We start from the raw sequence: 57,671 nt of genomic DNA, 5'->3' as shown, positions 1-57,671 counted from the left end.
GGCCGGGCACGAGGAGCCGCTGTACGCGCAGACGGCGCTGTTCGCGGTGGAGTATGGGTTGTGGGCGCTGTGGCGCTCGTGGGGCGTCACCCCGTACGCGGTGATGGGCCACGGCGTGGGCGTGCTGGCTTCCGCGTGCGCCGCAGGTGCGCTCAGCCTCGAGTCCGCGCTCGGGTTGGTGCTTGCGCGGGCGCGGTGGTCTTCCGCCGCGCCCGGGACGCCCGAGTGGACGCGGTATGAGGAGGCCGCTCGTGCCGCTTCAAGCTCACCCGGCTCGCTCAGGGTGGTGTCGCACGTCACCGGCCACCCTGTGGACACGCAGGGCAGGACGGACGCGCACGCTTGGTGTTCCGAGGCCCGGGATCCGGCTCGGCCCGAGTCGGGGCGCAAGGCGCTTGAGGCGCTTGGGGCAGGCCTGGTGCTCGAACTGGGGGCGGCGACATCTCCCGGGTGGCTCGGCTCTCTGACACGGGAGGGACGTGACGAGGAGCAGTTGCTCTCGACGCTCGCCGAGCTGTACGCGCGCGGCGTCGCCATCGACTGGACGGCGGTTCACCTGGGCCGCGGACACCGGCTCACCACGATTCCCACCTACCCCTTTCAGCGGCAGCGCTACTGGGTTACCTCCGCCCGGCCCGAGCGGAGCGGCAGTGAAGCGGACGTGCCCTCGGACGGCCGTGGTCCGTACGATGCGGACCTCTCCGCGCCTCACGTCCAAGCCCTTCGGGCCGCCTCGCCCAAGAAGCGCCGCGAGCTGCTCACCGCGCACGTCGAGGCTGCACTCCGTGCGGTGTTGGCGCTAAGCCCGGCAGAGCACATCGAGCCGGGCAGGGGCTTCGTCACGCTGGGCGTCGATTCGCTCATGTCCGCCGAGTTGCGCAGGCGCCTGGTGGTGGCGCTCGCGCACCCGCTCTCCGCCACGGTGGCCTTCGATCATCCGACGGTCGATGCCATGGTGGCGTTCCTGCTGCGGGAACTGCCGTACCTGAAGGACACGCACGAAGGGACACGCCCCAGCGCCGCTGTCCCATCTGCATCCGGGCACCCTGCACGCGAGCCCGTTGCCATCGTCGGCATGGCCTGCCGCTTTCCGGGCGGGGCCAACGACATCGAGGGCTATTGGTCCCTGCTCCGTGACGGCGTGGACGGCACGAGCGATATGCCGACGGAGCGCTGGGATACGGATGCGCTCTACAGCCCGGAACGCGGCACTCCGGGAAAGATGTCCACGCGCCGTGGCGGCTTCCTGAGTGGCATCCCGTTCGATGGTTTCGACGCGGAGTTCTTCGGCACGGCGCCTCGCGAGGCCGCTGCGATGGACCCCCAGCAGCGGCTGCTGCTCGAGGTCGCGTGGGAAGCGCTGGAGGACGCCGGCTGCGTCCCCGAGCAGCTCGCCGCGACGCCCACGGCGGTGATGGTCGGCATCGCCAGCTCCGACTACCTCAGCCTCCAGAACCAGGGCCCCCTGACACGGCTCGAGCCGTACATGGTGACCGGGAACGCGCACAGCTGCGCGGCGGGACGGCTCTCGTACACGCTTGGTTTGCAGGGCCCGAGTCTCTCCATCGACACCGCGTGCTCTTCGTCGCTCGTCGCGGCGCACCTGGGCTGCCAGGCGCTGCGCAACGGGGAGGCGGACGTCGCACTCGTGGGTGGCGTCAACATGATGCTCGCCCCCGAGCCGTTCATCTACTTCTCCCAGGCGGGGGCACTCGCCTCGGACGGACGCTGCAAGACGTTCGACGCCGCCGGGGACGGGTACGCGCGCGGCGAGGGCTGTGGCGTCGTGGTCCTCAAGCGCCTCTCGGACGCACTCCGGGACGGGGACCGCATCCGCGGCGTCATCCGCGGATCTGCGGTCAACCATGACGGCCGCACGAGCGCGCTGTCCGTCCCCAACGGGCCTGCACAGGAGGCCGTCATCCGTCAGGCGTACGCGAACGCCGGGGTGGAGCCCGCGCGGGTGGCCTACGTGGAGGCGCACGCCGCCGGCACACCGCTGGGCGACCCCATCGAGATGCAGGCACTCGCGGCGGCGCTGGGGGATGGCCGCAGCGCGGAGCGCCCCCTGCTCGTCGGCTCTGTGAAGACCAACATCGGCCACCTCGAAGCGAGCGCTGGCATCGCGGGCCTCATCAAGGGCGTGCTGATCCTGGAGCGCGGCGAGGTCCCGCCACACCTCCACTTCCGGACGCCAAGCCCGCTCATTCCCTGGGAACGCCTGCCCGTCCGGGTGCCCACGCAGAGACTTCCGTGCGAGGGGAGCGAGAGCGTAGTGGGGGTGAGTTCCTTCGGCATGAGTGGCACCAACGCGCACGTCGTGTTGGATCGGGCCCCAAGCCAGGACACCTTGAAGGAGCCGGTCTCCGCGCCCCCGCCGCGCGTGCATTGCCTGCCGCTTTCCGCGCGGAGCCCGGAGGCGCTGCGCGCACTGGCGGAGCGCTACGTGTCGGCGCTGTCGCAAGGCCCGCTCTCCGAGGGGCGTGCGCGTGTCGAGGACGTGTGCTTCACCGCGGCGCTTCGCCGCAGCCACCACACCTTCCGGGCCGCGGTGGTGGGGCGCACCCAGGAGGAGCTCATCGCGGCGCTGCGGGGCGTCCTCTCACAGCCGGGCGCACCTCAGTCGCCCACGGTGAAGAGGCGATGGACCTTCGTCTTCTCCGGCCTGACGACGCCCTGGCCGGGGATGGCGGCCGCGCTGCTGCGTGACGAGCCCGTCTTCCGCGAGACGTTCACGGCCTGCTCGGCGGCCATCGCACGCTTCGCTCCGTTCTCGGTGCTTGAGCTCGTCACCCAGGGCCAGGTTCGCCCGGACTCGTTCGACGTGGTGCAGCCCGCGCTGTTCGCCATCCAGGTGTCGCTCGCGGCGCTGTGGCGCTCGTGGGGCCTGGAGCCCGACGCGGTTGTCGGCCACAGCATGGGGGAAGTGGCGGCCGCGCACGTCGCGGGCGCTCTGTCGCTTGAGGATGCGGCGGCCGTCATCACGACGCGCAGCCAGCTCATCCGGCGTGTGCAAACCTCCGGAACCCGCGGCGGCGCGATGGTGGTGGAGCTGCCCTTCCAGGAGGTGCCGCAGGTCCTCGAAGAGCTCGGCGTGTCCGCCACCGTGTCCGTGGCAGGGGCCAACGCGCCGCGGTTGACAGTGCTCGCGGGGGCTCCGGTGGAACTTGAGAAGGTCCTGCAAGCGCTCAAGTCCCGCAACGTGTTCTGCCAGCGCCTGGCCACCAATGTCGCAGGCCACAGCCCGGCACTGAACGCCGTGCGAGGCGACATGCTCCGCCAGCTCGAAGCGCTGAAGCCGCAGCGTCCGAAGGTGGCGTTCTTCTCGTCGGTCGAGGGACAGGGCGCCGAGCCGGTCTTCGACGCGGCGTACTGGGCGAGCAATCTCATCCAGCCTGTCCACTTCTGGCCGGCGGTGGAGCGCTTGCTGAAGGAGGGAGTGGACGGGTTCCTTGAGCTCAGCGCTCATCCCTCGCTGCTGAGCCCCATTGAACAGGGACTGCACCAGGTGGGCGTCAAGGGCGTGGTGCTCCCGTCGCTGCGCCGGCCTGACGATGACCGGACCGTCCTGCTGCAGAGTTTTGCCCAGCTGTTCGCGGCAGGTGCGCCGGTAGACTTCCGGGCTCTCGGCGGCACCGGAGCGCGGGTGGTTGATGCGCCGCAGTACCCATGGCAGCGCAAGCGCTTCTGGGCCGTACCCCCAAGGGCGGGAGGCGCAGTGGCAGTCCGCGAGGAACCAGCGCGCGCCCACCTGCTGCTCGGAGCACACGTGAAGTCCTCGCGCGCCTCCGGCGAGCATTTCTTCGAGCTGTCGCCGCGAGCCCAGGAGCTGGGTCTGTGGCGCGAGCACCGGGTGTCTGGCGTTGGGCTCCTCCCCGCGACCGCGCTCCTCGAAGCCGTCCTCTCGGCCGCGGCCGAGGCACTCAAGACGAGCGCGCTGGTGCTCGAGTCGCTGACGGTGCACGAGCCGGTGCTGCTGGGGGATGACGCGACGCTGTCCGGGCAGCTGGTGCTGATTCCGCCTGGGCCCGGCAAGGACCAGACGGGTCCGGTCCTGTTCGAGCTCTACTCCGGCGAGGGCGGCTCGCGGCTCCGGGCCTCCGGCTCGCTCCGGCGCGAGCCCGGGGACGCCGTCGCGCCGCCCTCCGTTGACGTCTCGCAGATCCGCGCGCGCTGCGCGAGCGAGACCGAGGGCGCAGAGCACCTCGCCCGGTGGAGAGAGTGCAGCCTCGAATACGGCGACAGCTCCTCCGGGCTTGAGCGCGTCTGGCAGGGCGAGGGCGAGTGGCTGGCGCTGTTCCGCCCCACGGAGGCTGCCGCCACCCGCGCCTTTCGAGTCCACCCCTCCCTGGTGGAGGCGGCCCTGCGGCTCGGCGCGAGCGACGTTCCGGGCGAGGACGCGCGGATGCCCGTGCGGTTCGACGGCGTGCGGCTGCACCGGCGCCTCACGGGTGGTCACTGCTGGCTGCACGCGCGCTCGCTCGGGGAGGGCCGTGTGGCCTTCGGCGTCTTCGATGAGGGCGGCCGGCCTGTCATCGAAGTTCACTCCGTCCAGCTGGCGGACGGGTCCGAGCCGCTGGTGAACGCCGCCGCCAGCCGTGCCTCGCACGAGTGGCTGTACGAGGTTTCCTGGCGTGCCGCGCTGCCGTTGAAACCGGGCGCGGTGCAGCCGGGAGGAAGCTACCTGTTGCTCGTGGACCGCTCTGGACTCGGGGAGCGGCTCGCTGCCCGGCTCGTTGCGGCTGGCCAGCACGTCATCACCGCTACTCCCGGCTCACGCGGGGAACTCACCGCAGGCTCCTTCCGCGTGGATCCTTCGAGTGATGAGGACTGGAAGTGGCTCCTCGAGCGGGCGGGAGGTGTCCGTGCGGTGGTCCACCTCTGGGGCCTCGATGCGCCGGGGGGAGCGGATTCCCTCAGCGTCTCTGCGCTCGAGGAGGCACAGGGCGTCGGTGTGGGCACCATCCCTCCGCTCCTACGCGCGCTCACGGCCATGCGGGCGAAGGAGCCTTCGCTGTGGTTCGTCACCCGCGGCGCGCAGGCTGCGTCCTCACGCCCGGAGCCTGTCGGGGTGGCGCACGCGACGCTGTGGGGCATGGCGCGCGTGGTGGCGCTTGAGCATCCGGAGCTGTGGGGCGGCATCCTGGACCTCGACCCGCGGCGCGCGCCGCAGGAAGAGGAGCACGTCGCGGCGGAGCTGCTGCACGCAGACGGCGAGGACCAGGTGGCCTACCGTGATGGGGAGCGGAAGGTGGCGAGGCTCGTCCCTACCAGCGGCGAGGAACTCCCGGACGCTGTCTCCTTCCATGCAGACGCGACGTACCTCGTCGTTGGAGGACTGCGCGGACTCGGGTTCGACTTGGCGCGGTGGATGGTGGCGAGGGGAGCGCGCCATCTGGTGCTCACGGGAAGGACGCGGCTGCCGGTGCGCGCCGAGTGGGCGTCGCTCGCTCCGGGATCGGAGCCGCACCAGGCCGTGCAGGCAGTTCGTACGCTTGAGGCTGCGGGTGCGGAGGTGAGGGTGCACGCCGCAGACGTGGCGGACGCCACGCAGATGCAGGCGTTGTTCGACGCGCTCAGGCGCGAGGGCCCGCCCGTACGAGGCGTCATCCACGCGGCGGGAGTCAACCGTGCTGCTCCGCTGACCCGGGTGGATGCGGCCACGCTGCAGTCCGTGCTCGCGTCCAAGGTGCGCGGAGGCTGGATTCTCCACCAGCTCACCGCGGACCTGCCGCTGGACTTCATGCTGTTGCTGTCCTCGGTTGCGGGCACGTGGGGCGCCGCCTCGCTCGGCCCATACTCCGCGGCGAACCACTTCCTCGATGCGCTCGCAAGCCACCGCCGCGCGAAAGGGCAGACGGCGGCGAGTGTCGGGCTCGGCACGTGGGCCGGCGGCGGAATGGGGGCTGCGCTCGCCCAGGATCCGAAGCTCAAGAAGCTCTTCGCGCAGATGGGCTACGCGGTGATGTCGCCTGCGCCGACGCTCGAGCTCGTCGGGCGCTTCATGGGCTCGAAAGCCACGCAGCGCGTGCTCACGAACGTGGACTGGTCGCGCTTCAAGCCCATCTTCGAGGCCAAGCGCAGAAGGCCGCTGCTGGACCTCATCGTGACTGAAGGAACCGCAACGCAGGAGAGGGGTGGAAGTTCCGAGATGCTCGCGCGGGTGGCGGCCGCCATCGATCCAGGCGAGCGCACCGCCCTGTTGGAGGCACACGTGCGGCGGCGCGTCGCCGAGGTGATGGGATACGAGGACGAGAGCGCGCTGCAGTCCGGGCAGGGCTTCTTCCAGCTGGGCATGGACTCCATCATGAGCGTGCAGCTGCGCTCGCGGCTGGAGGCGGACCTGGCCCAGCCGCTGCCGCCGACGATGGTGTTCGAACATTCGACGGTCAAGGCGCTCGCCGCGTATTTGCAGAGCGCCGTCGCGGCGGCGCAGCCCTCCCCGCAGGCCCCCGCGCCTGCTCGTGCAGCGGCGAGTGCCGGGGGGATGCAGGCGCAAGAGCCACAGGTCATCGAGAGCGGTCCGTCCGAGGACGAGCTGGTGCGCCAGCTCGCCGACGAGCTCGCCGCATTGGGAGTGCAGGTCGATGAGCGAAACCAAGCCTGAGCTGAACCGTCAAGAGGTGCTGGCGAAGGCGCTCGCGGAGATCAAGCAGCTCCGGGTGAAGGCGCAGGCGGCCGAGCGCGAGAAGCGTGAGCCGATTGCCATCGTCGGGATGGCCTGCCGCTTCCCTGGCGGCGCTGACTCGCCGGAAGCGTTCTGGCGCCTCCTGCGTGACGGCGTCGATGCCACGTCGCCGGTGCCGAAGGAGCGCTGGGACGCGGAGCAGCTCTACGACGAGGACCCCGAGGCGCCTGGCAAGCTCTACGTGCGCCGCGGAGGCTTTCTTGAGGGCGTGGACCGCTTCGACGCTGGGCTGTTTGGCATCTCGGCGCGAGAGGCAGCCGCCGTGGACCCGCAGCACCGGATGTTCTGGGAGCTGTGCTGGGAGGCGCTCGAGCGAGCGGGCCGTGCACCGCTTGGGCTCGCAGGCAGCGCGGCGGGCGTCTACGTCGGCATCAGCAACCACGAGTACCCGCCAGGCGGTGTGGAGCCCACCGAGGCGGACCCGCTGATGATTGGCGGCAACGCCACGAGCTTCATCGCGGGCCGGCTCTCTTACATGCTGGGGCTGCGTGGGCCGAGCGTGGCCCTGGATACCGCGTGCTCGTCGTCGCTCGTCGCAGTCCACCTGGCCTGTCAGAGCCTGCGCTCGCGAGAGACGGACCTCGCGCTCGCGGGTGGGGTGAACCTCATCCTGTCACCCAACGGGACGCTGCTCTTGTGCAAGGCGCGGGCGCTCGCTCCAGACGGGCGGTGCAAGGCGTTCGACGCGTCCGCGGATGGGTATGGGCGCGGGGAGGGCGGTGGCGTCGTCGTGCTCGAGCGGCTGTCGGACGCGCTCGCGCGGCGTGCCCCCATCCTCGCCGTCATCCGTGGCTCGGCCGTCAACCAGGACGGCCACCGCAGCGGGCTCACGGTCCCCAACCCAAAGGCCCAGACGGAGCTCATCCGCGCCGCGCTCGCCAACGCGGGTGTGCGCCCTTCGGAAGTCCAGTGCGTCGAGGCGCACGGAACTGGCACCGCACTCGGAGACCCCATTGAGATGCGCGCGCTCGGGGAGGTCTACGCCGAAGGGCGTGCCCTGGAGCGCCCGCTGTGGGTCGGCTCCGTCAAGACGAACCTTGGACACCTCGAGTCCGCGGCGGGCATCGCGGGGCTGCTCAAGACAGTGCTCGCGCTGCGCCACAGGCAATTGCCGCCGCACCTCCACTTCGCGCGGCCGAACCCGGACATTCCCTGGCACGCGCTCCCCGTGCAGGTGAACGACGCCCTGAGGCCCTGGGAGCGCGATGGCGGACGGCGCGTTGCCGGCGTGAGTTCCTTCGGCGGCAGCGGGACCAATGCGCACGTAGTGCTCGAGGAGGCACCGGACGCACCGGCCAGCCCTGCCGTGTCTGGTGAGGAGCGCGCGCAGGTGCTCACGCTCTCGGCGAAGCAGGAGGAGGCGCTCCGTGCGCTCGCTGCCAGGTACGAGGCGCATCTGGCGGAGAACCCCACACTTTCCCTGACGGAACTTTGCTTCACCGCGAACACCGGACGCGCGCACTTGCCGCACCGGCTCGCGGTGGTGGGGCGGAATGTGTCCGAGCTGCGTGCGCTGCTCCAGGGCGCCGTGCAGGGCCCGGAGGGGGCGGGCGTCGTCTCGGGCGTGGTGCGCGGCGAGGCGCGGCCCAAGGTGGCATTCCTCTTCACCGGCCAGGGCTCGCAGTACGCGGGGATGGGGCGGGGCCTGTACCAAACCCAGCCGGTCTTCCGCCGCGCCCTTGATCGCTGCGCGGAGCTGTTCGGACCGTGGCTGAGCCAGCCGCTCCTTTCTGTCATGCACGCCGAGGAGGCCAGTGCGGAAAGCCTCCTGAACGAGACCGCATTCACGCAGCCCGCGCTCTTCTCCCTCGGGTACGCGCTCGCGGAACTCTGGCGCTCGCTCGGCGTCGAGCCGGTCGCGGTGCTGGGGCACAGCGTCGGCGAGCTGGCGGCGGCGTGCGTCGCGGGAGTGCTGTCCCTCGAGGACGCGGTGACGCTCGTGGCCGAGCGCGCGAAGCGGATGCAGGCGCTGCCTCCGGGCGGCGCGATGTTCGCCGTGGCGTGCGGTGAAGAAGCGGTGCGAGCCGTGCTTGCCACGCAGGGTCAGGACGTCAGCATCGCCGCGCTCAACGGGCCTGCGGAGACCGTCCTGTCCGGGGAGGAGCGGGCGGTGACTGGCGTGGCCGGCGCGCTGAAGTCGCAGGGCATCCAGGTCAAGCGAATTCCCGTGTCGCACGCGTTCCACTCGGCGCGGATGGAGCCCATCCTCGAGGACTTCGAGCGGGCAGTCTCGAAACTTCGGTTCCAGGCGCCCCAGCTGAAGCTCGTCTCCGGACTGACGGGGAAGATCGACGGCGGAGCGGCCCCAGGTGCGTCCTACTGGCGCAGGCAGCTGCGCGAGCCCGTGCGCTTCTCGGACGGCGTGATGGCGCTGGCTCAGCTCGGTGTGGACACGTTCATTGAGCTGGGTCCGTCCCCCACGCTGTCCTCGCTCGCGCGCACCTGTCTGCCCGAAGGACCGCACCGCTGGCTCCCTTCACTCCAGAGCAGGCGCGACGACGCGGCGACGTTCCTCGGCAGCGTGGCACGGCTCTACGCGAGCGGCGCAGGCATCCGCTGGGAAGGGCTCTTCCCGGACGGGCTGCGGCAGCTTGAGCTGCCGACGTATCCGTTCCAGCGGCAGCGCTACTGGATGCAAGGCCGGGCCGCGGCGGCGCCGGGCCGGCGCGTCCGGGAGGGACACCCGCTCCTGGGTGTCCGCACCGAGATGCCCAACGGCCCGGTGTTCGAAACCGAGGTTCGCGCCTCGGACCTCGCCGTGCTGCGCGACTTCCGTGTGTTCGGGACCATCATCGTCAGCGGCGTGGTGCAGGTTGCCCTCGCCATCCTCGCTGGGGCAGAGGTGCTGGGCGGACAGGGGCAGGCGCAGATTTCGGATCTCGTCTTCGTCGAGCCGTTCACGCTCGACGAGGAGGCTCCGGCGCGCGTCCGTCTCCTGCTGATGAACGCGGAAGCGGGACAGGCGCGCTTCGAGCTCCACAGCGCGCTCAAGCCGCACGGGGGCGCGCCGGAGTGGAGGCGCCACTGTGCGGGCACGCTGTGCATGAGTGACGAGGACGGGGTGCGGGTCGGCGAAGCGCTGGCGCTGGACGGCATCCGCGCCCGCTGCACCACCGAGCTTTCGGCCGAAGCGTTCTATCGGGCCTACTGGGAGGACGCGGACCAGTGGTTCGGCCCGAGCTTCAAGGGACTGACGCGAGTGTGGTGGGGCGACGGCGAGCTGCTTGCCGAAATCGAGCCGACGGAGACGGGCCTCGCAGCGCCCGAAGCGGCGGGATTTGCCGACCGTGTGCTGACGGAAGCCTGCGCGGCGGAGGCGTGCGCGCAGTCGATGAAGGTTCTGTTCCCGAAGGAGTCCGAGTTCGCCTCGCGCGCCTACCTGGGGGTGGGCATGCAGCGCTCGCGCGGCGCCTTCCCGTCCGTGCGCGGGAAGCGCTTCGGTCACGCACGCATACGCCCATCCGCGCCCGGGGAGACACGGCTCTTCGCGGATGTGCGGCTCCTCGACGCGGACGGCCGGGTCATCACGACGTACGAGGGCCTGAGCTACGCGCCCATCCAGTCCGAGGTGCTCCAGAGACTGGCGGCGCGTGCGAAGCGAGTGCGCGCCAGCGGGCTGGACCGCGCGCAGCTGCTCTCGGCCGCGAGGCCGGAACGCTCGCGCCTGTTGGAGATGTACCTCCTGCGTCAGCTGGAGGCGCTCCACGGCGCGCCTGTGCCCGGACTCGAGTCGGATGCCCCGCTGGGGGAGTTCGGCTTCGACTCCATCCAGTTCACCGAGCTGCGGGGATGGATCCGCAAGGACCTCGACGTGGAGCTGCCCGCGGAGCAGCTCACGGCGGCCGCCAGCCCGCGTGCCCTCGCCGGGGCGCTCGCCGCGCGGCTGGCACCGGAGCCAGCTGCGGCCGCACCCGTGAGTGTCTCCGCGTCAGGGCCAGCCAGGGAGTGGATTGTCCGGTGGGATCGCCCGCCAGCGGATGAGGCGCGCCTGCGCCTGTTCTGCTTCCCATTCGCCGGAGGCGGGGCGTCCACCTACCGTGGGTGGGGCAAGGCGCTGCCGCGCGGGGTGGAGGTGTGCCTCATCCAGCTCCCTGGCCGCGAGAACCGGTACAGCGAGCCGCCCGTGGAGCAGCTCTCCGTGATGCTCGACACCCTGGAGCGCGAGATGGCTCCGCTGCTGGACCTGCCCTTCGCGTTCTTCGGCACGAGCATGGGCGGCCTCCTCGCGTTCGAGCTCGCACGGCGGGTCCGTGCGCGCCGCGGTGTGCCGCCGGTGCGGCTGTTCGCCGCGGCCTCGTACGCGCCGCACCGCGGGCCGTCCGCGCCGCTCGCGGAGCTGATTCGCACGGGGGTGCACGGCGCAGACCCGGCGCTCCTGCGGCGCTTCAAAGTCATCCCGGATGCGTTGTTCGCCTCCCCGGATATGCTCAAGGTGGTGCTGCCGCCGCTCTACGCTGACCTGCGGCTCGTGCGCAGCTATCAGTACGACGAAGCGCCGCCGCTCGCCTGTCCCATCACGGCCCTGTGCGGCACGCAGGATCCGATGATGACCCGCGACAACGCCGCGAGCTGGTCGCATCACACCGTGGCTGACTTCACCTTGAGGATGATTCCGGGCGAGCACCTGTTCGTGCGGACTGCGCAGGAGGCGGTGCTCGACGTGGTCCGCGAAGAGCTCTCGCGGCACCTGGCGCAGCTCGAGCGGGGCGTGGCGAAGGTGGCTTCGTGAGGACGAGTGAGGGAGAGACGTGAGCCAGAGCGCAAAGGCGTGGTTCCTCTACGCAGCAGACGCGGCGAGCACGGGCCGTCAGGCCGAGCTCGTCTACGGTGACCTCCCGCTGCCGGATCCCGGCCCGCGAGACGTGCTCGTCGAGCCGCTCTACGGCTCCTGGGAGGGCAACATGGGCCACTGCGTCCAGCGCAAGCCCATCGACGTCGCCCGGTTCCGCGGTGAGGAGCGCGTCGTCATCGGCAACGCGGGCGTTGTGCGTGTGCTGAGCATGGGCAGCGAGGTGCAGGGCTGGAAGGAAGGGCAGTGCGCGCTCATCCTCCCCGACTCGGCGCTGGATCCCTGGGGCTACCCGACGAAGGCGTTCGCGTACGACATGGCGGGGACGACAGGCTTTCTGTCCACGCGCATGGTGCTTCCGGCGAGCGACCTTGTGCCGCTGCCCGAGAAGACACGGCACTCTTACGCCCAGTGGGCCGGGTTCTCCGCGCGCTACACCACGGCGTGGTCCAACTGGCGGCTGGCGTTCGGGACGTACCGGCTGATGGTGCCCCACGAGCGCAACCCCTCGCCACACGTCTGGGGCTGGGGCGGCGGGACCACGCTCGCCGAGCTGGACCTCGCGCGCAGGCACGGCTGCAACACGGTGATGCTCTCGGCGTCGGACGAGCGGCTCGAGCTCATCCGTCAGAGCGGCGTCACCGCGCTCGACCGGCGCCGGTTCGGCGACCTCTATTACGACGAGCTGCGCGCAGGGACCGACGGCGCCTACCGCCGTGCGTACCAACAGGCGGAGGCTGCATTCGTCCGCGAGGTGGAGGAGCGCACTGGCAAGCGGATGGTGCAGATATTCGTCGACTACATCGGCACGCCGTTCTTCCGTGCCACGCGCCGGGTGCTCTCGCGCGAGGGCGTCATCACCACCGCCGGCTGGAAAGAGGGCATGGCCACCTCCTTCATGCGTGCCACCGAGTGCATCGAGCGCCACCAGTACATCCACACGCACATGTGCACGCGCGAGGAGGTCCTCGCGGCCATCGAGTACGGCGAGCGAGAGGGCTGGATGCCCACCGTTGACGCGAGGATTCACGCTTTCGATGAGGTGCCTGCGCTGTCCCAGAAATTTCTCGAGGGCAACGTCGGGTTCTTCCCGGTGTTTGCGGTGAACCCGGAATGAGGCCGCCGGTGGGAGACATGCAGAAGTCGCAGCTCGAGGGGTGGCTGCGCTCGCAGCTGGCGGGGCTGCTCGGCGTGGCGCCGGACGCGCTGGACCCGGCGGCGCGGTTCAAGACGCTCGGACTGGATTCAGCGCGCGCTACCGAACTCGTGGCCCGTCTGTCCGCGCACCTGAAGCGCGCGCTGCCGCCGACGCTGGCGTGGGAATACCCGACGCTCGAGCGGCTTGCTGCCTACTTGACCACGAGCCCGGGCGCGGGCCCGTCCGTGAAGGAGCCCGCGGCCGAAGGGGCCCGGGCCTCCGGAGAAGACGAGCCCATCGCCATCGTCGGCATTGGCTGCCGGTTCCCTGGCGGTGCGAGTTCGCCCGAGGCGTACTGGGAGCTGTTGTGCAAGGGCAAGGATGCCATCAGCGAGGTCCCCCCGGACCGCTGGAGCCTCCCCGAGTACTTTAGCCCGGATCTCGCTGTTCCTGGGAAGATGAGCACCCGGTGGGGTGGGTTCCTGGAGGGGGTGGATCGGTTCGATCCGCACTTCTTCGGCATCAACGCCCGCGAAGCTGCCCAGATGGACCCGCAGCAGCGGCTTGCGCTGGAGCTGGCGTGGGAGGCGCTGGAGGACGCGAACATCGTCCCTGAGGCGCTGCGCGAGAGCCCTACCGGCGTCTACCTGGGAGCGATGTGGAGTGACTACGCTCGCCTGGCCAGCGAGCGGCAGGTGGACCCGTACACGGCCACGGGCCAGGACACCAGCATTCTGGCGGGACGCCTGTCGTACGTGCTCGGGCTTCGCGGACCGAGCTTGGTGGTCAACACCGCGTGTTCCTCGTCGCTCGTCGCGCTGCACCTGGCGTGTCAGGGGCTGCGGAGCGGGGAGGCGAGCGTGGCGCTCGCAGGAGGCATCAGCCTCATCCTGTCCCCGCTCAGCACGGTGGCGATGTCCAAGTTCGGCGCGATGGCGCCGGACGGGCGCTGCAAGGCGTTCGACGCGCGCGCCAACGGCTACGTGCGCAGCGAGGGCGGGGGCGTGGTGGTGCTCAAGCCGCTCTCCCGCGCCCTGCGTGACGGCGACCGCATCTACTGCGTGGTGCGCGGCACCGCCATCAACAACGATGGCTTCTCCAACGGCCTGACCGCGCCGAGCCCCCAGGCGCAGGAGGCCGTGCTGCGCGAGGCGTACGCGCGCGCCGGTGTACCCCCGGAGAAAGTCCACTTCGTGGAGACCCACGGACCGGGGACTGCACTGGGGGACCCCATCGAGGCTGGCGCACTCGGTGCTGTGCTCGGGGCGGGACGGGTGCCGGAGCATCCGTTGCGTATCGGCTCGGTGAAGACGAACCTGGGGCACCTGGAGGCCGCTGCCGGCATGGCAGGCTTGGCCAAGGTCGCGCTGCAGCTCCAACGCCGCGCGCTGGTGAAGAACCTCCACTTCGAGACGCCCAGCCCGCACATCGACTTCGAGCGGCTCAAGCTGAAGGTCCAGACCGAGCGCGAGCCCTGGCCTGTGACGGGCGAGGTGCCGGTCGCGGGGGTGAGTTCGTTCGGCTTCGGAGGGACGAACGCGCACGCCGTTCTGGAGGCGGGCCCCTCGAGCCCCGCCACGCTGCTGGCGCTCGGTGCCCCGGACGCCCAGACGTTGCGCCGCCGTGTGCTCGAACTCCTGGATGTTGTTTCGGCGCTCCACGAGACGGAAGAGCTTCGAGGCGTGATCAAGGCAGCGGGCCTCTCGCTTTCGGAGGGGCCGGTGCGTGCGGCGTTCGTCGCGCGAGGCCCCGGTGAGATGGCGGAGTTGCTCTCCGCGCGCCTCCGGGACAGCCGCACCGCGCCGGTGAGCGGTGCCCCCCACGTGTGTTTCCTGTTCCCGGGGCACGGCGCGCAGTGGGTGGGCATGGGCCGCGACCTTCTGGCCTCCTCTGCACACTTCCGCGCCAGGATGGAGGCGTGCGACCGGTTGTTCCAGCCGCTCGCGGGCTGGTCTCTGCTCGACGAGCTGGTGGCTCCGCCGTCGCGCTCGCGCCTGGCGGAAGTGGATGTCGTTCAGGCGGTGCTGTTTGCCCTCGAGGTGTCGCTCGCGTCGCTGTGGCGCTCTTTCGGAGTGCATGCGGATTCGGTTGTCGGGCATAGCGTGGGTGAGGTTGCCGCAGCCCACGTCGCGGGCATCCTGTCGCTGGAAGACGCGGTGAGGGTCATCCACGAGCGCGGGGTCCTCACGCGTGAGCTGGCGGGGAAGGGTGGGATGGTGTGGCTCGCGCTGGGCGCCCAGGACGCCTTGGCGCTCGTGCGCGAGCTTGGCGTGGATCTCGTGCTCGGCGCGGAGAATGGCCCGCGCTCCAGCGTGCTGTCCGGTGGAGAGGAGGCACTCGCGACGCTGCTCGCCGTGCTCGCGTCGCGCGGAATTCGCGGGGGCCGCGTGAGCATCGCGTTCGCGTCGCACAGCCCGCAGATGGACGTGCTGCTCGCCCGGTTCGAGGAACGGCTCGCCGGAATTCGGCCGCAGCAGAGCCGCATGGAGATGGTGTCCACCGTCACCGGTGCTGTGCTCGCCGGGCCCGAGTGTGGCGCGGCCTACTGGGCGAGGAATCTGCGGCAACAAGTGTGCTTCTCCGCCGCCATCGGCACGGTGCTCGCGCGCCCCGGGGCGCTCTGCGTGGAAGTGAGCCCGCATGCGACGCTCGAGCGGCTCGTCCACGAGAACAGCCCGAGGGGCGCATCCACGCCTGTCTTCGCGTCGTTCCGGCGTGGCGAGGACGCGCTCGGGGGCCTCTTGTTCACGCTCGGGGCGCTGTACGAGCGGGGTGCGTCGCCCGACTGGGAGGGCGTGTATCCGGGTGTGCACGCGCAGCCGCTGCCTGAGGCGCTCCGGGCGCGACGGCCGGACGTGGATGCGCCGGCGGGGCCTGCGGTGGTGTTGCCGCTCTCTGCGAAGAGCCCAGGCGCGTTGCGCGTGCTCACGCAGCACGTGCGTGAACTCCTCCGATCGCCAGAGGGCGGCTCGCCCGTGGACCTCGCGTTCACCGCGGGAGTGAAGCGCACGCACCACGAGCTACGGGTGGCCGTGACGGGGCGCACCCGGGGTGAGCTGGCGGATGCGCTGGATGCGTGGCTCGCGGCTGGCGAGGACTCCCCGAAGCCGCCTCTTGGGCGGCGGCCACGCGTCGCCTTTATCTTCCCGGGACAGGGCTCGCAGTGGGTCGGGATGGCCGTCCGGCTGATGCAGGAAGAGGCCGTCTTCCGTGACGTGCTTCATCAGTGCGACGCGGCCATTCTGAAGATCGCAGGCTGGTCCCTGCTCGAGGAGCTGCGTGCGCCCGAGCAGACGTCCCGGCTCACCGGCGACGTGGAGGTGATTCAGCCGGCGCTCTTCTCTGTGCAGGTGGCGCTGGCAGCCCAGTGGCGCGGGTGGGGCGTGGAGCCGGCTGCGGTGGTAGGCCATAGCATGGGCGAGGTGGGCGCGGCACACGTCGCCGGTGTGCTGTCGCTGGAGGACGCGGTCCGCATCATCTGTGTGCGCAGCCGGTTGGCGAAGCGTACCAGCGGCCACGGCGCGATGGCGCTGGTGGAGCTGAGCGCGGACGCGCTGGTCCCGCACCTGGCCCCCCTCGTGGACAAGGTCTCGGTTGCGGCAATCAACGGCCCCTCGACGACGCTCATCTCGGGCGAGGCGGACGCTGCCGACGCGCTGCTCGGAACGCTCGAGGCGCAGGGCGTGTTCTGCCGCCGCGTGAAGGTGGACTACGCGTCTCACAGCCCCCAGATGGATGCGCTCCGGGAGGACATGCTCAGCGAGCTGAATTCCGTCCGCGCGCAGGCGGGGACCGTGCCCATCCGCTCGACGGTCACCGGTGCATGGACGGACGGGCGCGAGATGTCCGGCACCTACTGGTTCGACAACATCCGCATGCCGGTCCAGTTCTATCCGGCGGTGCGTGCGCTGGTGGAGGAGGGCTTCGACGCGCTCGTCGAACTCAGCCCGCATCCGGTCCTCGTCCCGGCCCTTGAGCAGAGCGTGCACCATCTCGGCTCCCCGGCGCGGGTGCTCGCCTCGCTGCGGCGCGGTCAGGACGAGCGGGGTGAGCTGCTCGCGGGGGTGGCGGCGCTATACACCCGCGGAGTGAACGTCGCGTTCGAGCGGCTCTCTCCACCAGGTTCCCGGGCCATCCCGCTTCCCACCTACCCATGGGACAAGGCCCGGTATTGGCTTGAGCCCGCGGCGGAAGAGGCGGGGCTGGCGCACGCGCTGCACGGCCGGCGCCTGCAAAGCCCCGGGCGCGATGCGCACTTCGTGTGCCCGGTGGGCATCGAACATCAGCCTTACCTCGCGGACCACCGCGTGTTCGGTGACGTCGTAGTGCCCGGGGCGTTCTACGTCGCTGCGCTGGTGTCGGCGGCCACGGAGTTTCTCGCTGGGGCGGAGGTGACGCTCGAGCAGGTGGAGATTCCACGGGCCCTGCCCCTCGCGGGCGGGCGCTCGGAACGCCTCCACCTGCTGCTCACGCCGGACGAGGCGGGTGCGGTGTACGAGGCCTCGGCATCCACGGCGGGCGTGGACCCGGAGGAGCCCTGGAGGCGGCACGCGCGAGGGCGTCTGACGCAGGGCAGGGCGCTTGGGCACGGCGAGTCCCTGGCTGCCGTGCAGGCCCGTTGCCGTCGCGCTGCGGACCCCGAGCGGTTCTATGCAGACCTCGCGGAAAGAGGGATCGAACTGCACCCGCGGTTCCAAGGAGTCGGCCAGCTGTGGCTCGCAGAGGCCCAAGCGCTCGCGAGACTCGCACCCGATGTAGAGCTGGGCATTCGCGTGGCTCCGCTGCACCCGGTCGAGCTGGACGCGTGCATCCAGACATTGATTGCGGCAGCGCCCGGGCTGGAGGCAGGGAAGGCGTTCGTCCCCTTCGCACTTGAGCGGCTGACCGTGAGCACTGGCGCCGGCCGGCCAGCCTTTTGCCACGCTGTCGTGCGTACGAGCTCGGGAGAGGCCTGCCTCGGAGACCTGTGCGTCTTCGACGAAGCGGGAAGGGTCGTCGCCGAGGTGGAAGGGCTCCAGCTCAAGCAGGCCGTGCGGGAGCAGTTTGGGGCGGAGCAGGTTGCCGCCGAGACGGAGATGGCGCTGGAGGCCGCGTGGCTGCGCCAGGACCGGGTGCAAGCGGCGGCACGCGAGCCGGGGCGGTGGGTGCTCTGTGCCGACGATGCGGGCCCCGCCGACGCGCTGGCGCAGGCACTCCGCTCGCACGGTGCCGAGGTGCTGAGGCTCCCGCTGTCGGGCGGCGATGGCGCAGCGGCACTTGAGGGGACGCTGCGCGGTGTGGTGGTGATGGCAGGCCACTCCTCCGATGCGCAGGCATTCGGCTCGGCCGTTGCCTGGATTCGGGCGATGGCCCGCGCTGCGCGCCGGGACCCACCTCGGCTTTACCTGGTGACGCGGGCAACACAGCAGGCCCCGGGGGACGAGGTCGTCCTGCCGGAACTCGCGGTGCTCTGGGGGCTCGGCCGCACGGTGGCCTACGAGCACCCGGAGTTGCGGTGCGCGCGAGTCGATCTTCCCGCCTCGCCACTCGAGAGAGATGCGGACGCCCTGGCCGCAGAACTCCTCTCCGGCGACGTGGAGGAGGAGGTCGCTCTGCGTGCTACGGGCCGCTACGTGGGCCGGCTCATGCGGACCTCGCGCCGTGTGCTGCCGCCTCCGGCGCTCGTTGGTGATGGCACGTATCTCGTTACCGGCGGCCTCGGTGGTCTCGGGCTGCTTGCCGCGCGGTGGCTCGTCGAGAACGGGGCACGCCAGCTGGCACTCGTGGGGCGGAACAGAGTGCCCACGGCGCAGCAGCTAGAGGCCCTCCGCGCCCTTGAGCAAGAAGGCGCCATCGTCCATCTGCTGTCCTGCGACGTATCCGACGCCACCCAAGTGGAGCGGCTGTTCGCGGACATCGCGCAGCAGCTGCCTCCGCTCAAGGGCGTCATTCACGCGGCAGGGATGCTCGAGGACGCGCTCCTCGTGGACCAGGACGCCGAGCTGTACCGCCGCGTGGCCGCCGCGAAGGTGTTCGGTGCGTACCACCTCCATCGCTTCACCCGCGGCCTCGCGCTGGACTTCTTCGTCCTCTATTCCTCGGTGACGTCCGTCCTCGGATCGCCGGGCCAGGCGAACTACGCCGCGGCGAATGCGTCCCTGGACGCGCTCGCGCGGCACCGCCAGACGCTGGGACTCCCGGCGCTGAGCATCAACTGGGGGCCGTTCGCCGGCGTGGGGCTCGCGGCGGCCCAGGAGAACCGCGGTGCGCGTCTCACCTCGCGGGGACTGCGCAGCTACTCCGCAGGCGAGGGTATGGCGCTGCTCGGACGCGCGCTCGGGGTGCGCGGTGCGCAGGCCATCGTGGCGGATCTCGACGAGCGCCAGTGGATGGAGTTCTACCCGCAGGCCGCGGGCTCGCCGTGGCTGCAGGGGCTTCTGGCGCAGCGCAGGGCGCGGCCCTCTGCGAAACCGGCGCGCGCAGTGCTGCAACAGCGGCTCGCAGCGGCCGAGCCCTCCAAGCGCCCCGCGCTGATCGAGGAGTGGCTGCGTGAGCTGCTGGCGCAGGTGCTGCGAATCGAAAGCCGCTCCATCGAGAGCGATGCTCCTTTCAAGACGCTCGGATTGGACTCGCTGGTCGGGCTAGAGCTTCGCAACCGGCTTGAGGCCGCGCTCGGGCAGCGGCTCCCGGCGACGCTCGTCTGGACATACCCGAACCTTGGCGCGCTTGCCGGATATCTCTCGACGCGCATCGAGGTGGAGCGCACGGCGAGCGTGGATGCTGCCGCCGGCAGCACCGCGGCACTTCCGGCCTCTGGGACCCCTGCCGGGCAACTGGGCGCGGACGGCATCGCCATCATCGGAATGGGCTGCCGCTTCCCGGGCGGTGGAGTTGACCCCGAGGCGTACTGGCGCGCGCTGTCACAAGGGGTGGATGCGGTGAAGCCGCTGCCACCGTCCCGCTGGCCCCGTGGGCGGATGCCGCTCGCGCCTGGGGGGCAGTACGCGGCCCTGCTCGACGACGTCGAGGGCTTCGACGCCGCGTTCTTCGGCATCTCCTCGCGCGAGGCAGCGGCGATGGACCCGCAGCAGCGGCTGCTGCTCGAGGTGGCATGGGAAGCCCTTGAGGATGCGCACCAACTCCCTGAACGGCTCGTGGGCTCCAAGACGGGAGTGTTCGTCGGGCTGATGAACGACGACTACAACCTCGAGGGGCTCGCGCTGGCGCCGCAGGAGCGCGACGTCTACTCGACCACCGGCAACGGCCACAGCTTCGCAGCGGGGCGGCTGTCGTACTCGCTCGGGCTGCAGGGCCCTTCGCTTTCGGTCGACACCGCATGTTCTTCCTCCGCAGTGGCAGTGCACCTCGCGTGTCAGAGCCTCAAGTCCGGGGAGAGTGCGCTGGCGATTGCAGGCGGCGTCAACCTCATCCTCTCGCCGCACTCGATGGACATGGTGGCGAGGACGCAGGCGCTGTCACCGGACGGGCGCTGCCGCACGTTCGACGCGCGCGCGAACGGCTTCGTGCGGGGCGAGGGGTGTGGCGTCCTCGTGCTCAAGCGGCTTGAGGATGCGCTCGCGGACGGCGACCCTATCTGGGCCGTCATCCGCGGGTCCGCGGTAAATCAGGACGGCCGCTCCACCGGTCTCACCGTGCCCAACGTCCTCTCCCAGCGGGCGCTGCTCCAGGAAGCGCTGAGGAGCGCGCGCGTCGCGCCGTCCGAGGTCGGCTACGTGGAAGCGCACGGCACGGGCACGTCGCTCGGCGACCCCATCGAGTTCGAGGCGCTCAAGGACGTCCTCGGGCAGCCGCGCACCGGCGGGCAGCCGTGCGTGCTCGGCTCTGTGAAGACGAACATCGGGCACCTTGAGTCCGCAGCCGGAGTGGCCGGGATCATCAAGGCGGTGCTCGCGCTCAAGCACGGCGTACTCCCGAGGCACCTGCACTTCCAGGCGCTCAACCCGCGCATGTCGTTGGATGGGACGCCGTTCATCATCCCAACGGAAGAGTTCCGCTGGCCAGCAGGGGAGCGGCGCCGCATCGCTGGCGTCTCGTCGTTTGGACTCAGCGGGACCAATGCGCACCTGATCCTTGAGGAGGCGCCGCGCTCTGCGGCCGAGCCCCCGCAGGCCGTCAGCCCCGCTGCATACCTGTTGGCGCTGTCCGGACGCAGTCCGGCGGCATTGACCGAGCTGGCGGCCCGCTACGCGCGCCACCTTGAGGCCGCCCCGGCCGAGGACGTGTGCTTCACAGCCGCAACGAGGCGCACGCATCACGCGCACCGGCTGGCCGTGGCTGGCAGGACGCCGGAGGAGTTGAGGCAGCGCCTTGAGGCCCTGGCTGCGGGTGAGTCGCCGGCGTTCTGCGCGCGCAGTCCTGGCGAGCGGCCCCAGGGCCTGAGAGTCTGGGTCTTCCCGGGCCAGGGCAGCCAGTGGGCTGGGATGGGGCGTCAGCTCTTGGAGCGCGAGTCCGCGTTCCGCTCCGCGCTGGAGGCCACCGCGCGAGCGCTCCAGCCGTTCACGGGCTGGGACGCAGTGGAATTGCTGCGCGCGCCGGACCTGGCGGCACAGCTCGAGCGGGTCGAAGTGGTTCAGCCGCTCCTGTTCGCCATGCAGGTGGCGCTCGCCGCACAGTGGCGGGCGTGGGGCGTGGAGCCGGACGTTGTCCTCGGACACTCGATGGGCGAGGTCGCGGCGGCGCACGTGGCAGGGGCGATCTCGCTCGAAGACGCAGCGCGCATCATCTGCGTGCGCAGCGCCGCAGTGGCCACCGTGCAGGGACAAGGCGGGATGGCGCTGGTCGAGCTTGGCCGCGAGGAGGCCGAAGCGCGGCTGCGCGGCTATGAAGACCGCCTCGCGGTGGCCGCGGACAACGGGCCACGCACCAGCGTGCTCTCGGGTGACCTGAAGGCGCTTGATGAGGTGCTCTCAGGCCTGGAGCGAGACGGCGTCTTCTGCCGCAAGGTGAAGGTGACGTACGGCTCCCACAGCCCGCAGATGGATGCGCTCAAGGCGCCGCTCCTGGCTCAGCTCGCGGGCGTCACGCCGCAGCGCGCACAGGTGACGATGATCTCGTCCGTCACTGGGCGGCGCGTGGCGGGGGAGGAGCTGACGGCGGCGTACTGGGTGAACAACCTGCGCGAGCCCGTGTGCTTCTGGGGGGCGGTGCAGGCTCTCGCGCGCGAGGGCTGCGCGTCGTTCCTCGAGGTCAGCCCGCACCCAGTGCTGTTGCCGGCCATCCGGGAGGGACTCAGCTCGCTCGGGGTGCAGGCGGTGGACCTGCCCACGCTCAGGCGCGACGACGACGAGTCGGTCTCGATGCTCGCGACGCTGGGCGCTGCGTATGCGCTGGGGCAGCCGGTCCGGCTCGAGGCGCTGTTCCGCGAGGGTGCGAAGCCCGCCCCGCTCCCCGGCTATCCCTGGGACCGCAAGCGTTTCTGGTGGAGCGCACCGCGCGTAGCGGACCGCGTGGAAGACGCCGCCGTCGAATCGGGCAGCGCGTTACACGGCAGCCGCGTGAGCAGCCCCGGGCGCGAAGTCCTTTTCGTGTCGAGCGTGGGCACAGCGCGGCAGCAGTATCTCGGCGAGCACCGCGTCCATGGCCAGCTCATTGTTCCGGGCGCGTACCATCTGGCTGCCGTCATGAGCGCCGCGGCCGAGGCGCTCGGCGCCACCGCGCTGACGCTGGAGCAGACCGAGCTGCCGCATCCGTTGCTCCTGGCCGAGGGTGACACGGCGCGCCTGCATGTGCTGCTGATGCCTGCCGCACAGGGCGCCGCCCACACATTCTCCACCGCGAGCACGGCCTCGGACACCTTCCACACGCACGCCAGGGGTGGAGTCAGCGCCGGAGCGCAGCTCGGAGCTTCCGAGCCGATCGAGGCCGTTCGGGCACGGTGCACGGAGGAGGCGCAGACCGAGCCGTGGTACGAAGAGCTGCGGGGCCGCGGCATCGCGCTCGGGCCCTCGCTCCAGTCGGTGCGGCAACTGTGGCGCGCCCCGGGGGAGGCGCTTGGAAGGATTGAACTCGCGGTTCCCTCCGATCGCGGGAGCCTGCTGCACCCGCTTGAGCTGGACGGATGCCTTCAGACGCTGGTCGCCGCGGCACCCTCGCTCCCGGCGGGCCAGGCGTTCATTCCCTTCGCGCTCGAGCGGCTGCGTTTCTTCGGCCGCGGGGGAGGCCCCCGCTTCTGCCACGCGGCGCTGCGCAGCGTTTCCGAGGAGGCGTGTGTGGGCAGCCTTCGCGTCTTTGACGAGGCCGGTGAGTTGGTGCTGGAAGTCGAGGGGTTGCAGCTCAAGCGCGCGGACCCGGCAGCCCTGCGCAACGACGCGCGTGCGTGGCAACAGTGGACGTGGGAGGTAGGCTGGGAGCAGGCTGCTCTGCCGGCAGCGCGGACGCGTGGGGGCCGTTACTGGCTGCACGGTGACGGTGCGGAACTCACGGACGACGTCCAACGCGCCCTCGAAGCTGCTGGCGCGCATGTGGAGCGGCTGGACGCCGCAGCAAGTGCCGGGCGTCTTCGCCGCGAATCAGAAGGGCTGAGTGGGGCTATCGTCGTGCTCAGTGGCGCGGAGGGGAGTTACGCCGCTGCGTACGCGACGGCGCTCGCTTGGATGCAGGCGCTCTGCGGCGCTGAACTCAGGGACGTGCCTCGCCTGTGGGTGGTCACGCAAGGCACGCAGCAGGTGCGGCCGAACGACGCGGTCCGTCCCGACGGAGCCGTGGCGTGGGGGCTCGCGCGCACTGTGGCCTACGAGCATTCCGAGCTGCACTGCACGCGGATGGACGTGGAAGGCCGGCCAGGGGATGGCGCGCACGTCTCCAGAGAGGTGCTGGCAGCAGGCCCCGACGAGGAGGTGGCCCTGCGGGAGGGCGCGCGTTTCGTGGGACGGCTGCGGCGGGTCCGCCGCAGCGGCACAACACGCACGTGGCACATCGACCCCGCAGGCGTCTACCTGGTGACCGGCGGCCTCGGCGGCCTGGGGCTCGAGGCGGCGCGGTGGCTCGTGGCCCGGGGAGCGCGCAACCTGGTGCTGCTCGGCCGCGAGGGCGCGCGGACGCCCGAGCAGAAGCAGGCCGTCAGTGCGCTTGGGGCCCAGGTCGAAGTAGCGTGCGTGGACGTCGCGGACGAGGTGGAACTCGCGCGGCTCTTGGAGCGGCTCGGCGAGCGGCTGCGCGGTGTGGTGCATGCCGCAGGCGTCATCGATGACGCGCTCCTCGAGGCCCAGGACGCCGCGCGCTTCGAGCGCGTGGCGCGCCCGAAGGTGCAGGGGGTGAGACTCCTGGACCAGTTGACGCGGCGGCACGCGCTCGACTTCTTCGTCGCCTATTCGTCCGTGGCGTCGGTCCTGGGCTCACCTGGCCAGGGCAACTACGCCGCGGCCAACGCCTACGTGGATGCGGTGTGCCTTGGGCGGCGCGCTCAGGGATTGCCGGCCGTGAGCATCAACTGGGGCCCGTTCTCGGGCGTCGGGCTGGCTGCGGCCGAGGAGCAGCGTGGACGGCGGCTGGCGGCGCGCGGACTGCGTAGCTTTGGCCCGGAGGAGGGGACGGCCCTGCTCGACGGCGTCCTCGGGTCCGTCCATGGACAGCTCGTCCTTATGGACATCGACGGGCGGCAGTGGCGCGAGTTCTATCCGCAGGTGGCGGCAAGCGGGCGTCTGGGTGGCCTCTTTCAGGGCACTGCGCAGGCCGCGTGGGCAGCCTCCCCGCAGGGGGCTGCGGTGCTCCTGCCGTCACTGCGCCGCGCCCAGGCGGGCCAGCGCCCCGCGCTCGTGGAGCAGTTCGTGCGCGAGCAGCTGGGCCAGGTGCTGCGGCACGACGATGTCCGTGCCATCGAGCGCAGCGCGCCCCTGCGCAGCCTGGGGCTGGACTCGTTGATGGCGCTTGAGTTGCGCAACCGGCTTGAGGCGGGCCTCGGGTTCAAGCTTCCGGCGACGGTGGCATTCTCGGTTCCGCACCTCGCGGGGCTGGTGGAGCACCTGCTCGGCCGCGTGGCCGAGTCGCTCGCGGAGGAGCCCAGAGCCGTGGCGGGCGCCCCCATCGCGAAGCCGGCGCTCGCCACCCTTACGGCCCCGGAGTCCATTGCCATCGTGGGGCTGGGGTGCCGCTTCCCGGGTGGCGCGAAGGACCTGGAGTCCTACTGGCAGCTTCTTGAGAGCGGCGTGGATGCGGTGAAGGAGATCCCCGCTTCGAGGTGGCCTGGAGGGCGGCCGCCCGTGCACGCGGGGGCGCGATGGGCGGCGCTACTGGATGCGGTGGACGGCTTCGATGCGGGGTTCTTTGGCGTCTCACCGCGTGAAGCGGCGGGGCTCGACCCGCAGCACCGCCTGCTGCTCGAAGTCGCCTGGGAAGCGCTCGAGCATGGGCACCAGGTCCCAGACCGGCTTGTGGGCAGCAAGACCGGCGTCTTCGTCGGCATCATGAGCCAGGACTACAACCTGCGGACGCTCGCGCTACCGGCGAACCAGCTCGACATCTACTCGAGCACCGGCAACGGGCACGCGTTCGCGGCGGGCCGCATCTCCTACCTGCTTGGGCTGCAGGGCCCCTGCCTCTCGGTGGACACGGCGTGCTCCTCGTCGCTCGTGGCGCTGCACCTGGCGTGTCAGAGCCTGCGCAGCGGCGAGAGCGACCTCGCGCTCGCGGGAGGCGTGAACCTCATCCTGTCGCCGCTATCAATGGAGGTGGTTGCGCGCACGCAGGCGTTGTCGCCAGACGGCCGCTGTCGCGCGTTCGACGCGCGCGCGAACGGCTTTGTGCGCGGTGAGGGTTGCGGTGTGGTGGTCCTCAAGCGGCTCTCGGATGCCGTGCGCGACGGGGACCGCATCTGGGCGGTGGTGAAGGGCTCGGCCGTGAACCAGGACGGGCAGTCCAGTGGCCTCACGGCGCCGAACGGACGCGCCCAGGAATCCCTCCTGCGCACGGCATTGGCGGCTGCGGGCGTGAAGCCAGAGCAGGTGGGGTACGTGGAGGCTCACGGAACCGGCACTTCGCTCGGCGACCCCATCGAGTTCGAGGCCCTTGCCAACGTGTTCGGAGGGGCACGGAGCGATGGCTCGGTCTGTGCCATCGGCTCGGTGAAGACGAACGTTGGGCACCTTGAAGCCGCAGCGGGAATGGCAGGACTCATCAAGGCGGTGCTTGCGCTGCAGCACGAAGCGATTCCGAAGCAGCTGCACTTCGAGGCGCTCAACCCGCGCATGACGCTGGAGGGCACTCCGTTCGTCATCGCCTCCGCGCCGCGTGCATGGCGACAGGGGACGCAGCCGAGAGTCGCGGGGGTGAGCTCGTTCGGCTTGAGCGGCACGAACGCACACGTGCTGATCGAGGAGCCGCCGTCGCAAGCGCATGCGGCGAATACCGGGGTCCACGACGGTGCGCTCTTGCTGCCGCTCTCCGCAAAGAGCGAGGCGGCGCTGCGCGAACAGGCGCTCGCGTTCGCACGATACGTCTCGGGCGCGGACCGCACGAGGCTTCAGGACATCTGCGCTACGGCGGGGAGGCGGCGCAGTCACCACACGCACCGCTTCGCGGCCGTTGGCACGAGCGCGGGGGAATTGAGTGAACGTCTTGAGGCGCTTGCGCGAGGCGAGTTGCGCCCGGGATGCACGCGTGGAGACGGCGCCCTCGCGGGACGTAGGCGTGTGTTCGTGTTCCCGGGGCAGGGGAGCCAGTGGATTGGGATGGGGCGCCGGTTGATGGCGGAGGCCCCCTTCCGCGATGCGCTCTCGCGCTGCGCCGAGGCACTCAGGCCGCACGTGGGATGGGATCTCCTCGAGGTGCTTGCGTCCGAAGGGTTGCCTGCGCTGTTGGAACGCGTCGAGGTGGTGCAGCCGCTGCTCTTCGCGATGCAGGTGTCCCTGGCGGCGCAGTGGCGCGCGTGGGGCCTGACGCCGGATGCAGTGGTGGGCCACAGCATGGGTGAGGTCGCCGCCGCGCACGTGGCGGGCGTGCTCTCACTCGAGGATGCGGCAAGAGTCATCTGCCTGCGCAGCGCGGCGGTCGCAACCGTCGAGGGCCAGGGTGGCATGGCGTTGGTCGAGCTGTCGCGAGAGCAGCTCGGCCAGCGGTTGAAGGGCCAGGAGTCACTCCTTGCAGTCGCAGCCCAGAACGGGCCGAGGTCGAGCGTTGTCTCGGGCGATGTGGTGGCGCTGGAGGCGCTGCTCGAGCGCTTCGAGGCGGAGGGCATCTTCTGCCGCCGGGTGAAGGTGACGTACGCGTCACACAGTCCTCAGATGGAGCCGCTCACGCCCGCGCTGCTTGCGAGCCTCCGCGGCCTTCAGCCGATGCAGGCCCAGGTGCCGATGCTGTCCACCGTGACGGGCGAGTATGTGCGCGGCGACGAGCTGAACGCGGAATACTGGACGCGCAACCTGCGCCAGCCCGTGGTCTTCTGGGATGCCGTCCAACGCTTGGTTCGGGAGGGGCACGGCGCGTTCGTCGAGGTGAGTCCGCATCCGGTGCTCGTACCCGCGCTCGAGGAGGGGCTCGGCTCGCTGGGCCAGCACGCTCTGGCGTTCTCCACGGCGAAGCGCGACGAGGACGAGCGCACGGCGATGCTGGCCACGCTCGGCGGACTCTACGCCGCCGGCCAGCCCGTGGCATTCGAGCACCTCGGCCCGGAGGGCGCCTCCCTGGCTGACCTTCCCGCGTACCCGTGGCAGCGCGAGCGTTTCTGGCTCGAGGCCGAGGATGCGTCCGCGCGCGCAGGTGTGGAAGCAGGGGGCCATCCGTTGCTTGGGCGCCACCTCGAGGCCGTCGGCCGCCGTCATTACTTCGCGGCGGAGCTGAGCCTGGCGCGTCTGCCGTTCCTCGCGGACCATCGCGTCGATGGCAGTGTGGTGTTCCCGGGGGCGGGCTACGCCGAGATGGCGCTCGCTGCGGCGGAGCAGATCCTCGGGGCGCCCGGCGCGCTCGCGGACGTGCGCTTCGAGCAGGTGCTCACGTTGACCGATGTGCCGGTGTCCACGCAGGTGGTGGTGGGCCCTGTGGGCGAGGGCCGCTTCGAGTTCGAAGTCTTTGCCAGGGCGTTACAAACGGAAGCCTGGACGCGTCACGCGCGCGGTGTGCTGAAGGCCCGTGGCACGCCGGCGTCTCCGGCCGTGAGCACGCTCGACGCGCTTCGCAGCCGCTGCAGCGAGCCGATTGCGGCTGGGGCCCATTACGAGACACTGGCGCGGCTGGGGCTCGAGTACGGCCCTGCGTTCCAGGGCGTGCTCGAGCTGTGGCGCGGAGAGCGCGAGGCGCTCGCGCGCGTCCGCCTGCCGGAAGCAGCCGCTGCGGCAGAGGGGGCCTACCACATGCATCCGGCGCTCCTGGATGCGCTCCTCCAGGTCGCCGGTGGGCTCGCGAAGCCGGCGGAGGGGATGCGCGCCTTGCCGGCCGGAATCTCGCGGCTGGAGCGCAGCGCAGCGCTCGAAGGAGAGGTCCTCTGCCACGCGGTGTGCCGCGCGAGCGACACGCATGGGATGCGCGTGGACCTCTTCGCGTACCGGCTGACGGGCGAGCGCCTCCTGGAGGTCGAAGGGCTTCTCATCCGCTATCTGCCGGGCCAGAAGCGTGATGCGCTCGGCGACACGCTCTATGCCGTGGAGTGGGACGCGCAGCCAGCCAGCACGGCCCGCGTGGAGGTCCAAGCGCAGACCTGGCTCATCCTTGCGGACCAGGGCGGGACGGCGGAGGCGCTCGCGCAGCGGCTTGAGGCGCGCGGCCAGAAGTGTCTTCTTGCCTTCAGGAGCGCACGGACGTCCGTGCCGGAGCACGGCCGCCGTGAGTTCGACGCCTCCGGCGCGGAGGGGCTGGAGCGCCTGGTGAAGGAGGCGCTCGCGTCGGCGCCTCCACTGGCCGGAGTGGTCCACGCCTGGTCGTTGGATGCTGCGGGTACCGAGGACCTCGGTGCGGCATCGCTCGAGGAGGCGCAGCAGCTGGGGACGCAGAGTGCGCTCCGGCTGGTGCAGGCGCTCGCACGCGCGGGGCGCAGGGATCCCCCGAAGCTGTGGCTCCTGACGGCAGGCGTGCATCCGCTGGACACCTCCCCGGGACTCGCCGTCGCGCAGGCTCCGCTGTGGGGGCTGGCTCGCACCATTGGGCACGAGCTCCCGGAGCTGAGGACCTCCTGCCTGGACCTGTCCGTCAAGCCGTCCGGACCGGAGCTGGATGCGCTTGAGCGGGAACTCCTGGACGGAGACGGACGCGAGGACCAGCTCGTCCTTCGTGGTCACGCGAGGTACGTGGCGCGCTTGAAGCGGGCCGTCTCAGCGGCGCCGCCCAGGCTTGTCGTGCGTTCTGCGGAGATGCCGTTCCGTGTCGAGACGGTCCGGCCTGGGGTGCTCGACGAGGTGGCCTTCCGTGCGTCTGGGCGCAAGCCCCCGGACGAGGGCCAGGTGGAGATTGAGGTCGGCGCTGCGGGACTCAACTTCCTCGACGTTCTGTTCGCGCTCGGGATGATGGAGGACACTGGGCAGGCCTCGGGAGGGCCCCCGTTGGGCTTCGAGTGCGCGGGACGCATCAGTGCCGTCGGCAAGGGCGTAAGCGGCCTTGAGGTAGGCCAGGCTGTCGTCGGCATTGCCCCGCGCGCGTTCGACTCGTTCGTCACGACGTCCAGCCAGCTTGTCGCGCCACTCCCGAGTGGGATGCGAGTGGAGGACGCGGCCGCCATTCCGGTTGCCTTCCTGACCGCTTGGTACGCGCTTGAGCACGTGGCACGTCTGCGCGCGGGCGAGAGGGTTCTCATCCATGCCGCAGCGGGCGGGGTGGGGCTCGCAGCCGTCCAGGTCGCCCAGCTCGCAGGCGCGGAAATCTTCGCGACGGCGGGCACTGAGGACAAGCGGGCGCTCCTGCGCTCCATGGGCATCCAGCACGTGATGGACTCCCGCTCGCTGGCGTTCGCGGACGAAGTGCGGGCGCGCACGGGAGGCGAGGGAGTGGACGTGGTGCTCAACTCGCTTTCAGGCGAGTTCATCCCCGCGAGCCTCGGCGTGCTGCGCGAGTACGGCCGCTTCGTGGAGATCGGCAAGCGCGACTACGTCCAGGACCAGCCCTTGGGGCTCAAGCCGTTCCTGCGGCAGCTGAGCTTCACGCTGGTGGACTTCCGCTCGATGAGCCGTGCCCGCCCCGCGCTCGTCCAGCGGCTGCTGGCGGAGATCCTGGAACGCTTCGCTTCCGGCGCCTTCCGTCTGCCGCCCGTCAAGGTCCTGCCCGTCTCGCGCGTGGCCGAGGCGATGCGCGCGATGGCACAGGGCGAGCACGTCGGGAAGCTGGTGCTGTCGTTCAGCCGCGAGAGCGCCCCTTCGACGCTGCTGCCTGCGGCTGTGTCCGGGGCGGCCATCCGGCCCGACGGCACATACCTGTTGACCGGCGGCGCGGGCGGCGTGGGGCTCCAGCTGGCACGATCTCTTGTCTCACGCGGCGCGAGGAGCCTGGTGCTCCTCGGGCGCAGCGAGCCGCCCGCTGAAGCGCTCCGTGTAGCGGAGGAACTCCGCGCCTCAGGGGCGAGGGTGGAATTCGCACGCGCGGATGTGGCCGACGCGGGTGCTCTGGCGGCCATCCTTACGGACCTCCGGCGGCGCTTGCCTCCGCTCCAGGGCGTCATCCACGCGGCGGCCGTCCTCGACGACGCGACCCTGCTGCGGCTCACCCCCGAACAGATGCGCCGGGTCGCAGCGCCGAAGATTCTCGGCGCCTGGAACCTGCACGTTCTCACACGAGGAGATGACCTCGGCTGCTTCGTCCTGTGCTCGTCGGTGGCGTCGGTGCTCGGCTCGCCGGGCCAGGGTAACTACTGCGCCGCGAACGCGTTCCTTGACGCGCTCGCGCACCACCGGCGCTCGCTTGGACTGCCGGGCCTGAGCATCAACTATGGCCCATGGGCGGAGGTGGGGCTCGCCGCCGCTCAGTCCAACCGGGGTGAGCGCCTCGCCATGAGCGGCATCGAGAGCTTCACGCCGCAGCAGGGCGCGGAGGTCTTCACGCGGCTGCTGACGGAAGCCGCGGTGCAGGTGAGCGCCATGCGGCTCAATGTGCGCCAGTGGCGGGAGTCGCACCTGTCCTCCGCACGTTCGCCGCTCCTGTCAGCGTTGCTCGAGGAGGCCCAGGGCGCCTCCTCGCCGGGCGGCACGTGGCGGGAGCAGTTGCTCGCGCATCCGGCGGGGGACCGCTCGCGGGTGCTGGAGAACTACCTACAGGAGCAGCTCGGGCGCGTGTTGCGTTGCGCGCCCTCGCGCATCGAGCCGTCCGCGCCGTTCAAGAACCTTGGCGTGGACTCGCTCATGGCCATTGAGTTCCGCAACCGGCTCGAAGGCGGGCTGGGCGTGGGCCTCAGCACGGCCATCGTCTGGCAGTACCCGAATGTCTCCGCGCTCGCGGTCCGCCTGGCGGCGCTGCTCGAGGTCCCGCTCGAGAGCGAACCCCCGCCGGCTGCGGGGCTGCCTGCGGAGGCCGCCTTGCCCGCGGGCACGAACAGCGCCACGGTCGAAGCTCCGGCGGCGCAGGTCTCCGAAGAGGGGGCCGCGCGCATCCTGTCGGCGCTTCGCAAACTCAAGAAGAAAACCCCCACGGAGGGTGGGTCGCAATGAACGAAGCGCTTCAGGCCATCTCGGAAATCCTGGCGGAGCTGACACCCGAGGACCGCGCCGCGCTCGCAGCGATGGTGGGAAAAGCTCCGAGCCCCGTCGCCATCGTCGGCATCGGCTGTCGCTTCCCGGGAGGCGCCGACAACCCCGAGCGCTTCTGGGAGTTCCTGCGCGCGGGGACCGACGCTGTCCGCGAAGTCCCGCGAGAGCGCTGGAACGTGGACGACTATTACGATCCAGATCCCCAGGCGCCCGGGAAGATGGTCACCCGCTACGGCACGTTCCTCGACGAGGTGGACCGGTTCGACGCGCCGTTCTTCGAAATTTCCGGGCGCGAGGCGCAGTCGATGGACCCGCAGCAGCGGCTGCTGCTCCAGGTGGGCTGGGAAGCCCTGGAGAGCGCGGGCCTGCCACCGGATGGGCTCAAGGGGCGCGCGGTGGGCGTGTTCGTCGGCAGTTGCCTCCATGACTACGAGATCCTCGCGCAGCGCCGGGGTCTGGAGCGCTTCGATGCCCACTCGGTGACGGGCGGGATGTCGAGCGTGCTCGCCGGCCGCCTGTCGCACTTCCTCGGGTTGCACGGTCCCAGCCTCACGGTGGACACCGCGTGCTCGTCCTCACTCGTTGCGCTCCACCTGGCATGCCAGAGCCTGCGTGGCGGTGAGTCCGATGTGGCGCTCGCAGCGGGCGTGAATCTGCTCCTGGCGCCCGAGAGCATGGTCATGTTGTCGCGCCTGGGCGCCCTGTCGCCGGATGGCCGTTGCAAGTCGTTCGACATCCGCGCAAACGGGTTCGCGCGTGGCGAGGGCTGCGGCGTCGTCGTCCTCAAGCGGCTGCCAGATGCACTTGCGGCCGAGGACCGCATCTTCGCGGTGATTCGCGGCTCTGCCGTCAACCACGACGGGCGCAGCACGGGGCTCGCGGCGCCGAACGCGCAGGCACAGAAGGCGGTGATTACCGAGGCGCTCGGGAACGCGGGAGTGAGGCCGGAGCAGGTGGGCTACATCGAGGCACACGGGACGGGGACGCCGCTCGGGGACCCCATCGAAGTGGATGCGCTCAAAGAGCTGTTCGCGAGCCGGAAGGACGGCTCGACGTGCGGGCTCGGATCCGTGAAGACCAACCTGGGGCACCTGGAGGCAGCGGCGGGAATCGCCGGCATCATCAAGGTGGCGCTGTCGCTGCAGCACGAGGCCATCCCGCCGCACCTGCACCTCACCGAGCTGAACCCGCGCATCCAGCTGTCGGGGTCGCCGTTCAGCATCCCGGCGTCAGTGCAGCCGTGGAAGCGCGCGGGCGCGCCGCGGATCGCGGGCGTGAGCTCCTTCGGTCTGTCTGGCACCAACGCGCACGTCGTGATGGAGGAGGCGCCCGTGCGCGAGCAGCGCCCGGTGTCGGTGGGCCGGCCGGCGCATCTGCTGACCCTCTCGGCGAAGTCGTCCGCGTCACTCCGGGAGCTCGCGCGCCAGTACGCCGCGCTGCTCGGGGCTCCGGGGGGAGCGGCGCTGGCGGACGTCGCGCGGTCCACGCACCTGGGGCGCTCGCTGCTCTCGCACCGCCTGGCGGTGGTGGCGGAGGGCCGGGAAGAGGCCCAGGAGGCGCTCAGCGCGTTCGCGGAGGGAAAGCCCTCGCGCACGGTTGTGGTTGGTGAGGCGTCCGCGTCGCAGCGGCCGCGGGTGGCATTCCTATTCACGGGCGAGCTCGCGCCGCTCACCGCCGCGGGACGGACACTCTATGAGGCCGAACCCGTGTACCGCGCGGCCGTGGAGCGCTGCGCGCAGCTGCTCGGGCCGGCGCTTGGGGCCAGCGTGACGCAGGCGCTGATCGGCCGGGGCGCGCTCGAACACGCTTCCATCGTTCAGCCAGCGCTGTTCATCATGCAGTATGCGCTGGCCGAGCTGTGGGCGTCCTTTGGCGTGCGTCCAGAGGGGGTGCTCGGGTACGGAGCTGGCGAGCTTGCCGCCGCGTGTGTTTCGGGCGTGCTGAGCCTTGAGGACGCGCTGAGGCTCGCGGCCGAACGCGGGCGGCGGCTGCAGGCGCTTCCCGAGGCGGGCGAGGCGGCCGCGCAGGTGCGCTTCAGCCCACCGCGCTGCGTGTTCGCATCGACCGTGACTGGCGCGGTGGCGGCGCCCGGAGTGGTGGCACATGCTGACTATTGGCGCCGTCAAGCGGGCGAGCCGGTGCGTTTCCAGCAGGCGATCGAGGCGTTGCGCGGGGCCGGGTTCGACACATTCGTGGAGCTGGGGAGGCAACCGGCGCTGATCGGCCTGGGACGCAAGTGCCTACCCACTGCGGAGGCGGTGACGTGGGTCGCGTCACTGAAACCAGAGCGAGAGGAGGCACGAGGGATACTGGAAGGCCTCGGAGAACTCGTTGCGCGAGGCGTGCAGGTAGAACTCTCTGGCCTCCATCGGGGTGAGCGCGGCCCACGCATCCCGCTGCCTACCTACCCGTTCGCCAAGGAGCGCTACTGGTTGGAGGAGGCAGCAGCGGCGCAGGGGCCTCACCGCCAGAGCGCTCCCGGTACGGGACTCCTCGGCACACGGCGTGAGCTCGCGGGGGACGTCGTCTGCTTCGAGGCGAGCTGGAAGGGGGCCGGGATCCCCTTCGCGAAGGAGCACCGGTTCGATGGCGGGCCTGCGCTCCCCTCTGCAGCTCAGTTGGTGCGCGTGCACCTGGCCGCGGCACAGGTGACGGGCAGCGAACGTGTCGAGCTGCAGCGCGTCCGGCTCCAGGCTCCGTTTGCGGTGACGGACCCTTCCGGTGAACTCCAGAGCCAGCTGCTGCTCACCCCGGCGAAGGACGGCTATGCGTTCGAAGTTGCGAGCGCGCGCACGCCCGGCGGTGACATGCCGCCCGCGTGGACGCGGCAGGCTTCAGGGACGCTGTCATTCCCTCGAGGCGCGCCTGGGCCGGCACCGGCCATCGTGACGGATGGGAACGAAGGGGCACGGCTCGGCACCGAGCAGGTGTCCGCACAGCTTCGGACGTGGGGGCACGAGCCCGGCCGACGGCTCGAGTCCGTGTGGTCGAACGGGCGTGAGGCGGTGGCGCAGCTTCGCGCCGGGGGTGACGGGACGGGGTGGGACCCGCTTCTCCTCGAGACGTCATTGTTGGCCGCCGCATTCGTGAACGCCCCCGCCGAGGATCGGGCGTTTTTCCCGGGTGAGATTGCAAGACTGGTTTTCGGGAAGGCGGCAGTGCCGGGTGAGCTGCTGACGTGCACCGTGCGCCGGACGGCTGACGCCACTGTGGATGTGTGGCTCACGGATGGGCAGGGCCAGACCCGGCTGGAGGCCAGGGGGGTCCGCCTCGAGTGGATGGCGCGCGAGCAGCTGCCTTCCTCGCTGCGGACGCGCGTCGGCGAGTCTGTGTACGAAGTGGGCTGGAGCCCTGCCTCCTCTCCGCAGCAGGTCGAGGCCACAGCGTGCTCTTGGTTGTTATTCGCGGATGAGGGGGGCGTGGCGGACGCGCTCGCGGCGCACATCAGCAGCACGCCGTCTGCCTCGGTCGTCAGGGTCCGCCCGGGCGATGCGTTCAGCGAAGGGCCTGGCGGCTTCCGGGTCCGCCCCGGCGAGGCCGCGGATTACGCTCGCCTGCTCGAGGCGCTTCGTGGGGCCGGGGGGCCGCCGCTGACGCGTGTGGTGCATCTGTGGGCGCTGGACAGCCGGGAGAAAGGCGGAGCGCTCGGTGATGAGGCGAGCCGCGTCTCCTGGCCGGTGGTAGCGCTGATGCAGGCGCTCGCCAAAGCCAACGCGAGCGCGCGCGTGCACGTCGTGACGCGAGGGGCGCAGGCTGTCCATGCTGGCGAGTTGCCCACGCCCGCGCAGGCGGCGTTGTGGGGATTGGGCCGCGTCGTGGCGGATGAACTCGCGTCACTGTGGGGCGGGATGTTGGACCTGGAGGATCCGGGCACTCCAGCGGATGCCGAGCGGCTGTACCACGCGGTGCTCGGAGGCAGTTGGCCGCAAGGTGCCGCGCTCCGCGGTGGGGGCTGGCATACGCCGCGGCTCTCGCGCGCAGTGGCGGGGCACGGAGAGCCGGTGACGTTCCGGCGCGATGCGAGCTACCTGCTGACGGGAGGCGCAGGCGCGCTGGGTCGGGCCGTTGCCACGTGGATGGCGGACCAGGGCGCACGCTGTCTGGTCCTCGCGGGGCGGAGTGGCGGCAGCCGGGAAGTGCTCGCGCTCGAGCAGGAGCTTACGGCGCGTGGCGTCCGCGTCGTGCTGGAGCGCGTCGACGTGGCTCGCCGCGAAGAGGTGCAGGCACTGTTGTCCCGGATGGAAGCGCAGCTGCCGCCGCTCCGGGGCGTGGTGCACGCTGCGGGCGTGTTAGAGGACGCGTTGTTGGTGAACCAGGGCCCTTCCTCATTCGAGCGGGTGTTGGCCCCCAAGGTGGCCGGCGCGGTCCATCTCGATGCGCTCACGCGGCAGCGGCCGTTGGACTTCTTCGTGAGCTTCTCGTCCATCGCGGCGCTGCTTGGCAATGCGGGGCAGGGTGCGTATGCCGCAGCGAATGCTTTCCTCGACGCATTCGCGGCAACCCAGCGTGCGCGGGGGCTCCCAGCGCTCACGGTGAGCTGGGGAACGTGGCAGGTGGGGATGGCCGCGGCCGCCTCTGCGACGCGCAAGCACTGGCTCCAGGCCATGGCCCCCGAACTTGGTGTCAATGTCCTCGGACGGCTGATGGGCAGCGGCCGCGCGTGGGCGCTCGGCATGTCCGCGGATTGGTCCTGCTATGAGGACGGGAACGCGGTGAGGGGGCTCCTGTTGGAGGACCTGACGCGGGGCGGATTGGCGAAGACGGCCCCGGCGTCGGCTCCGCAGGTGCAAAGCCCCGTGGCGTCCGTGAGCACGGAGCCTCCGCTCGTGAGCGCGCTTCGCCAAGTCGCTGCGGCGCGGCACGAGGAGTTCGTGTTGGACCATGTGAGCCGAATCGTCCGCACCGTGCTCTTGCTGGACGATGCCATCCCTGTCTCGCCCACGCGGAGACTGGACGAGCTTGGGCTGGACTCTCTGCTGGCAGTGGATCTGGTGAATGCGCTGCGCGCCGAGACGGGCCTTCTACTCCCCGTCACCTTGCCCATGGAGCACCCGAACACCGCCGCGATTGCTCGCTACATCCACCGGAGCCTGGAGGCCTCAGCCGCGACGTAGGACGCGTGGGCAGCGGTCCCCGAGAAGCAGCTTGACCCAAGCGGAGTGCGCCGGTATACGCGCATCCGCTCGCGACATCTCCGCGAGCAGGGTGTGCGGGAATAGCTCAGCGGTAGAGCATCGCCTTGCCAAGGCGAGGGTCGAGGGTTCAAATCCCTTTTCCCGCTCCAATTCAAGAAGTCTACGCGGCCGGAATCCTTCAAAAGAGGGTTCCGGCCGCTGACGTTTCAGGTCTGAGATTGGTTTGCTGAGACACGTGGATAGGGAAAATCGGTTTTTGCAAGCTACTCGACAAATCCTATGTAGACCGGTATGGAATGACCTGGGTCGCTTTGGCTGCACAGGTGCCGCTGGCTCCATGACCGGGCCAGAAGCGCCCTACCGGCGCTCGTACGACGAAGTGGCCACATCCGCCCATGCGCGTATCGACTGCAAACCGTCCTGCCTTCACGAAGTCCTCCTCGGACACCTCCGTTGCAGCGCCCGTGATTGCCATCCTGGGCATGGGGTGCCGGTTCCCTGGAGGCGCGGATGATCCCGAGTCCTTCTGGCGGCTGATCCACGATGGGCGCGACGCCACGATCGAGATCCCCGCGGATCGCTGGGACGCTGGCCGCTACTACTCGCCAGAGCGGCAGCCGGGAAAGATGTACACCCGCCGGGGTGGCTTCGTGCCGCGGCTCTTCGACTTCGACGCGCGTTTCTTCGGGATCAGCGGCTCCGAGGCGCGCAACATGGATCCGCAGCAGCGCCTGCTGCTCGAGGTCGCGTGGGAGGCGCTGGAGGACGCGGGCATTCCCCCCGGCAGCCTGGCGGGCTCGCGCACGGGGGTTTTTGTCGGCGCGTCGGGAGGAGAGTATCTCTTCACCCATGGCGCGGCCCTGGGGTTCGGGGGCGTCGGCGCCTTGGCGTCCGTGGCGGCTGGCCGGATTGCGCACTACCTGGATCTCCGAGGGCCTGCCCTCTCCGTGGACACCGCGTGCTCGTCGTCGATGGTGGCCCTGCACATGGCCTGCGAGAGCTTGCGGCGAGGCGAGTGCGACCTGGCCCTGGTGGGCGGGGTGAACAGCATCTGTTTCCCCGCCGTCCACAAGATGTTGTGCGACATCGGTGCGTTGTCGCCAGACGGACGCTGCAAGACCTTCTCCGCGGCTGCGGATGGCTTTGCCCGGGCCGAGGGCTGCGGCATGCTGGTCATCGGGCAGTGGCCCGGTGCAGCGCGTGGGCGAGCCCGGGCCGTGGTGCGTGCCACCGCGCTCAACCACGATGGCCACAGCAGCACGCTGATCGCGCCCAGCAGCGAGGCTCAGGCCGCCCTGCTGCGCGATGTCCTCGCCAAAGCCCATCTGCAGCCCGAGGACATCACCTACGTCGAAGCCCATGGCACGGGCACCCCGGTGGGCGACCCGGTCGAGTTCGGCGCCCTGCGGGAAGTCCTCGGAGGAGAGCGCACCCAACTCCTGCGGGTGGGCGCCGTGAAGTCCAACCTCGGCCACCTCGAGGCCGCGGCCGGAATGGCCAGCCTCATCAAGGCCGTGCTCTCGATCGAGCGCGCGGAACTCGCTCCCAACCTCCACGTGGATTGCGTCAATCCCCGCCTCGAGCTGGCTGGCTCCGGCTCGGCGCTCCTCACCGAGCGCGTGCCCTGGCAGAAGCCACCTCAAGGGGCCCACATGGTCAGTGTCAGCAGCTTCGGCTTTGCGGGCACCAACGCCCAAGCCATCCTTGAAGATTCGCCAGAGGACCTCATGGCGTCCCCTCCTTCCTCTCACTCACGGCATCTGCTCTGCCTGTCGGCCAAGAGCGACACCGCGCTTGCCGAGCTGGCTCGCCGCTATGAGCGGCACCTGCGTGAGCGTCCCTCTGTCGGCCTCGCCGACCTCAGCTTCACCGCAGCCGCGGGCCGGACGCACTTTGAGCACCGCGCGGCGCTGATCCTGGAGAGCCGTGAGCAGGCCGCCGAGACCCTTGCCCGGTTGGCCCGGCGTGATACGGCGGAAGTGCTCGTCCGCGGAACGCGTACGTCCGATGAGCCGCCGCGCGTGGGCTTCCTGTTCACGGGACAGGGCTCGCAGTACGCGGGGATGGGAAGAGGGCTGTACGAGCAGGAGCCGGTGTTCCGAGAGGCGCTGGAGGCGTGCGCGCAGGGGCTGAAAGGGCAGCTGCCCAAGGGGCTGCTGGAAGTGATGTTCGCGGGGCCCGAGGAGCGGACGATCCACGAGACGCAGTACGCGCAGCCCGCGCTCTTCAGCGTGCAGTACGCGCTGAGCCGGCTGTGGGAAAGCTGGGGGGTGAGGCCATCCGCGGTGGTGGGCCACAGCGTGGGGGAGTTCGCGGCGGCGTGTGTGGCGGGAGTGCTGGAGCTGAAGGACGCGTTGGCGCTGGTGGCGGCGAGAGGCCGGTTGATGCAGGCGCTGCCCCTGAGGGGGAGCATGGTGTCGGTGCAGGCGCCAGTGGAGAAGGTGCGAGAGGCGATGGAGGCGGCCGGAGGAGGGCAGGTGTCCATCGCGGCGCAGAATGGGCCGAGAAGCACGGTGGTGTCGGGAGAGAAGCAGGCGGTGCAGGAGGTGGTGGGGAGGCTGGAGAGGGAGGGATACAAGGGGCAGGCCCTGACGGTGTCGCACGCGTTCCACTCGGCGCAGATGGAGCCGATGCTGGAGGAGTTCGAGCGAGTGGCGCGCCCGGTGGTGGCGAGGCCAGCGCGCTGCAAGCTGATCTCGAATGTGACGGGGCAGGCGTTTCAGGCGGGGCAGGCCCCGGACGCGGCGTACTGGCGCAAGCACGTGAGAGAGCCGGTGCTGTTCGAGCAGGGGATGAGAGCGATGGCGGAACTGGGCGTGTCCACCTTCCTGGAGATCGGGCCTCATCCCACGCTCACCACCTTGTCTCGCGCGTTCCTGGACAGCGGTGACGGCACGCAGGCCTGGCTCTCGTCCTTGCGGCAGGGCCGCGATGAGCCCGCCCATCTCCTTGCCAGCGCTGCCGCGCTCTACGCTCGGGGAGTCGATCTCGACTGGGAGGGCTTCTTCCATCACCGAGGCGGCCGCAAGATCGCCCTGCCGACCTATCCCTTCGAACACAAGCGCTATTGGATACCGGCCGAATCCAGTGGCCGGGGCAGCGAGGCAGGTGGCGCGCTCCTGCACCCACTCCTTGGGAGGCGTCTACCCTCTGCGCTGGCGGTCATTCCCTTCTACGCGGAACTCAGCGCGGAGGAGCCTGCCTTCCTGAGTGACCACCGCGTCCATGGGATGACCCTCTTCCCAGCGACGGGCTACGTGGAGCTGGCGCTCGCCGCCGTGCGCGCGATCCACGGTGAGGGCCCTTGCACGCTGAAGAACCTCAGCTTCGAACGCGCCCTGGTGCTTCCCGAGGGCAGCCGGTGCCAGGTGCAGGTGCTCGTGACTCCGCTGGCTGCGGGCCGGCTGTCGTTCGAGATCCACAGCCAGGGCACCCGTCCGGACGAAGAGGGAGGCTGGCTCCTGCACGCTCGTGGCGAAGCCATGTTCGAGCCGGCCCAGCACGTCCAGGGTGACGTGAGCACGTGGAAGCAGCGGCTGACCGGCGCGGTGGACGTGGCGGCGCAATACCAGGAGCTGGCCGCCGAGGGGCTCCAGTACGGCCCTGGCTTCCAGGGCGTGGTGGAGGCCTGGACCTCGGCCTCGGCACCGGGCGAGGCCTTGGCCACGGTGCGCCTGCCGAGGGAGCTCAGCGAGGAGGCAGGGGCCTACCTCCTTCACCCGGCGATGCTGGACGCCTGTCTTCAGGTCGTCGCTGCGGCGCGGCGCTCCCTGGCGGGCTCCAACGCGCTCTCCCAGGACACCTACCTGCCGGTGGGAGTGGACGAGCTCGGCTTCTCGCAGAGTGCCACCGGCGTGCTCTGCCACGTGACCGTCTCGGATAAGGGCACAGGGGGAGTGATCTCGGCGGACCTCCAACTCGCTGACACGCAGGGCCGCCCCGTGGCCTCGCTGCGCGGGCTCAAGCTCCAGCGCGTCGATCCGAGCGCTCTGCGCCGCATGGCCAAGAGCGAGGTTCGCGACTGGTTCTATGAACTCGGCTGGAAGAAGCTGGCGGGTGAGCAGGGCGCTGAGACGAAGCCCGCCAACGAGGGGCCTGGGACCTGGCTGGTCTTGGCGGATGAGGGTGGGGTGGCGCATGCGGTCGCCGATGTCCTCACGCGCCGTGGGCACCGCTGCGTGAAGGCCGCTGCCGCGCCCGCCGGGAGGACCCAGGGTGCCGAGGGGACGCCGAGCGCGGGGGCTGCACAGAGGATCGACGCGTGGATCGATCCCACGAGCCCCGAGGACTTCGATCGGCTCGTGGCGACCGTCAACGAGCAGGGCCCGCTGCGGGGTGTGATCCACATGTGGGCGCTGGATGACCACGCCCTTCGCGAGACCTCGGAGGAACTGCTGCTCTCAGACCAGCAGCGGACATGTGTCAGCGCGCTTCACCTCGTGCAGTCTCTCAGCCGCGCCCGTGGTGCTCCTCCCGCCCTGCACCTGGTGACCCGGGGCGCTTGGCCCGTGCGCGATGGCGACTGCGTGGCCGCCACCCAGGCCTCGCTGTGGGGTCTGGGGCGGATCATCACTTTGGAGCATCCCGAGTTCCGCTGCCGCTTGATCGATCTCGATGGACGCTCCGAGCTGCAGGATATCGGGGGCGTCCAGGGGACTGAAGGCGCTGGGGAACTCACGGGCATCGTGGAGGCCCTGGCGGCAGAACTCGAAAGCGGAGAGGGTGAGCCGCAGGTGGCCTTGCGCGGTGATCAGCGGTACGGAGCTCGCCTCTCGCGCCTGCGCAAGCTCGGCACCGAGGCCGAGGATCGCTTGTCGCGGCCTCCGGGAGAGTCGTTCGCGCTCGAGAGCCGGCGGCCTGGCATCCTGGAGGAACTCATCCTCGGCCCAGCGCCGCGGCCGAAGCCAGGCCGGGGGCAGGTCGAGGTCGAGGTCGCCGCCGCCGGCCTCAACTTCCGCGATGTCATGAATGCGATGGGCACCTATCCCGGGGGGCCGGAGCCCCTCGGAGGCGAGTGCGCTGGCCGCATCTCCGCGCTGGGCGATGGGGTCCAGGGCCTCGCGGTGGGGGATGAGGTCGTGGTCGGCCTGACCCGGGGCGCCTTTCGCCGCTTCGTGCTCGCCGATGCCCGCTTCGTGGCGCGCAAGCCCGCCTCGCTCGACTTCGCCGAGGTGGTGACGCTGCCCGTGGCTTACCTCACCGCAGCCTATGGGTTGCTGCGCTTGGGCGCCTTGAAGCCGGGGGAGCGGGTCCTGATCCACGCGGGCGCTGGTGGCGTCGGCTTGGCTGCGATCCAGCTTGCCCAGCGCGCCGGTGCCGAGATCTTTACGACAGCGGGCAGCCCCCGGAAGCGCGATCTCCTGCGCTCCCTGGGCGTCGAGCACGTCCTCGACTCGCGCTCGCTGGCTTTCGCCGAGGAGATCCGTACCCTGACGAAGGGCCGCGGCGTGGACGTGGTGCTCAACTCCCTGGCCGGCGAGTTCGTCACGCGGAGCATGTCGTTGCTCGGGCCTGGCGGGCGCTTCATCGAGATTGGCAAGGTCGACCTCCTCCGCCCGGAGCAAGTGCCCGCGGGCGTGCGCTACCACCCCTTCGACATCGGCGAGGTGTGTGCGCTCGAGGACTCGCTGTGGCGGGAGATGTTCGATGACATCCTCCACGGAATCGAGGTGGGCAAGCTGCGGCCCCTGCCGCACGAGGCCTATCCCATCGAAGAAGCCCGGAGCGCGTTCCGCTACATGGCCCAGGGCCGGCACATCGGCAAGCTGGTCCTGACGTTCGATGAGGGCCGCACCGGGAGCGCGAGCTCCCAGGTCGCCATCTCCGCCGACGGTGCCTACCTGGTGACGGGAGGCCTCGGAGGGCTCGGCCTGCGCGTGGCGCGCTGGCTCCTGGAGCAGGGCGCCGGTCAGGTCGTGCTGGTGAGCCGCCGCCCTCCCTCCGGCGAGGCTCAGGCCCGCCTGCGCGAGCTGGAGGCACTGGCGCCCAGCGAAGGGCGCGTCGTCGTGGCCCTGGGGGATGTCGCGCAAGCCGGGGACGTGGAGCGGATCATCGACTCGATCGATCACCCCGGCAGCGGACACGCGCCGGGCCGCCCCAGGCGGCTGCGCGGCATCGTGCATGCCGCAGGCTTCGTGGAAGACAGCACCCTGGCCCGGCTGAGCCAGGACAGTATGGCTCGGGTGATGGCGCCCAAGATGCTCGGTGCCTGGCACCTGCACCGGCTCACGCGCCGCCGGACGCTCGACTTCTTCGCCGGGTTCTCGTCCATGACGTCCATGGTGGGCAACCCAGGGCAGGGCAACTACGCTGCGGCCAACGCCTTCCTGGATGCCCTGATGCACTACCGCCGGGGCATGGGGCTGCCCGGCCTGAGCATCAACTGGAGCATCTGGCGCGAGGTCGGTATGGCCGCCGCAGATTCCGCCCGCCGCCTGGCCCCACTCGAGGCCCGCGGCATCGACGCCATCGGCCCGGACGAGGGGATCGCGGCCCTGGAGGCCCTGCTCGCGGGCCGGATCGCACAGGCGGGGGTCATGCTGGTCGATTGGAACCGCTACCTGGGAGGAGCCGCGCAGAACGCGCCTCCGCTCCTGGCTCACTTGGCACAGGTGAGAGAGCGGGCCGTGGCCTCGCAGCCAGCCAGGGCCGCGCAGGTTGTCTCGCCGGAGCAGGTGGAGGAGGTGTTCACCGCCGAGATCCGCCGGGTGCTCGATCTGGACGAAGACCTCTACATCGATCCCGCCGAGCCGCTCGACCGGTTGGGCCTGGACTCACTCATGGCGGTGGAGCTGCGCAACCGGCTCGGCGCGCTCCTTGGGGTGACCTTGCCCGCGACGCTCCTCTTCGACTACCCGAGTATCCGGGCTCTGGCCGGCTACGTTCGGGCCGAGGTCCTGAAGACGCCCGCCGAGCCGTCCGCCGCTCCGAAGGCCGCGGTGCCCACCGCGGCCCTGGACCTGTCCGCGAGCGGAGACAAGGTGGCTGCGATCCTCGCTGCGATCGAGAGCTTGTCCGATGCGGAACAGCAGCGGCTCCTGACGAACCTGCTCGAAGGGGAGGAATAGGTGACCATCCGACGAAAGAGCGCGCTGGCCAGCCGCTTTGCCCGCAAGCTGCAGCGCCACGCCACCGAGCCCATCGCCGTCGTCGGCATGAGCTGCCGCTTCCCGAACGCGCCTCACCTGGAGGCCTACCGGCGGCTGTTCTCCGACGGGATGGAGGTCCGCAAGGAGATCCCCCCGGAGCGTTTTGACCTCGACGCCTATTACAGCCCGGTGGCGGGCACTCCTGGCGCGATCTCCACCCGGCATGGTGGCTTCATCCAGGACATTGATCGTTTCGACGCTGGGTTCTTTCGCCTCACGCCTCGCGAGGTCGAGGCCATGGATCCCCAGCACCGCCTGCTGCTCGAACTGGCGTGGGAGGCCTTCGAATCGGCCGGTATGCCCCCCGCGGTGTTGTCGGGAAGCCAGACCGGCGTGTACGTGGGCATCGCGACCTTCGACTACCTGGAACTGACCGATATCCACTCGCCGGATGGCTATACCAACACCGGCCTGTCCCACAGCGCCTCCGTGGGCAGGGTGTCGTACTTCTTTGATCTCAAGGGCCCCTGCGAGGCCATCGACACGGCGTGCTCCGGTTCGCTGGTGGCGGTCCACAATGCCTGCCAGAGCCTGCGCGCGCGGGAGGTGGATTGTGCCCTGGCAGGGGGGGTGAATGCGCTCATTGCTCCCTATGGCTTCATGGGGTTCTCCCAGGCCGGCATGATGGCGCCGGATGGCCGCTGCAAGACCTTCGATGCCCGGGCCGATGGATATGGCCGGAGCGAGGGCAGCGGCATGGTGGTCCTCAAGCGGCTGTCGGATGCGCGGCGGGATCGCGATGTCATCCATGCCCTCATCACGGGCTCGGCGGTGAACCACGACGGCCGGAGCCAGGGTTTCACCGCGCCCAACGGGCTGGCGCAGCGGGAAGTGGTGCAGCGCGCGTGGAAGATGGGCGGATACGGCCCTGGGGATATCGATTGTGTCGAGGTCCACGGGACGGGCACGGCCCTGGGGGATCCTCAGGAGCTTCTGGCGCTGGGAGCGGTCTTCCGCGAACGGGAAGCGGCGGCCAATCGCGTCGTGGTGAGTTCGGCCAAGACCAACGTGGGACACCTGGAGGCCGCGGCCGGTATTGCCGGGCTCATCAAGCTGGTGCTCATGGTCCGCGACGCAGAGATCTTCCCGCACCTTCACCTGCAGCGGACCAATCCCAACATCGACCTTGGCTCCTTGCCGCTGCAGGTCCCCACCGAGCGGCGCCCGTGGCGTACACACGGCTCCAGGCGCGTTGGAGGGGTGAGTTCCTTCGGCTTCAGTGGCACCAATGCCCACGTGCTCGTGGAGTCCGTGAGCGAGGAGGAAGCGTCGGAGGCCACGGAAGGCGCGGAGGCGGGTGATGGCGCGAGCCCGGGGGAGGGGGCGAGTCCCACCGAGCCCCCAGCTCCTCCGCTGCCCTTGCGCCCGGTGCAGATCGTGCCCCTGTCGGCACGTACGCGCCCGGCGCTCACGGAGCTGGCGGGCCGTTGGTCCCGGTACATGCGAGAGTCTCTGGGCGATGAGTTGGCGGACCAGGCGTTCACGGCGGCGACGGGGCGTCACCACTTCGAGCATCGCGCGGCGGTGGTGGCCTCTTCGCGCCGCGAACTCGAAGCCGCGCTCGATGCCATGCGTCACGGCCGCGAGGACAAGAACCTCCTGCGAGGCAACGTACGGCCTCGGATGCAGCCCAAGGTGGGCTTCCTGTTCACGGGACAGGGCTCGCAGTACGCGGGGATGGGAAGAGGGCTGTACGAGCAGGAGCCGGTGTTCCGAGAGGCGCTGGAGGCGTGCGCGCAGGGGCTGAAAGGGCAGCTGCCCAAGGGGCTGCTGGAAGTGATGTTCGCGGGGCCCGAGGAGCGGACGATCCACGAGACGCAGTACGCGCAGCCCGCGCTCTTCAGCGTGCAGTACGCGCTGAGCCGGCTGTGGGAAAGCTGGGGGGTGAGGCCATCCGCGGTGGTGGGCCACAGCGTGGGGGAGTTCGCGGCGGCGTGTGTGGCGGGAGTGCTGGAGCTGAAGGACGCGTTGGCGCTGGTGGCGGCGAGAGGCCGGTTGATGCAGGCGCTGCCCCTGAGGGGGAGCATGGTGTCGGTGCAGGCGCCAGTGGAGAAGGTGCGAGAGGCGATGGAGGCGGCCGGAGGAGGGCAGGTGTCCATCGCGGCGCAGAATGGGCCGAGAAGCACGGTGGTGTCGGGAGAGAAGCAGGCGGTGCAGGAGGTGGTGGGGAGGCTGGAGAGGGAGGGATACAAGGGGCAGGCCCTGACGGTGTCGCACGCGTTCCACTCGGCGCAGATGGAGCCGATGCTGGAGGAGTTCGAGCGAGTGGCGCGCCCGGTGGTGGCGAGGCCAGCGCGCTGCAAGCTGATCTCGAATGTGACGGGGCAGGCGTTTCAGGCGGGGCAGGCCCCGGACGCGGCGTACTGGCGCAAGCACGTGAGAGAGCCGGTGCTGTTCGAGCAGGGGATGAGAGCGATGGCGGAGCTGGGCGTGTCCACCTTCCTGGAGATTGGGCCTCATCCCACGCTCACCCCCCTGGCGCGCGCGTCGCTGACCAGCCCCTCGGCAGAGGGTGAAGAGCAGCCCTGGTTGTGGTCGCTCACTCGGGACGGGGATGACACGCGGCGCATGGTGGAGAGCGCCGCTGCACTGTATGCCCACGGGGTTGAGCTGAACTGGGCGGGCTTCCATGAGCGCCGCTTGGCCAAGAAGGCGCTCCTGCCCACCTATCCCTTCGAGCGCAAGCGCCACTGGCTCGTGCCTTCGAACTCGCAGTCAAAGAAAGCCCCCAAGCGGGCCAAGGGCCACCCGCTGCTCGGCCGGCGCCTGCAGTCGCCCCTGGCTGGCGCGCAGTTCGAAGGACTCCTGAGCTCCGAGTCGCCTGCCTACCTGTCGGGCCACCGCATCTACGGCCTCACGGTGTTTCCGGCGACAGGGTATGCGGAGATGGCCCTGGCCGCGCTGCGCGCCGTGGTGGGTGCGTTTCCGTGCGAGCTTGAGAACGTGCTCATCGAGCGAGCCCTGATCTTGCCCGAGGACAGCCAGCGCAGGGTTCAACTGCTGCTCACGCCTGTGTCTCGCGAGAACGGCGAGGAGCGGTTCCGTTTCGAGATCCACAGCCAGCCCTTCCTGGACGATGGCGAGGAGGAGCAGCGCCTGCCCTGGCTCCTCCACGCGCGCGGCGAGGCCCGGTGTGACACGTCGGGCCAGGCCCAGCCTTCGCCGTCGCTCGAGGGGACCGGCAGCGTCGAGGTCAAGCTGGAAGGGGAGAGCGAGCTCGCCCCGGCGGACTTCTACCGGCTCCTCACCGAGCGTGGCATGGGCTACACAGGTGCCTTCCGGTCCATCACCACGCTTCGGAAAGGACCCCACGGCTCTGGCGTTGCCATGGCGCGTGTGGCCCTGCCTGCGGAAGAGAGCCCCGGTGCGTCACCGGTGAGCGCCCGTCACGTGGCCCACCCGGCGCTGCTCGATGGCTGCTTTCAGGCCATCGGCGCCGCACTGACCACGCGGTTCGCCGCGGGCAATGCTGTCAAGATGGCCTACCTGCCCGTGGCGATCGAGCGGGTGCGCCTGCGCCAACCTCTGGGCAACGAGGCGTCGGCCCGCGTGGAGGTCAGCCTCGGCAAGGGCCTGGAGTACAGCGCGGCGCTTTCGGTGTTTGCCGCCGATGGCTCGCCCGCGCTTGAGATCGTAGGCCTGCGCATGCAGGGCGTGGAGCGCTCACGCATGCGCGAGGCGGCCTCGGAGCGGCAGGACGGCGCCGACATCCTGCACCAGCTCTCCGAGGCCTCACCCGTGAAGCGCTGGGACCTGATGGTCACCTTCCTCGCCAACCAGGTCGCCGACATCATGGGGGTCGAGAGCAGCGAGATCTCCGGTGGGCTCATGTACTTCGAGCTGGGCATGAGCTCCCTGGGCTCCGTGGAGCTCCAGTACCGGCTCCAGAAGAACCTCCGCTGCGAGCTTCCGAAGAACCTGGTCATTGATTACGAGAGCACCGAATCCCTGGCGGCCCATCTGCTCACCCAGACGTTCGGCAACGGCTCCTTCGAAAGGGGGCAGTCATGAGCCCGTCCGTGGGCAGGCCCGCGCGCTCCTCAGCCGAGGCCGCGCGCGACTTCATCGAACGCAACCTGAACGTCCGCCAGGTGAACAAGGTTCTCCACGCCTTCCCGTCGCCGCGGATGTGGCAGGAGACCGATATTCCGGTGCGCGAGCGGCTCGAAGCGCGCAAGGCGGCGCAGGAAAGCCATGACCTGGCCCTGTACGTCGCCGTTCCCTACTGCATTCGCACGGATCCGGACCGGTGCGGCTACTGCCTGTTCCCCGTCGAGGTCTACACCGGCAACAACGACCTGGACACGTACTTCTCCTACTTGCGGCGCGAGGGAGAGTTGTACCGGGGCCTGTTCGAGAAGGATCGGGTCGTCAACATCTACTTCGGCGGCGGCACCTCCAACCTCTACCGCGCCGACAGGTACCCCCAGCTCATGGACCTGGTGCGGGAGCACTTCACGCTGCCGGCCGGCGTCTCCATCACCCTCGAGGGGATCCCTCAGCTCTTCACGCGCGAGAAGCTGCAGAAGATCAAAGAGAGCGGGATGAACCGCGTGAGCATGGGCGTGCAGCAGATGAATGACGAGCTGAACGCGCTCAGCGGACGCAAGCAGACCGTCAAGCACACCCTTCAGACCATTGAGTGGTGCCAGGAACTCGGGCTGCCCTGCAACGTGGACCTCATCTTCGGATGGCCGCGCCAGACCGTGTCCACCATGATGAAGGACCTGGAGTTGCTGGTGAGCACCGGGATCCACCACATCACCCACTATGAGCTCAACGTCGGCGGACCGACCGACTTCGCCTTGAACCGGCGTCACGAGCTGCCCTCGGTGGCCGAGAATCTGGAGATGTACCGGGTCTCGCGGGACTTCCTGAAGAGCTGCGGCTACGTCCAACTCACTCCCTATGACTGGGAGAAGATCGACGCCCCGGAGCAGCGCCTCTACGAGGAATGCGAACGCGACTTCCGCGCCACGGACATCTTCGGCTGGGGCTACGCGGGCGTGTCCCAGTTCACGGGGGCGGGAGGCCGGGAAGCCTGGACCTACCGGCAGCACACCTCGATCAAGGACTACTACAAGGCCATCGACGAGGGACGGATCCCGCTCGAACATGGGTTCACCCACCAGGAGGTCGACTACCGCCTGTCCCAGCTCTTCCGGAACCTGCAGGGACTGGAGGTGGATCTCGATGCCTATCAGCGGGCGTTCGGGGTCGAGCTCATGGACGAGTACGCTGGCTCCTGGCAGGCCCTGACCGAGCGCGGCTTCGTCGCACTCGAGGGCAGGAAACTGCGCCTGGTGGGGGATGGGGTGTTCTACACGCCCATGATCCAGACGCTGCTCTCGCGCGAGCGCATCGCCGAGCTGAGCAGCTCGCTCCGTGCCTCGGCGCGGCCCGCGGCCTTGTCCGGTACCTGAGGAGCCACCGATGCTCGAGCCTTCCTCCCACTTCATTGCCAGTGACGGGACGAGGATTCACTACCTCCGCTGGAACGAGCCCCAGGAGGGGCGTCCGGCCGTGGTGCTCACGCATGGGCTGGGCTTCGTGGGCGCCTCGTGGATGCTCCTGGCGCGCGAGCTCGCGCGTGACTACACCGTCTACGCCCTGGATCGCCGCGGCCACGGGCGCAGCGCTCCGGTGGACGAGCGCGGCTGCGCCTTCGAGGTCTTCAGCCGTGATCTGAGCCTCTTCCTCGACACCCTCGGCGTGCGCGGCGCCTATGGCATCAGCCACAGCTCGGGGGCCACGGACATGCTCCTGACCGCGGGCATTCGGCCGGAGGCCTTCGCGGGCATCCTCGCCGTGGAGCCCACCGTCCAGGATCCACGGGCCAAGCGCGATCCGGATCCCACCGTGTCGGAGTTGTGCCAGGGGCTCATCAACCGCACCCAGTACCGCCTGAGCCGCTATTCCAGCCGTGACGCCGCGCTTGAGATGCTGCGCAAGCGCTCGCCACTCCAGCGCTGGCATCCGGAGCTGCTGCGGGCCCAGCTCGAATACGGCTATCGCGACGTCGAGGGCGGGGGGGTCGAGTCCTGCTGCCTGCCCGCCGCCGAGGCCGAGATGCTGGTCCCCATCTTCCAGACCATGGAGAACCGCTACCCGGGCCGCGAGTTCGAGCGCCTGCTCGACGTGAAGTGCCCGGTGCTCGTCACCTCGGCCGACGAGAGCAACCCGGTCTACGGGGCCATGGCCGAGATCGCCGCCCGTGTCATCCCAGGCGCCCGTCATCACACCTGCAAAGGGGCCTCGCACTTCTGGCCCCAGGAGCGGCCAGAGGAGTTCGCCCAGCAGGCTGCCCTCTTCGCTTCCAACTTCATGAGGTCACCGAAATGGACCTGAGTTCCGAGCTGGCCCTTCGCGTCTACGAGCAGATCTTCTGGGGCATTGACAAGCCGCTCGGCTACACCCTGGAGGAGGACGAGTCCGGGGCGCGCAAGCCTGTTTCCATCCCCGCGGATGCCCCCTGGTATGCCAGCCATCCCGATCCCCGCATGCCAGCGTGGTTCCTGAAGGAGCTCGTCACCGAGAGTTCGGCCAAGGGCATTCCAGGCTTGTCCCTGGCGGGGTGCCGGCAGCTCGATGACGAGGCCTTTGCCCACCTTCAGGCCGCCCCCCACCTCAAGATCCTCGACCTGTTCAACACCCGCATCACGGATGCCGGGGCCGCCTCACTCGGCAAGCTCACATCACTCGGCTCGCTCAACCTGGCGGGCACGGCCATCACCGATCGCGCGATCGAGGTGATCGCCGGGCTGCCCTCGCTCGAGACGCTGCACCTGGGCTGGACCGAGGTGAGCGATGCCGGCTTGGCCCGGCTGGCCTCGGCGCCGTCGCTGAAGACCCTGGATCTGCGCGGGACCCGGATCACCGACGCGGGGCTGGCCCGGCTGACCGGCCTGAAGAGCCTCCGGGCACTGAGCCTTCAGGAGACTGGAGTAGGGGACGCCGGGGTGGCCGCGCTCGCGCCCCTGGCGCCCGTCCTCGAGCGGCTGTACCTGGGCTACACGCGGGTGACCGACGCGTGCGTCAACACGCTCGCGACGTTCACTGGCCTGCGCACCCTCTCGATTCGGGGAACGGTGATCAGCGCCGAGCAGGAGAAGCGGCTCGCTGCGGCGCTGACAGGGCTCGGAGGCGTCGGGACCGGTCCTCAGGGCATCCAGGAAGGCCTGATTCGCTGACGAACCGACTTCACCCATGCTCTACGAACTCCTCCACCGCGCGGCACGTGCGGCGCCCAGCAGCACGGCGCTCGTCTATGGCGCCACGCGCATCAGCTACGGCCGGCTGCTGCGTGGCGTCGAGGGCTTTGCCGCCGAGCTCGCCACTGCAGGCCTTGAGCGCTCGGACTGCGTGTCCCTGGTCCTGGACAACAACCCCATGTTCGTCGTGGCGTTCTTCGCCGCGGCCAAGCGTGGGTGCGTGATCCTGCCGCTGAGCCCCCAGCTCGCTAATGATGGCCTCGTCCGCTACTTCTCCGATGCCCGGCCGCGCCTCGTCGTGACCACGCAGTCCCAGGCGGAGCGGTGTCGGCAGGCCCTCACTCGCTGCGGGCTGGAGGCGGCCGTGTGCGCCGTCTCGGACCTCGCCCTCCCCGACGGCGGCGCCAGCCTGGACACCTCGGGCGAGCCCTCTCGAAGGCAGTACGGTGGCCGGGCCCTCTACCTCTATACGTCGGGCTCGGAGGGCTACAAGAAGCGCATCTGCCGCACCCAGGAGAACCTCCATTACGAGGCCATGAACTTCGTGCGCGCGGCCTCGCTGGGGCCTGAGGACACGGTCGGGTGCCTCGTGCCGCTGTATCACTCCTATGGTCTGGGCAATGGGCTGCTTGCCGCCGTGGGCGCTGGCGCCACCCTGGTCCTTCTGGCTCCCCGAAGTGAGGGTGGCGAGCAGGTGGAGCTGCCCTTCGCCGCCCGGTGCAAGGAGGCCCTGGCATTGATCGAGCGCGAGGGGGTGCGCGTGCTCGCGGCCGTCGCCCACCAGTATGAGGCCCTGGCGCAGCTTCCGCGTGAGCCCGGACTGCCATCCACCCTGCCTGCGCTCCGGTGGAGCCTCAACTCGGGCAACCGGCTGCCCCTGGAGGTCTACCAGCGCTTCCTCGAACGTTTTGGCGTCCCCATCCGTCAGCTCTACGGCTCGACGGAGACGGGCTCGATCGCTGCGAATCTCGTCATGGGCAGCAGCTTCCGTCCCGATGTGGTGGGCGCCTGCCTCGACAACGTCAAGGTCTCGATCGTGGACGAGCAGGGCCAGGAACTTCCCCCGGGCGCGGTGGGGGCCGTCCTGGTGTCGAGCCCAGTCCTGCCGCCCGATGGCTACGACGGCAAGCCCGAGGCGACCCTCGCGGCGTTCTCGGGTGGCCACTACCGCACCGGCGATCTGGGCTGCCTGAGCCCGGAGGGCATCCTGCGCATCGTCGGGCGTAAGCAGACCTTCATTGACACCGGTGGCTACAAGGTTGACCCCAAGAACGTCGAGGCCGTGCTGCTCGATCATCCCCTGGTGCGTGAGGCCGTCGTCCTCGGGGTCCACGCGCCGGGGCTCGGCCAGGTGGTCAAGGCAGTGATCGTGGCGGGGGAGGGCTGCGACGAGGTCTCGCTCGTGCGGCACTGCCAGGGACGGTTGGCCGCCTATGAGGTGCCGCGCCTCTTCGACTTCCGCGAGGCGCTGCCGCGCAGCCCCTTGGGGAAGGTCCTCAAGGACGAGCTCCTGGGGGGCGCGGGGCCGGGAGCAGGGTGTTTCGTTCTCGAAAGTGACGGTTCGCGCGGGTTCGAGAGCATGGCATGGAGGCGCGCCAAGCCTCAGGAGCCGGGACCGGGAGAGATCCGGCTCCAGATCCTCGCGGCAGGCCTCGGCTTGCAAGACGTCCTGCGGGGCGCTGGGCCTGGCAGCGGGTGTTGTGGCCGGGTCATTGCCATCGGCGAAGGCGTCACCTGCTTCAAGGAGGGGGACGAGGTCATCACCGTCTTCCCTGGTTGCCTCGCCAGTCATGTGTGTGTCCCCGAGCTGCTGGCCGTACCCAAGCCGAGGACCCTGACGGTGGAGGAGGCCGCGGCGCTTCCTTCACCTCACGTGCTCGCTCACTACGCGCTGGTGCACGCGGCCGGGCTTCAGAGGGGAGAGCGGCTGCTCATCCACGCGGCCAGTGACGGAGTGGGGCTGGCCGCGCTGCAAGCTGCTCGGCACCGCGGGGCGGAGGTGTTTGCCACGGCAGGCAGTGAGGCCACGCGCGAGCACCTGCGCGCCCTTGGTGCCTCGCGCGCGATGGCTCCCCGCTCGCCGGCCTTCGCTGACGAGGTGCGCCAGCACACGGGCGGCGAGGGAGTCGACGTGCTCCTGAACGCTCCAGGGGGAGCGTTCCACCCCGCGAACCTGGAACTCCTGCGTCCTGGGGGACGATTCATCGAGCTGGACACGCGCGACGCCCGGGCGGACGACACGCTTGGGCTCAGGCCCTTCCTGCGTGGGCTCAGCTTCACCCTGGTGGATCTGCACGGAATGATGTCCAGCCGCCCGCAGCTCGTCAGCGCCTTGCTGCGCGAGGTGGCAGAACTCGCGGAGGAGGGTGTCTACCGGCCGCGGCTCGATCGGACCTTCCCTGCCTCGGAAGTAGGCGAGGCCCTTCGCTACGTGGAAGCCGGTACGCACGTGGGGGCGATCGTCGTCGACCTGCGTGACAGCGAGCTCCAGGTCCAGCCGGCCGGTGCACCCGCGGAACCGGCGCCGGGCGGCGTGCTCGAGGTGCTCCAGGCCTCTCTTCCCCTCGAAGAGCAGCGGGCACTCCTTGAGGAGCGGATCCGCGGCGAACTCGCGGCGCTGCTCCGGCGCGACAGCGCGTCGCTGCCGCGGCGAGAGCCCCTGCGCACCCTGGGGATGGACTCCCTGAGCACCGTCCTGCTGAAGAAGCGCCTCGCGGCCATGTGCGGCATCTCGCTTCCGGTGACGTTTATCTGGGAGCACCCGACCATCGAAGAGCTCGCCGAGGGGGTGCTGCGTGAGTTGCGCATCCCTTCCCGAGAGGGCTCCAGCACGTTGCCCAGGGACCGCGCCCCCCGGCTCCGGCCCTCCCTTGCTCGCGATGAGCCCATGGCCATCATCGGCATCGGGTGCCGCCTGCCAGGTGGCGCGTCATCGCCCTCGGCGTTCTGGGAGCTCCTGTCGAATGGCGTGGATGCCATCCGCGAAGTGCCCGCGGATCGATGGCGTGCGAACGAGGTTCAGGCACGCGCGGGTCACACGCCCGGGCTGGTCGTGCCCCGCTGGGGTGGTTTCCTGGAAGGCATTGACGGCTTCGATGCGGCCTTTTTCGGGATCTCGTCCCGCGAAGCGCAAGGGATGGATCCGCAGCAGCGCTTGCTGCTCGAGGTGAGCTGGGAGGCGCTGGAGGATGGCGGCTTGCCACCCCTGAGCCTGCGGGGGAGCCGCACCGGTGTCTTCATGGGCATGTCCTTCTCCGATTACGGGGCGCGGGCCCTTTACTCGGACGACCTCAGCCGGATCACTCCCTATTCGAGCATCGGGAACGTCTTCAGCATCGCCGCCGGGCGCATCTCCTATGTCCTGGGCCTGAGCGGCCCCAGCCTCGCGCTGGACACCGCCTGTTCCTCCTCCCTGGCGGCCGTCCACCTGGCATGCCAGAGCTTGCGTGCGGGCGAGTGCGACATGGCGCTCGCCGGAGGGGTCAACCTGATCCTTGAGCCCAACGCGGGCGTGGCCCTGGGCCGCATGAATGCGCTGGCCCCGGATGGCCGCTGCAAGCCCTTCGACGCTTCAGCGGATGGGTTCGTGCGCTCTGAAGGCTGCGCGGTCGTGGCCATCAAGCCCCTCGGCGCGGCCCTGAGGGATCGCGATCGCATCTACGCGCTCATTCGCGGCTCGGCGAGCAACCATGATGGGCGCAGCAATGGCCTGACCGCGCCCAACGGCCGCGCCCAGCGAGCGGTGATCCAGCAGGCGCTGGCTCATGCACGCGTCCCGGCCGCTGAGGTGGGCTATGTCGAGACGCACGGGACAGGCACGCCCCTGGGCGATCCCATCGAGGTCCATGCCCTGGGTGAAGTGCTGGGCGAGGGCCGCGACCCCGCGCGGCCGCTGCTCCTGGGCGCGGTCAAGGGCAACATCGGCCATACCGAGGCGTGCGCTGGCGTGACCAGCCTCATCAAGGTAGCGCTTGTCTTCCAGCACGGGACCGTCCCGGCGAATCTGCACTTCCGCAAGCCCAACCCGCACATCGCCTGGGAGCAGTTCCCTGTACGGGTGGCCGACACCCCGGTGGCTTGGCTACCGCGCGGAGACGAGAGGCGCATTGCAGGGGTGAGCGCATTCGGCTTCAGTGGGACCAACGTCCACGTTCTTCTCGAAGAACCTCCGCCTTGACTCGGGGAAAGGACGGGCGCGCGAGCGGCTGAGGGCTTCGGGCACTGGCCGCTTCGCGCGCCCTGGACGCGCTACTGGCAGGTGATGCCGGGCAGGCCCCGGTACGCGCCCTGCGCCGTCCACCGGGTGTACGGCGTCCCGCAGGCCCCCGAGTATGGGTCATCCGAGCCGTAGCCGGGGACCCAGTACTCGAAGTGCAGGTGCGGCCCCGTGGAGGCCCCGGACGAGCCCACGCGCGCAATCCAGTTGCCGCAGGTGAGCGTGGTGCCCCGGGCGTACTGCTGCGTCCAGGCCTTCAGGTGCCAGTACCAGGTCTGGGTGTTATCCGGGTGCCGCATGATGATGTAGTTGGCCGTGTACAGGCCGCAGGCGGCGTACGGGTTGCCCTGGTCCCAGTAGTTGCACCGGTCGTAGTACCCGTCCACCGTGGACTCGACGTAGCCCCGGGCGGCGTTCATCGCCCAGACGCCGTAGTCCATCTTGCTGAACCCGCCGGCCAGGGCGTAGTCGATGCCCGTGTGGCCGCTGTAGCGCACGCCGCCACAGGCGTAGTCCCTGCCGCCGTAGTCCCGGTACGCACTCACCACGCAGCCGCCGTTTCCGCACTGGTCCGCCAGCTGCGACGCGGGGAATCGGAACATCGTTTGCGCGGAGGAGACCGCCGGGAAGGCCAGCAGCGAGAACGCCAGCACTGCGGTGAGCATCTTCGTCATCGAGCCAATCACTTGTCACCGCCCAGGTCCGGAGCCGCCGCGCCCGTGCGCACGTTCAGTGTCCAGAACGCGCCGCCGCCGGCGTTGTAGCGAAGCACGTCGTTACTCAACCACTCCATGTGGTGGCTGGAGACGGGCGGGGGGACGAATTCCTTCGGGGGCCCGCCGAACAGCATCCAGTTCTCCAGGCCCACGTTGGTGAGCTGCCGGGGCTCCGCGCCGTCCACGTCCGTGACGTAGAAGGACGCCACGGTGGTGCGGCCGGAGACGAAGATGACCGTCTTGCCATCCGGGGAGATGCTGGGCGTCGCGTCGACACCGGGCCCGTCCGCCAGCACCTTCACCTGGCCCTTCAGGTCGATGATGCCCACGGACGTCTCGTGCTTGTGGCTGGCGGACGTCTGCAGCGTGGCCACCAGCGCGTCGCCCTTCGCCGTTGGGAACAGGTCCCCGCCCACGCCCCGGGCCAGCAGCCGCTCACGGCCGTTGGCCTCGCGCAGGCGCAGGTTGCCCTCGCCATCCAGCAGCGCCACGTCCTGCCCCACCGAGCGGGCCTCGCGGTACTTGAACGCCCGGTCCACCACGCGGACGGCGCCCGTCACCTCGTCGTACTGGACAATGGCCAGCAGCGGCAGCTCGTCCGTGCCCAGCGGCTGCTCCGGAATCTCCGCGACCACGCCCGCCAGCATGACCCGGCCCTGGCCAAAGAGGTGGATGAAGCGCGCCTTGGGGCCGAACTCCTTCGCGACGGCCGGCACGAGGCGCTCGCGCGCCTTGGTCACACGCCGCAGATCCGCCGGGTTCATGATGTCTGCTGCAAGAGCCTGGGTGGCCAGCAGCGCTGTCAGTGCCAGAAATGGCTTTTTCATTTTGTTTCAGCTCGATGGGAGAAACCACGCGGGTGCAATGTGGCGAAATGGTTTTCTCGCGAGGCGAGTGCGAGTTGCTTAGAAAATGATTATTTCTGGGAGATCGGAAAATTATGGGCCCAGAGCTGGGCGTTGAGCGCCAGCCCGAGCCGGCCGGGATCGTGGCGCAGCAGCAGGACCAAGCACTTGGAAAAGAGCCCTGCGTCACGAAGACAAGCTGGCCTCGCCCGGCAGCGTGAGGATGAACTCCGCGTACTGTCCCTCTTCGGACTCCACGTGCAACGTGCCGCCGTGGGTGACGACGATGATGTCGTGGCTGATGGACAGGCCCAGCCCCGTGCCTTTCCCTGGCGGCTTGGTCGTGAAGAAGGGGGTGAAGATCCGGTCCCGGATGGCTGGGGGAATGCCCTCTCCATTGTCGCGTATCCGCATCTCCACCGCGCTTCCCGTCCACCGCGTGGACACGCTCACCTGGGGCAGTGAGGACAGCCCGAGCCGCCGCCCCTTGTGGTGGGCCGCGTAGCAGCTGTTGTCCAGCAAGTTGAGGATGACCCGGCGGATGTCCTCGGTGGCCAGGGGCAGGGCAGGCACGGAGGGGTCGAGCTCTGTATCGATGGCCACCTCGATCTTCGGTGTCTGGGAGTGCAGGCCGTGCTGGATGAAGCGGACGGCTTCCTCCACCAGTTGATTGATGTCGGCCAGGTGCGGCTTCCCAGCGGGGGCGCGCGCATGCCTCAGCATTCCGTCGATGATGCTCGTGGCGCGGTGCCCGTGCTCGCACACCTTGAAGGAGTTTTGCGTCAGCTCACTCATCAAAGCCAGGAGCTTGTCCCGCCAGGAGGGCGGAAGCCCCGTGCCGTTGCCCAGGTCCTCCGCCAACTCCTGGAGCAGCTCCAGGGAGCCTTCGGCGAAGTTACTCATGAAGTTCAACGGGTTCTTCAACTCGTGCGCGATGCCCGCGGTGAGTTCGCCCAGCGAGGCACGCTTTTCCTGGGTGATGATCTGCACCTGCATGGTCTTGACCGTCTCCAGCGTGTGCTGCAGCTCGGCATTCTTCTGGTGGAGCTGCTCGGTGCGCTCGGCGACGCGTTGCTCCAGGGTACGGCTGTGTTCCTCCATCGTGCGGTACAGCGCCTGAGGCATCCCCTCATTTAGCGAGCAGGCAGACAAGCGTTGACTGGGCCGTCTGATGCAACAAGTAGGGTCCATC

The 57,671-nt window shown here is 70.0% G+C and carries 14 protein-coding genes and 1 tRNA gene (1 of these 15 running past the window's edge); 12 read left to right on the top strand and 3 right to left on the bottom strand.

The window, feature by feature from the left end; all coding sequences use genetic code 11:
* From KY661_RS32775 to KY661_RS32720, 12 genes are all read left to right on the top strand, one after another.
* Positions 1-6,607, top strand: partial view of a type I polyketide synthase gene (locus KY661_RS32775; RefSeq protein WP_225413949.1) — the 3' portion only. The gene continues 1,835 nt to the left of window position 1, outside the view; 6,607 of the gene's 8,442 nt are visible here — the last part of the coding sequence; its start codon lies beyond the left edge, outside the window; its stop codon occupies positions 6,605-6,607.
* Positions 6,588-11,417, top strand: a complete 4,830-nt coding sequence (locus tag KY661_RS32770) for a type I polyketide synthase (RefSeq protein WP_225413948.1) — start codon at positions 6,588-6,590, stop codon at positions 11,415-11,417. Before KY661_RS32775 ends, KY661_RS32770 begins: the two co-directional genes overlap by 20 nt.
* 19 nt (positions 11,418-11,436) lie before the next feature.
* Positions 11,437-12,594 (top strand): MDR/zinc-dependent alcohol dehydrogenase-like family protein, encoded by a 1,158-nt coding sequence (locus tag KY661_RS37645; RefSeq protein ID WP_225413947.1) that lies wholly within the window; start codon positions 11,437-11,439, stop codon positions 12,592-12,594.
* Positions 12,595-12,611: 17 nt separating this feature from the next.
* Entirely contained in the window at positions 12,612-31,169 is an 18,558-nt protein-coding gene (locus KY661_RS32760) for a type I polyketide synthase (RefSeq protein ID WP_225413946.1), read from the top strand.
* The gene (locus KY661_RS32755) at positions 31,166-36,322 is read left to right on the top strand and encodes a type I polyketide synthase (protein ID WP_225413945.1); all 5,157 of its coding nucleotides are present in this window, start codon (positions 31,166-31,168) and stop codon (positions 36,320-36,322) included. The genes KY661_RS32760 and KY661_RS32755 overlap by 4 nt, the downstream gene beginning before the upstream one ends.
* 95 nt (positions 36,323-36,417) lie before the next feature.
* Positions 36,418-36,492 (top strand) — tRNA-Gly (locus tag KY661_RS32750).
* A gap of 246 nt (positions 36,493-36,738) precedes the next feature.
* The gene (locus KY661_RS32745) at positions 36,739-43,410 is read left to right on the top strand and encodes a type I polyketide synthase (RefSeq protein WP_225413944.1); all 6,672 of its coding nucleotides are present in this window, start codon (positions 36,739-36,741) and stop codon (positions 43,408-43,410) included.
* Positions 43,411-47,502: a type I polyketide synthase gene (locus KY661_RS32740; RefSeq protein ID WP_225413943.1), complete on the top strand. Its 4,092-nt coding sequence runs from the start codon at positions 43,411-43,413 to the stop codon at positions 47,500-47,502.
* Positions 47,499-48,914 carry a coproporphyrinogen-III oxidase family protein gene (locus tag KY661_RS32735; RefSeq protein WP_225413942.1) on the top strand — a complete coding sequence of 472 codons (1,416 nt, stop codon included), beginning with the start codon at positions 47,499-47,501 and terminating at the stop codon, positions 48,912-48,914. The genes KY661_RS32740 and KY661_RS32735 overlap by 4 nt, the downstream gene beginning before the upstream one ends.
* 10 nt (positions 48,915-48,924) lie before the next feature.
* Positions 48,925-49,839, top strand: coding sequence for an alpha/beta fold hydrolase (locus KY661_RS32730; protein ID WP_075008320.1), 915 nt, complete (start codon positions 48,925-48,927; stop codon positions 49,837-49,839).
* Positions 49,830-50,681: a leucine-rich repeat domain-containing protein gene (locus KY661_RS32725; protein WP_225413941.1), complete on the top strand. Its 852-nt coding sequence runs from the start codon at positions 49,830-49,832 to the stop codon at positions 50,679-50,681. Before KY661_RS32730 ends, KY661_RS32725 begins: the two co-directional genes overlap by 10 nt.
* A gap of 16 nt (positions 50,682-50,697) precedes the next feature.
* Positions 50,698-54,879, top strand: coding sequence for a beta-ketoacyl synthase N-terminal-like domain-containing protein (locus tag KY661_RS32720; RefSeq protein WP_225413940.1), 4,182 nt, complete (start codon positions 50,698-50,700; stop codon positions 54,877-54,879).
* Between the two features lie 71 nt (positions 54,880-54,950).
* Here KY661_RS32720 and KY661_RS32715 read toward each other — a convergent pair whose 3' ends face one another.
* The 3 genes from KY661_RS32715 to KY661_RS32705 form a co-directional block, all read right to left on the bottom strand.
* Positions 54,951-55,592, bottom strand: a complete 642-nt coding sequence (locus tag KY661_RS32715; RefSeq protein WP_075008317.1) for a M23 family metallopeptidase — start codon at positions 55,590-55,592, stop codon at positions 54,951-54,953.
* Between the two features lie 8 nt (positions 55,593-55,600).
* Positions 55,601-56,398, bottom strand: coding sequence for a TolB family protein (locus KY661_RS32710; RefSeq protein WP_225413939.1), 798 nt, complete (start codon positions 56,396-56,398; stop codon positions 55,601-55,603).
* A 267-nt stretch (positions 56,399-56,665) separates the two neighbouring features.
* Complete coding sequence (locus tag KY661_RS32705) at positions 56,666-57,604, bottom strand: sensor histidine kinase (RefSeq protein WP_225413938.1); 939 nt, start codon at positions 57,602-57,604, stop codon at positions 56,666-56,668.
* Positions 57,605-57,671: the final 67 nt, after the last annotated feature.

The organism is Allostigmatella hybrida (assembly GCF_020103775.1).
GTDB lineage: Bacteria > Myxococcota > Myxococcia > Myxococcales > Myxococcaceae > Hyalangium > Hyalangium aurantiaca.
The sequence above is the reverse complement of the archived record's forward strand: the minus strand, read 5'-3'. Positions and strand labels throughout refer to the sequence as shown.

What these genes read in the sequence shown, in the direction of transcription:
- KY661_RS32730 (WP_075008320.1), top strand. Translation starts at nt 48,925, where the DNA reads ATGCTCGAGCCTTCCTCCCACTTCATTGCCAGTGACGGGACGAGGATT.
- KY661_RS32705 (WP_225413938.1), bottom strand. Translation starts at nt 57,604, where the DNA reads ATGCCTCAGGCGCTGTACCGCACGATGGAGGAACACAGCCGTACCCTG.
- KY661_RS32760 (WP_225413946.1), top strand. Translation starts at nt 12,612, where the DNA reads ATGCAGAAGTCGCAGCTCGAGGGGTGGCTGCGCTCGCAGCTGGCGGGG.
- KY661_RS32725 (WP_225413941.1), top strand. Translation starts at nt 49,830, where the DNA reads ATGGACCTGAGTTCCGAGCTGGCCCTTCGCGTCTACGAGCAGATCTTC.
- KY661_RS32745 (WP_225413944.1), top strand. Translation starts at nt 36,739, where the DNA reads ATGCGCGTATCGACTGCAAACCGTCCTGCCTTCACGAAGTCCTCCTCG.
- KY661_RS32755 (WP_225413945.1), top strand. Translation starts at nt 31,166, where the DNA reads ATGAACGAAGCGCTTCAGGCCATCTCGGAAATCCTGGCGGAGCTGACA.
- KY661_RS32770 (WP_225413948.1), top strand. Translation starts at nt 6,588, where the DNA reads ATGAGCGAAACCAAGCCTGAGCTGAACCGTCAAGAGGTGCTGGCGAAG.
- KY661_RS32720 (WP_225413940.1), top strand. Translation starts at nt 50,698, where the DNA reads ATGCTCTACGAACTCCTCCACCGCGCGGCACGTGCGGCGCCCAGCAGC.
- KY661_RS32715 (WP_075008317.1), bottom strand. Translation starts at nt 55,592, where the DNA reads ATGACGAAGATGCTCACCGCAGTGCTGGCGTTCTCGCTGCTGGCCTTC.
- KY661_RS32710 (WP_225413939.1), bottom strand. Translation starts at nt 56,398, where the DNA reads ATGAACCCGGCGGATCTGCGGCGTGTGACCAAGGCGCGCGAGCGCCTC.
- KY661_RS32735 (WP_225413942.1), top strand. Translation starts at nt 47,499, where the DNA reads ATGAGCCCGTCCGTGGGCAGGCCCGCGCGCTCCTCAGCCGAGGCCGCG.